The following is a 56,843-nucleotide window of genomic DNA, read 5'->3' as shown; positions in this document are numbered from 1 at the left end:
GTCGGCACGCCAGGGCGACCCGCTGGCGCTGGCCGCCTACGAACGCGCGGGGCAGGCGCTGGCCGCCGGCATCGCGGCCACCGCCACCCTGCTGGACCTGCGGCTGGCCGTGATCGGCGGCGGCGTGGCCGGGGCGGGCGACCTGCTGCTCGCCCCGCTCCGCCGCCACCTGGACACCTACGCGGCACTCTCCTTCGTCCGCCCGTTCGAGGTGCGGCTCACCGAACTCGGCCCCAACGCGGGCCTGATCGGCGCCGCCGCACTCACCCGCGTCAGGGTGTGACCCGACAACCGATTTCCCCTGTCGGCGGTCATGCCGTAGAGTCATGTTCACCGACGCGGGGTGGAGCAGCTCGGTAGCTCGCTGGGCTCATAACCCAGAGGTCGCAGGTTCAAATCCTGTCCCCGCTACTCAGTAGCACGGATCGGCCCGGCACACCACGTGTGCCGGGCCGATCCGCTTTCCCGTCCCGCGCCGCTGCACGGCTGAGACTGCGGCCCGCTTTCGTCATTCCCCTCCCGGCGGCCCAATTCGGTTGCTAGCGTTGGCATATGAATTTCCGTCACCTTGGACGCAGTGGCCTGATTGTCAGTCAGCTCGCGTACGGCAACTGGCTGACCCGGAGTTCTTCGAGGAGTGAGGAAACGGAACTGGCCTGTGTGCGGGCCGCTCTCGACGCCGGAATCACCACCTTCGACACCGCCGATGTCTATGCCGGCTCGCAGGCCGAGGAATCCCTCGGCCGGGCGCTGAAGGGCGAGCGCCGGGAGGGGCTGGAGATCCTCACCAAGGTCTTCGCTCCCACCGGCCCCGGGCGCAACGACATGGGCCTGTCCCGCAAACACATCCGGGAATCCATCGACAACTCGCTGCGCCGCCTGGGCATGGACCACGTGGACCTCTACCAGGCGCACCGCTTCGACCCCTCCACCCCGCTGGAGGAGACCATGTCGGCGCTGGCCGACGTGGTGCACGCGGGCAAGGCGCACTACATCGGGGTCTCCGAGTGGACCGCCGAGCAGATCCGGCGCGGCCACGCCCTGGCCCGCGAGCTGCGGATCCCACTCATCTCCAACCAGCCGCAGTACAGCGCCCTGTGGCGGGTGCCCGAGGTCGAGGTGATGCCGCTCTGCGAGGAGCTGGGCCTGGGGCAGGTCGTCTGGTCGCCGCTGGCCCAGGGCGTGCTGACCGGCAAGTACCTGCCGGGCGGGCAGTGGCCCGAGGGCTCCCGGGCCACCGACTCCAACGACGGTTCGCCGGTGCTGGCACCCTGGCTGACCGACGACGTCCTCGGCCGGGTCCAGCGCCTGCACCCGATCGCCGCCGACCTCGGGCTGACCCTGGCCCAGCTCTCGCTGGCCTGGGTGCTCCAGCACCCCAATGTCTCGGCCGCCGTGATCGGCGCCTCCCGGCCCGAGCAGATCACCGACAACGCCAAGGCGGCCGGCGTCACGCTCGACGCCGAGGTGCTCAGCGCGATCGACGCGGTGCTCGACCCGGTGGTCAGCCGCGACCCCGCCGCGACCACCGACAGCAGCCCCACCGACCCCACCTGGCGCGTGGGCTGACGAACAGCCGCCAAGGGCCTTTCCGGGGATACCGGCGGTATCCCCGGAAAGGCCCTTTCGCGTTTCCCGCTACCAGTTCACCGGCAAATGCAGCAGGCTGCGCACCTGCATGCCGTCCTTCCATTCCAGCTCCGCCACCGGGACCGCGCAGTGCAGCCCGGGCAGCCGGGTGAAGAGCGTTTCCAGTGCCACCTGCAATTCCAGACGCGCGAGCGGCGCGCCCAGGCAGCGGTGGATTCCGTAGCCGAATCCCAGATGCGGATTGGGCGTGCGCCGCAGGTCGAACCGGTCCGCATGCTCGAAGACCGACTCGTCACGGTTGGCCGAGGGAATCGCGGGCAGGACGGATTCCCCGGCCCGCACCAGCGTCCCGCTCAGCTCGACGTCCTCCGTGGCATAGCGCGCGAAGGTGACGTGGGAGATGAGCGGCACGTAGCGCAGCGCTTCCTCCACCGCGCCCGGCAGCAGCTCCGGCTCCCGCTTGAGGTCCGCCAGCTGCGCGGGATGGGTGAACAGCACGTGCAGCGAGTCGATCAGCTGCGAGGAGACCGTCTCGTGGCCGGCGATCAGCAGCACGCTGGCCAGCTCCACCAGCTCCTTCTCGGAGAGCTTGTCCTCCTCGTCGCTGGCCTTGACCATGGCGCTGATCAGGTCGTCCTGCGGCTCCTCGCGCCGGCGCACCATCAGCTTGCCGATGTAGTCGTACAGCCGCTGGGTGTCCTCCTCGATCTCCTCCTCCGACATCACGGTCGTCGCGGAGAAGGCGTCCAGCCAGCCGCGGAACCGCTCGCGGTCCTCGAACGGCACGCCCAGCAGGTCGCAGACCACGGTGCCGGCGAACGGCACCGCGAAGCCCTCCATCAGGTCGCCCGGCGCGCCCGCGGCCACCAGCTCGTCGATCAGCCGGTGTGCCTCCTGCTCGATCCGCGGGCGCAGCAGCTCGACCCGGCGCATGGTGAAGGTCTTGGAGAGCAGGCGGCGCAGCCGGGGGTGGTCGGGCGAGTCCATCCCCAGGATGCTGGTGTTGATCGGCAGCGGGGTCAGCCGCGACTCGTCGTGCTCGGCGGCCAGCGCGCGGCTGAAGCGGGGATCGCCGAGGATCGTCTTCATGTCCGCGTGCGTGGTGACCAGCCAGGCGTCCTCGCCGTAGGGGCAGGAGACCCGCGCCACGGGTTCCTCGGCGCGCAGCTTCTGGTAGAGCGGGTCGAGGTCCAGCGCCACGGCCTCGCTGAAGGGGTAGGCGCGCGGCTGGCGCTTGCCGGTCGTCGCGTCGTCCAGGTACTCGTTCATGATGTCGCTCATGCGGAACGGGCCTCCGAGAGATCGGTGGGGTGGTCAACAAGGCTCTTGGGCCGCATGTCGGTCCAGTTCTCCTCGACGTACGCCAGGCACTCGTCCCGGGTGACCGGTCCGCACACCGTGGTCCAGCCGGCCGGCACGGCGGTGAAGGCGGGCCACAGCGAGTGCTGGCCCTCGTCGTTGACCAGGACCAGGAAGGTGCCGGCGGTGTCGTCCCAGGGATCACTCACTGTCTTTCCTCCGTGTGGGATAAGGGAGCCTGCGGGTAGACGAGCTGGTGGTGCACCGGGGGTCCATGGGGTGGCCGGGGCGGTCAGCGGCCGGCCGGCGGGGGCGGGAAGAAACCCGAGGTGATGAAGTAGTCGGCGTAGGCGCGCAGCAGCGCGGCGTCCAGCGGCGGGAAGGCCGGGCCCGAATCCGCCAATCCGGCCAGCGTGTTGGCCGCATCGAGGCGCACCTGTCCGAGCCGGGCGAGCGCGGGCAGGGTGTCGGCGAGCAGCACCGCCCCGTCCAGCGTGCCGGTCCCGGTGCGCGCGTCCGCCTCCGCGCGCTCGTGCAGGGTACGCACCCAGCGGTCCGCCGCCATGGGCTCCAGCCGGTAGCCGTAGCACCGCAGTTGGTCCAGGACCTCGCTCACCGGTACCGGCGCCGGGCAGACCAGGTGGTGGGCCAGGCCGGTGGCGGCGGGGCGGCGGGAGAGCCGCACGATGGCGGCGGCGGTCCAGTCCACCGGCACCAGGTCGACCACCGGCGCGGTGACCTGGCCGGGGGCGGCCCGGCCGGAGTCGTCCAGGCCGGGGGCGGCCAGTGGCACGGCGCCGATCACCAGCATCGCGCGCACCAGCTGCCAGAAGACGTCCCGGTGGGAGCCGGCGCCGCTGACCGTGTGGCCGCTCACCCGCCCGCACCGGTAGACGCTGACCGGCAGGCCGCGCTCGCCGGCCGCCCAGACCAGCTCCTCGGCCACCCACTTGCTCTCGGGGTAGCCGCCCGCCATCACCTCGTGGGCACCGAGCCGGCGCGACTCGGGGACGGCGACCGACCGCTCGTCCGCGGCGACCGACACCGCGGCCGTCGAGATGTGGTGCACCGGCACCGGATCCCCCAACGCGGCCAGCCGCAGCACTTCTTGAGTGCCCGTCACATTGGCGGCCCGCAGCCGGGCGTAGGGGTCGACCGCGCTGACCTGGGCCCCGTTGTGGTACACCGCGTCGACCAGGTGGGCCAGTTGATCGAACCGCTCGCGGCCCAGGCCGAGCAGCGGCCGCGCCAGGTCGCCGGGCACGGGCACGATCCGGCGGCGGGAGAACTCGTTCCACAGCCCGTACTCGGTCAGGTTGCGCCGGATCCGCCGGTGGGCCGCCGCCTCGTCCTCGGCGCGCACCAGGCAGTGGATGTCGGCGCCGGTGCGGTCGAGCAGTTCGCGCAGCAGGAAGGCGCCGAGGAAGCCGGTCGCGCCGGTCAGCAGCAGGTTCTCCCGCCCGCCGGCCGCGCGCCGGGCGGGCCCGGTGCGGCGCGGGGCCGCTCCGGCCGCGTGGCGCACGGTGATCGCGGGGTCGAGCACCGCGTCCGCGGCCAGCTGCGCCGGCGTCGGGCCGCCGGCGGTGCCGTCCTCGGCGGTGCCGTCGACCGCCGCGAGCAGTGCGGCCACCGACTGCCGCTCGAAGAGCGTGCGCACCGCCAACTCCACGCCCAGCCGCCGGCGGATCCCGCTGATCACCCGGGGCACCAGCAGCGAGTGCCCGCCCAGCGCGAAGAAGCTGTCGTCGATGGTGACCCGCGGCACCCCCAGCACCTCGGCGAACAGCTCGCACAGGATCCGCTCGCGCGGGTTGCGCGGCTCCCGGCCCGCCGAGAGCGCCGCGAAGTCGGGCACCGGCAGCGCGGCCCGGTCGATCTTGCCGGTGGCCGCGACGGGCAGCGCGTCCAGCACCAGCACCACGGCCGGCACCAGGTAGTCGGGCAGCAGGCCGGCCAGGTGGGCCCGCAGCTCCCGGCCGTCCGGCGGCGAGGCCGCGTCCACCGGCACGGCGTACGCGCTCAGGAAGGTGGTGCCGCGCTGGTCCGCGCGCGGCACCACCACCGCCTGCGCCACGCCCGGGTGGGTGCCCAGCGCGGCCGCCACCTCGCCCGGCTCGATCCGGAAGCCGCGGATCTTCACCTGCCCGTCGGCGCGGCCGATGAACTCCAGCTCGCCGACGCCGTTCCAGCGCACCAGGTCGCCGGTGCGGTACATCCGGCTGCCCGGCGCCCCGAACGGGTCGGCGACGAAGCGGTCGGCGGTCAGCGCGGGCCGGTGCAGATAGCCGCGCGCCACCCCCGCCCCGGAGACGTGCAGCTCCCCCACCACGCCGGGCGGCACCAGGGTCAGGTCCCGGTCCAGCACGTAGACCCGGGCGTTGACGGTGGGCCGGCCGATCGGCGGCGTGGCGCCGCCTTCGAGCGGGGCGCTGAGGGTGGCGCAGACGGTGGTCTCGGTGGGGCCGTAGCCGTTGAGGAACCGGCGCCCGGCCGACCAGCGGCGCACCGTCTCGCCCGAGGAGGCCTCACCGGAGACGATCATCGAGGTGAGCGAGGGCAGCTGGGCCGGCTCCAGCACGCTGAGTGCGGCCGGCGGCAGGGTCGCGTGGCTGATCCGGTGCCGCTCCACCAGCGCGGTCAGCGCCGGTCCGGGCGCCGCGACGTCGGCGGGCGCCATCACCAGCGTCGCCCCGGTCAGCAGCGCGCCGCACAGCTCCCAGACCGCCCCGTCGAAGCTGTGCGAGGCGAACTGCAGGATCCGGCTGGAGGTGGTCACCCCGAACCGCCGCAGCTGCGCGGCGGCCACCCCGGCGATCCCCGAGTGGGTCACCACCACGCCCTTGGGGCGGCCGGTGGAGCCCGAGGTGTAGACGACGTAGGCGGGGTGTCCGCAGCTCAGCGGCCGGGTGCGGTCGGCGTCGGTGATCCGGGTGGCCGGCCGGCCGGCCACCGCCTGCCGGGTCCCCGGCGCGTCGATCACCAGCCGCGGCACCCGCGCCATGGCGGGCAGCGGCAGCTCGGTGGCCGAGTCGGTGAGCAGCACCGCGGGCCGGGCGTCCTCGGCCATGAACGCGAGCCGCGCGGCCGGGTAGTCGGCGTCCAGCGGCAGGTAGGCGCCGCCCGCCTTGAGCACCGCGAGGGTCGCCACCACCGAGTCGATGGTGCGCGGCAGCGCGATCCCCACGAAGCGCTCCGGGCCGACCCCGTGGGCGATCAGGTAGCGGGCCAGCCGGTTGGAGCGCAGGTCCAGCTCGCGGAAGCTGAGCGTGCGCACCGGCCCCGTGCCGTCGTCGTAGAGCACGGCGGTGGCCCGCGGGGTGCGCCGGACCTGGGCCTCGAACAGCTCGGGCAGGGTCCGCGGCGGCACGTCGTGGCCGCGGTCGCCGCTGCGCGCCAGCAGCCGCTCGCGTTCGGCGGGCAGCACCACGTCCAGGGTGCCCAGCCGGCGGGCGGGGTCGGCGGTGACCTCGGTCAGCAGGCGGGTGAGGCGCCGCAGCAGCAGCTCGACGCCCTCGCGCTCGAACAGGTCGGTGCTGTACTCGGCCACCCCGGTCATGCCCAGCGGCCGCCGGTCGGGACCGTGCCGCTCCTGCAGGCTGATCGACAGGTCGAACCGGCAGGCCCCGGTGCCCGCCTCGCGGGTCGCCACGTCGAGCCCCGGCAGCTGCGGCGCGCCCTGCGGGGCGTTCTGCAGGGCCAGCAGCACCTGGAAGAGCGGGTGGTGGGCCAGGCCGCGGCTCGGGGCGAGGGTGTCCACCAGGCGCTCGAACGGCACGTCCTGGTGGGCGTAGGCGGCCAGGTCCCCCTCGCGGACCCGGGCCAGCAGGTCACGGAAGGCGGGGTTGCCCCCGGTGTCGGTGCGCAGCACCAGCGTGTTGACGAAGAATCCGACCAGCGCGTCGAGCGCGTGGTCGGTGCGCCCGGCGACAGGGGTGCCGATCGCGATGTCGGTGCCCGCGCCGAGCTTGGTGAGCAGCGCCGCCAGCGCGGCGTGCAGCACCATGAACGGGCTGGCGCCGGCCGCTTCGGCCAGTTCGGTGATCCGCCGGTGCAGGTCGGCGTCGAGGGTGAAGTGCACGGTGTCGCCGCGCTGGCTCGCCACCGGCGGCCGAGGGCGGTCGGCGGGCAGCTCGACGCACTCCGGCAGGCCGGCCAGCGCGCCGCTCCAGTAGGCGAGCTGACGTGCCGTCAGAGACTGCGGATCGTCCTGCTCGCCCAGCAGCCGCTGCTGCCACAGGGTGTAGTCGGCGTACTGCACGGGCAGCGGCTCGGCCTGCGGCGCCCGGCCCGCGCGGCGCGCGGTGTAGGCGGCGGCGAGGTCGCGCCAGAGCGGCGCCAACGACCAGCCGTCGCAGGCGATGTGGTGGATCACCAGGACCAGCACGTGCCGGTCGGGCGCGGTGCGCAGCAGCCTGGCCCGCACCGGCACCTGACGCGCCAGGTCGAAGGGCTGCCGGACGACGGCGTCGAGTGCCTGGGTCAGCCCGTCGGGCGCGACCTCGACGCTCTCCAGCTCCGGCCGGGCGGCGGCACCCTCCAGCACCAGTTGGCGCGGCACCCCCGCGACGGCGGGGAAGACGGTGCGCAGGCTCTCATGGCGCGCCAGCAGGTCGGCCAGCGCCGCCTCCAGCGCCGGCCGGTCCAGCTCGCCGTCCAGGTCGAGCACCAGCGGCACGTGGTAGGCCGCGCCCTGGCTGTGCAGTTGGTCGAGGAACCAGAGCCGGCGCTGCGCGAAGGAGAGCGGGACCGTCCCGGGCCGCGGCGCCGCGGTCAGCGCGGGGCGCTCGCCGGCCGAGGCCAGATGCACCGCCTCGGCCAGACCGGCCACCGTGGGCGTCTCGAAGACCGTGCGCACCGGCAGCTCCAGGCCGAGGACCGAGCGCAGCCGGGCACTGAGCCGGGTGGCGGAGAGCGAGTGGCCGCCGAGCGCGAAGAAACTGTCGTCGATGGTGACCCGGGAGACGCCCAGGATGTCGCCGAACAGCTCGCAGAGCAGCCGCTCCATCGGGTCGCGCGGCGCCCGCCCGCCGGGGGTGCCGCCGGTGTCCGGCTCGGGCAGCCGGCGGCGGTCCACCTTGCCGTTGGGCGTCAGCGGCAGCGCCTCCAGCACCACGGTGGCGGCGGGCAGCAGGTAGGCGGGCAGCCGGTCACGCAGGAAGGCGCGGATCGAGGAGAGCAGCGCGCCGGTGTCGCGGGTGGTCGCGGGGGCGTTGACCAGCGCGGTCGCCGGCGCCCCGGCGGGCGGCGGCAGCTGCGGGCCGGGCTCGCCGGGGCGGCGCGCGGTCAGTGTCACGTCCAGCGCGTTCGAGGCGGTGGCCGACCAGCTCACCGAGGCGCGCAGGCCCAGCTCCTCGGCCACCGCGTGGAACGCCTCCAGGTCGGCGCTCTCGGCGTCGTCCAGCGGCCCCAGTACCGGTATCCGGTCCCCCGGCCCGGCCGCCTCCAGGGCCCGCAGGGCCTTCGCGACGGGCGCCAGCCGGGCGTCCGGCACTCCGGTCACCCGCAGCTCGCGGCCGCTCATGGTGGCCAACTGGGCCGGGTTGGTGAGGTCCTGACCCCAGATCAGTTCCACTGCCTGCGGCGCCGGTTCACCCGCCCCCGCGGTGGCCTTGCGCAGCACCGCGTCATAGCGGTAGCGGGTCAGCTCGTTGACGTACCGGCCACGCTTGACCCGTACCTCGCTGCCCGCCAGTTCGGGTGTGGTGCGCGCGAGTTCGGCGAAGAAGTCCGGGTCGACCAGCAGCTCCTTCTCCCGCACCAGGGCCTGCTCGACGGCGGCGCGGATCAGCTCGGGGTCCTCGGGCAGCTCGTCCCGGCGCAGCCGGACGTCGGTGTGGAAGGCGCGCAGCAGCCGCAACTGCCGTACGTCGCCGACGAAGACGGCACCGCCCGGGGCGAGCAGCGCCACCGCCTTGGTCAGCACCTCGGCGAGGTAGCGGCCGTCGGGGAAGTACTGGCTGACCGAGTTGATCACGACCGTGTCGAAGAAGCCGGCCGGCAGGCCCTCGGTGTCGTCGGCGGCCCGGGCCCGCAGCTCGACCCGCCCGGCCAGCACCGGGTCCTGGCGCACCAGCGAGCCCAGCGCCTCGATCACCTGCCCGGACAGGTCGGTGCCCCAGTAGGACGCGCAGTGCGGGGCCAGCCGGGAGAGCAGCAGGCCGGTGCCCACCCCGATCTCCAGCACCCGGCGCGGGTTGAGCTCGCGGATCCGGGCCACGGTGGCGTCGCGCCACTCGCGCATCTGCTCGGCCGGGATCGGCCGGCCGTCGTAGCTGCTGTTCCAGCCGGAGAAGTCCTCGCCCAACCGCGCCTCGGCGGCGCGCCGGTAGAGCGTGTCGTAGATCTCCTGCCACTCGGCCACCGGGTCCGGGCCGGCCGTCCCCTGCTCTCCGGTCCGGGGCCCGCTCCGCTCGGCCGGCACCACGTAGCCGACCAGCCGCTTCTGGCCGGCCCCGTCCGCGCGGACCACCACCGCGGCCTGGGCCACCTCGGGGTGCGCACCGAGCACGGCCGCCACCTCGCCGGGCTCCACCCGGAAGCCGCGGATCTTCACCTGCTCGTCGCCCCGGCCGACGAACTCCAGCCTCCCCTGGGCGTCCTGGCGCACCAGGTCGCCGGTGCGGAACAGCCGCGCGCCGGGCCCGCCCTGCGGGTCGGCGACGAAGCGCTCGGCGGTCAGGCCGGGGCTGAGCCAGTAGCCGCGGGCCAATCCGGTGCCGCCCAGGTAGAGTTCGCCCACCTCCCCGGGCTCGACCGGGCACAGCCGCGGGTCAAGGACCAGGGTGCGCATCCCGGCCATCGCGGCGCCGATCGGCGTCACCGTGCCGAGCCCGCCGGTCTCGGCCACCCGGTGGCAGGTGGCGAAGGTGGTCGTCTCGGTGGGCCCGTAGCCGTTGACCACGGCGAGGCCGGGGCAGGCGGCCAGCACCCGGCGCACCGCGGCCGGCGGAACGGCGTCCCCGCCGGTCCACACCTCGCGCGCGCCACGGAAGCACTCGGGGTCCTCCTCCGCCAGGACGGAGAAGAGCCCGGCCGTCACCCAGAGCGCGGTGACGCCCGCCTCGGCGACGGCGGTGGCGACCGCCCGTGCGTCCAGCGCGCCCGGCGGCGCGACCACCACCGTGCCGCCGGAGAGCAGCGGTACCCACAGCTCGTAGGTGGAGGCGTCGAAGGCGTGCGGCGAGTGCAGCAGGACGCGTTGCTGCGCGCCGCCGTGGAAGGCCGGGTCCTGGGCGAGGGCGACCACGTTGTGGTGGCTGACCGCGACGCCCTTGGGCGTGCCGGTGGAGCCGGAGGTGAACATCAGGTAGGCCAACTGCCCCGGCTCGACCGGTCCGAGGGCCAGGGCCGACTCCCCCGGGCGATCCGCGGCGGGCCGGTGCCCGTCGGCGCGCGCGGCCGCGGTGACCGGGAGGATCCGCAGCCCCTCGCCGATCCGGGGCGCCGTGGCCGGCTCGGTGGTCAGCAGCAGCCGGGCGCTGCTCCGTGCCAGCATCCCGTCCAGTCGGGCGGCGGGCTGGCCCGGGTCCAGCGGCAGGTAGCAGCCACCGGACTCGGCGACCGCGAGCAGCGCCACCACGAGGTCGGCCGAACGTTCGGCCAGGACCGCTACGGGCTCCTCCGGGCGCACCCCCTCGGCCGCCAGCCGCTGGGCCAGCAGCCGGACTCGGGCAGCGAGTTGACGGTACGTCAGTACCGTGTCACCGCTGACCAGAGCGGTCGCGCCGGGGGTGCGCTCGACCTGCCGGGCGAAGGCCGCCGGCAGTGAAAGGGGCTGATGGGAGGGGCGCTGGGCGGGCACGTGTCACGAACTCCTCTGCGCGGGACCCCGGAACGCGGCGACGGCGTCCGGTTCGAAGGCACACGGAAGGGCACCAGGCAGTCCTGGTGCGCATACTGTTCGACGTCGTGTAGCGATCATGCCAAACTCCGCCGCTATGCGGAGCGCCATGTTCATGTTTTCGGCTCTTCTCGCGCACAGGCCGCCAACCGCGCCGTCACCGCGGGCAAACCCCGTGCGCATATGGCTGTGGCACGTCCGGCCAGGCAATCTCCACCGCACCCGACGGCCCTCGCCCGACCTCCGGACGAGTAGCCGAGCGGCTACGCATGGTCAGTCATATTGGCCGGAACATGTGCCCGTCGACGATCCAGAGCCGACAAGCTTGGGCAAAACTCGGACCTGAACCGCCACCCGATGAGAAGATCGCGCTCGTTTCGGCCCGGCGCGCCACTCCCACCCCAGCACTCCTCAGTCCCTCCAGCGTGCCCCGGGAGAACCAGAAACCACACACACCTCGTTCACCCCGCCCACACCCCCGCCCCGGGGAGACAGGGAGACCCGATGGACGCCTACGGAACCGACCCCGGCACGGCCACCGCCGACCTGAGCCCGGCCGCCGGCTTCAGCCCCGACACCGGTGTCATCGCCGAGATGATCGGACGCCCGCTGCGCTTCGACTCCACCCGCTACCTGCCGACGGACAGCTACGCCGAGGTCGCCACCGACCGCGTCTGGCGCGCCCACCAGAGCCTGGGGCTCACCGGCGAGACCCGCGCGTCGATCCTGGCCCTGCTCCAGGAGTTGACCGAGCCCTGGGGCCGGCTGCCGGTCGGCACACCCCCCGCGCGCGCCTGCTGGGTCGCCATCGACGGCATGCCCTTCGAGCCCTCGGTCGCGTGGGTGAACGGCACCGCGGGCGTCCGGCTCTCCCTGGAGCCGCCGGGCGACGGCACCGCGGTCTCCCGGATGCGCGCGGCGATGGCCCTCACCCGCCGGCTGGCCGGCCGGCCCGGCGTCGCCGTCGACCGCCTGCTGAGCATCGAGGACCTCTTCGTCGAGGACGATCCGCAGGGCTTCTTCACCATGGCGCACGCGGTCGCCTGGCGGCCCGGGGCCCATCCCGAGTACAAGATCTTCCTCAACCCGGCGGTGGCCGGCCGCGAGCAGTCCGCCGACCGCGCCGAGCAGGCCATGTTCCGCCTCGGCCTGGAGCGCCCCTGGCGCGCCCTGGTCGACCACCTCGGCGGCGCGTTCTCCCCCGCCCACGAGCCCGTCGCCATTGCCGTGGACCTGGTGGGCGGCGAGGACTTCCGGGCGCAGCTGTACCTGGCGCACTCCGGGGTGAGCGCCGCGGAGATCGACGCCAAGGCCGCCGTCGCCCACGACCACGTGCCCGGCCTGTTCACCCGCGCGCTGCACCAGATCAACGGCCCGCACGACGCGGCCGCCTGGCAGCGCAAGCCCCCCGTCACCACCTTCACCCTGGACACCCGGCACGACCGTCCGAGCGCGACCCTCTACGTCCCGCTGATCCCGGTGCACGACAGCGACGCGGCGGCCCGCGACCGGGTGGCGGCCTTCCTGCGGGCCGAGGGCGCGGCCTCGGCCGATCCCTATGTCGCCCTGCTCGACGACCTCGCCGACCGGCCGCTGTCCCGCTCGCTGACCCAGAACTTCATGTCCTACCGGGGCGGCGACGCGGCGCGCTTCTCCATCTACCTGGCCCCCGGCACTTACCGGGCGGACGACGAACTCGGCTGATCCGAGGGCTCACCGGTGCCCGCCCGGTCCCCGGCTTCCAAGCAGCCGCCCCGCGTGGCGGCGGCTTGGAAACCGGGGCCGGACGTCTCAGACCAGCCCCCGGCGCATCGCGTACGCCAGCGCGTGGGTGCGGTTGCGCAGGTTCAGCCGGCTCGTGAGCCGGTGCAGGATGTTCTTCACCCAGCGCTCGGAGTACCCGAGCCTGGCTCCTATCTCGGCGGTGTCGCACCCCTCGGCCACCAGTCGCAGGACCGCGATCTCCCGCTCGTCGAGCGACTGCCCGGACCCCGCCGCGCCCGCCGCGCCCTGCCGCACCCGGTGGACCTGGTCGAGCAGTTGGTTCAGCAGTCCGGGCGGCAGCGAGCTGCTGCCGCTGTGCGCCCCGTGCACGGCCCGCAGCAGCCGCCCCGGGGTGACCTCCTGCCGCAGCAGCAGGTGCGAGATCCCGCTGGCCGCCACGTCGAGCAACTCGTCCTCCCGCAGCCGCTCGACGATCAGCACCAGCCGGATCCTCGGGTCGAGCAGCAGCGCACGGGCCTCGCGCAACAGGTCGCGGCTGACCGCCGCGGTGAGCTGGACCACCGTGCAGCGCCGGTCGGCCGGCCGGTCCGCCACCAGGGTCACCCCTGGGGCGGCCCGCAGATAACTGTCCAGTCCGGCCCGGGAGATCGGATCGGGTGCCTTGGTCAGAACCGCTAGGGCGGACACCGGCCCACCTGCCTTCCTGGAGTCCTCGTCGAGCTCGGGGGCACGGCTGATTCATCCCGTACCACCCCTTACTACGCATCGGCAGCGGCCTGCGGTTGCTCACCGGGCACACCCGCCCCAGGGCCCGGCCCGGAAAACAGCGCTGACGGACCGTCAGGAGGCCCGGCGGTCTCCCCCCGCCCGGCGGTCGGCCACCCCCGGCGGAACGGCCGGCGGCAACGGCATCGGCAGCGGCGCCCGGACCGGCGCGGGCACCGGCAGCGGCGCCGGTACCGGGGTGAGCTGGACGCGCGGGGTGTGCCCCGCCACCCAGACCGTGGGCCCGCTGGGCGGTGCCGCCCGATGGGCGGCGATGATCCAGCGGGTCAGGGCCTGGACGAAGTCCGGCCCCAGCGCGGCGGCGTCGTGCAGGCGCTCCAGATCGCCCGCCCCGAACGGGACCCCGGCCTGCGAGATCGCGGTCAGGAGCGGGTGGAGCAGGGCCCAGGTGGTCCGGGTGGCCGGCAGCCGACCGGTATGTTCGCAGTCGTTCACGCCCAGCCCAACCCCGCGCGGGCGCCGCGGGTCACGCCCGTCACCCTGGAGTCAGCCCTGAGTGGGACGGACGTTCGGCGGATCCCCCTTCAGTGCACCCGCGCCGCGATGAGCCGCGCGCACTCCAGCGACTCGCGGCGCGTGCTGTCCACCTCCAGGTCGTAGCGCACCCCCCGGTGCACCAACTCCGCCTGCGTCTGGGCCATCCCCACCGTCCGGTCGCCGCGCGCCAGTTCCCGGCCGGCCGCGACCGCGCCCTGGCACCGCACGCCCACCCAGAGCACCTCCAGTCCCGCAAGGGCCCGCAGCCACCGCTGCTGGGACTGCGCGCCGCCGAGGAACACCTCGTCCACGATCACCCGGGCCCCCGCGCGCGCCATCGCGGCGATCCCCTCGATCCAGGCGGCCTCCAACTCCCGGAACACCGCCCCGACCTGCACCTCGCCGTCCGGGGCGAACTCGATTCCGGCCGAGGAGGAGCGCATGGCCGCGGGCAGCGACTCGACGAAGGTATCGACCCCGAGGGCCTGCCACGGGTCCGGCAGCACCGCCTGCAGGCACCGGACGATGCCGGACTTGCCCGAGCTGGAGCCGCCATTGAGGATGATCATGTCGGTTTTCACCGCGCCACCGTAACGGACCCACCCCAGGGTGGAGAACGGAATGGACCCGGTTCTCCACCCTGGGGTCCAGGTGACGGTCGGTCAACTCTCCTACGGTCGGGCGCATGACCTCCGTACACCGCCCACCACGGCCACGCACCACCCGCCGGGCCGGCGCGCTGCCGGCCGGCGGCGCGCTGCTGGCCGCCACCCTGCTGCTCGGCGGCGCCCTGGCCGAGCCGGCCACCGCTGCCCCGACCACCGCCGACCGGAGCAGCGCCGACCGGAGCAGCGCCGGGCTCGGCCGCACCGGCCAGGCCCCGCTCGCCTGGGGCGCCTGCCCCGCGCCGACCCCGCTCGCCAACGGCACCGACTACCCGCGCGACCCCCGCGAGCAGTGCGCCACCCTGCAGGTGCCGCGCGACTACCGGCACCCCGGCGCGGGCAGCATCACCCTCACGGTCTCCCGGATCCGCACCGCCGACCCCGCCCACCGCCTCGGCGACCTCGTCGTGGTGCCGGGCGGCCCCGGCGGCTCGGGCCTGGACTACCCCAGCCAGATGCTCGGCATCCTGCCGTCCGCCGTCATGAACTCCTACGATCTGATCGGCTTCGACGAGCGCGGCGTGGGCAACAGCACGCCGGTGCACTGCGGCCTGAGCGCCGCCGACCGGGCCGCCCAGCTCAACTACCCCTACCCGGCGCCCGACGGCGACATCTCCGGCAACCTGGCCTTCGCCCAGCGGGTCGCGGACACCTGCGCGGCGACCCAGGGCGACTACCTCGGCGACATCAGCACCGTCAACTCCGCCCGCGACCTGGACCGGATCCGCACCGCCCTGGGCGTGCCGAAGATCTCCTACCTGGGCACCTCCTACGGCACCTACCTGGGCCAGATCTACGCCACGATGTTCGCCTCGCACACCGACAAGGTGGTGCTGGACAGCACGGTGGCCCCCGGCGGCGTGGAGCAGGGCGTGAGCCTGTACGGGCTGGGCACCGAGCAGTCCTTCCCGGCGCTGGCGGCCTACCTGGCCCAGCAGGACGCCACCCTGCACCTGGGCGCCACCCAGGCGGCGGTCCGCGCCGGCTACTTCCGGCTGGCCGCCAAGCTGGACCGCGCGCCGCTGCGGTTGAGCGAGGGCCGGGTGCTGGACGGCAACGCGTTCCGGGCCCTGACCTTCTCGGTGCTGACCAACGGCGCCTACTACCCGCTGGCCGCCCGCGTCTGGCAGGCTGCCGACACCGGCGTGCTGCCGCCCCCCGGCCCGGGCGGCGGCGGCACGCTGCCGATGGTGATCCCGGACAACTTCGTCGCCGCCCAGGACGCCGTGATCTGCAACGACACGCCCTGGCCACGCGATCCGGGCTACTACGCCGCGCGGACCGCCGCCGACCGGATCCGCTACCCGCTCAGCAACGGCATGCCGGGCAACGTCTGGCCGTGCGCCTCCTGGCACTACCAGCCCACCGAGCCCCCGGTGCGGGCCGACCCGATCGGCCCGCGCAACATCCTGATGCTGCAGAACCACCAGGACCCCGACACCGCGTACGCCGGGGCCCGGCAGACCCTGCGCGCCTTCGGCCACCGGGCCACCATGGTCACCCTGGAGGCCACCGGCCACGGCGTGAACTTCGCCGACCCGAAGGTGGCCGACCCGTTCACCGCCTTCCTGCTCAGCGGCCGGCTACCCGCCGGTAACTGATCCTCGTGCGCCGGCCCGCCCAGCCGCTACAGTGCGAGGACGATGCGTCCGCGAGGCGCGCCACAGGCGGGAGTTCGTCAGCATGACCGGTGAACAGCACACGGGCTTCTTCGCCTCCGTCGAGGAGGTGTCGGCGCGGTTGGCCGAGGTGGGCTACCTGGCCTCCACGGCCGTCGCCACCACGGTCTTCCTCGCCGACCGGCTTGGCAAGCCGCTGCTGGTGGAGGGCCCGGCCGGGGTCGGCAAGACCGAACTGGCCAAGGCGGTGGCCGCCGTGGCCGGCGCCCGGCTGGTGCGGCTGCAGTGCTACGAGGGCGTGGACGAGTCCCGCGCGCTCTACGAGTGGAACCACGCCAAGCAGCTGCTGCGGATCACCGCCGGACGCGAGGAGAGCTGGCAGGAGGCCAAGGCCGACATCTTCAGCGAGGAGTTCCTGCTGCCACGCCCGCTGCTCACCGCGATCCGCGGCACCGAGCCCACCGTCCTGCTGGTCGACGAGACCGACAAGGCCGACGTCGAGGTGGAGGGGCTGCTCCTGGAGGTGCTCAGCGACTTCCAGGTGACCGTCCCGGAGCTGGGCACCATCACGGCCGAGCGCCGCCCGTTCGTGGTGCTGACCTCCAACGCGACCCGCGAGCTCTCCGAGGCGCTGCGCCGCCGCTGCCTCTTCCTGCACCTCGACTTCCCCGACGAGGAGCTGGAGTGCCGGATCGTCCGGTCCCGGGTGCCGCAGCTGGACCGGGCGCTGACCGAGTCGGTGGTCAAGGTGATCGGCGCGCTGCGGGCGATGGAGCTGCGCAAGGCGCCCTCGGTCGCCGAGACCATCGACTGGGCCCGGACGCTGCTGGCGCTGGGCGCCGACTCGCTGGACGACGCGGTGGTCCGCGACAGCCTGGGCGTGATCCTCAAGCACCAGGAGGACCTGCGCCGGGCGGTCGAGAAGCTGACCCTGGCCTCGGCGTGACCGGGTCCCAGCAGCGCGCGCTGCCCGAGCGGCTGACCGGCTTCGTGCACGCGCTGCGCGGACACCAGGTCCGGGTGGGGCCCGGCGAGACGGTGGACGCGGCCGCGGTGCTCGCCGTGCTCGGGCTGGCCGACCGGGAGCGGCTGCGCGAGGGGCTGGCGGCGGCGCTGCTGCGCGGGCAGGGTCAGCGCCCGGTCTTCGACGCCACCTTCGACCTGTACTTCCCCGGTTCGGTCGGCGAGCCGAGCACGGCCGGGCCGGCCACCACCGACAGCGTCGAGGAGCTGCGCGAGCACCTGGCCGAGGCGCTGGCCGCGGGCGACAACGCGGCGATGGCCCGGCTGGCCGGCCGCGCGGTGCAGGCCCTGGGCCAGTACGGCGCGTCGCCGGCTCAGGGCGCGGCGCCCGGCGCGGGCGGCTGGTCCGCCCACCAGACGCTGGACCGGCTGCGCCCGCAGATCCTGCTGGCCCGGGTGCTCGCCGCGCTGCGCGCCGGCCGCCCCGATGCCCCGCCCGACGCGCTCACCGACCGGATCGAGCCGGACGAGATCCGTCGCCGGATCGAGGCCTTCCGCGGCCTGGTGGCCACCGAGGCCCGCCGCCGCACCGCCGAGGAGCGCGGCATCGAGGAGATCGCCCGCCGAGCGGTCGCACCCAGCGTCGACCAGATCGACTTCCTGCTCGCCGGACGTGACCAACTGGCCGAGCTGCGCCGCTCGGTGCGCCCGCTCTCCCGCAAGCTCGCCACCCAGCTGGCCGCCCGGCGGCGCCGGGCCGCCCGGGGCCGGATCGACCTGCGCCGCACCGTGCGCCGCTCGCTGGGCACCGGCGGGGTCCCGCTGCGGCCCGCCTACCGGCAGCGCCGCCCCCAGCGCCCCGAACTGCTGCTGCTCTGCGACGTGTCCAGCTCGGTGGCCGGGTTCGCCGACTTCACCATGCTGCTGGTCCAGGCGCTGCGCGAGGAGTTCAGCCGGGTGCGGGTCTTCGCCTTCGTCAACCGGGTCGACGAGGTGACCCACCTGGTCACCACCGGCACCGCGGACCCGGGCGGCCTGGCCCGGCGGATCCTGGCCGAGGCCGCGGTGATCGGCTACCACCCCTACAGCGACTACGGTTCGGCGCTGGGCGAGTTCGCCGACCGCTACCGGGAGGCCGTCACCCCGCGCACCTCGGTGCTGATCCTGGGCGACGCCCGCAACAACCGCCGCGACCCCAACCTGCCCGCCCTCGCCCAGATCGCGAAGCGGGCCCGCCGGGTGCACTGGCTCAACCCCGAGCAGCCCGCCCTGTGGTCCACCGGCGACTCGGCGGCGCTCGGCTACGCGGGCCTGGTGGCCATGCAGCCCTGCCGGAACGCCCGCCAGCTGGGCGAGTTGGTCACTCGTCTGCTGCCGGTGTGACCGGCTGCTGCGCGAGCCGCGCCGCGAAGGCCCGGAAGCGCCGGCACGGTGCCGTGGCCGGGCGGTCCTCGCGCCAGGCCAGCCCGATGCCGCGGTAGGCGTCCTGCTCGGCGAGCGGCACCACCCGCACCCCGGGCTGCGGGGCCGCCCGCCCGTCCCCGGCGGGCAGCACGGCCACCCCGAGCCCGGCACCCACCATGCCGCGGATGGTGGCCACTTCGTCGGCCTCCAGCACCACCGAGGGCGTCACGCCCGCCTGGTGGAAGATCTGGCAGGTGATCTGTCGCAGTCCGGCCGAGTCCCGCATGATGATGAACCGCTCGTCGTTCAGCTCGGTCAGCCGCACCGCGGACCGCTCGGCCAGCGGATGCCCCTCGGGCACCGAGAGCGCCAACCGCTCCTCGCGCAGCGGCAGCCAGCCCCACCCCGCACCGGAGGGACGCGGCGCCATGACGGCCAGCTCAGCCGAGCCGTCCAGGACGAGTTCGAGCACCCCCGCCGCCGACTCCTGGTGCAGGGTGAAGCCGGTGCCCGGCGACTCGCGCTGGTAGGCGCCGAGCAGTTCGGGCACCAGCCAGCCGCCGAGCGAGTGCACGAAGGCCAGCCGCAGGGTGTCCTCGGCCGGGCGCAGCAGGGCGGCGATCCGGTCCTCGGCGGCCTCCAGCTCCGCCAGCGCCCGCCGGGCGTGGCGCCGGTAGACCTTGCCGTAGTCGTTGAGCCGCAGCCGGTGCCGGTCGCGGTCGAACAGCGGGGTGCCGAGCCCGCGTTCGAGCCGGGCGATGGCCCGCGACAGCGTCGGCTGCGAGGTGCCGACCAGCGCGGCGGCGTCGGTGACGTGTTCGGTCTCGGCGACGGCGAGGAACCAGCGCAGCTCTTCCAGGGTCATCCCGGCATTATGCACACCACGCATGATCCGCAGGTCAGGACGGTATTTCCGTTCGCCGCCCCACCCGGCAATGCTGACGGACAGCAGGAGACCACACCCCCGCCCGAAGGGACCCACCATGTCCGACCAACCCGCCAACCCCATGACCGATGCGGCCAAGTTCCGCCTGGTCGAGGACTTCCGGATCAGCCTGCAGACCGGCAACTGGGCGCTGTTCCGCTCCCTGCTCACCGAGGACGCCAGCTGGACCCTGCCCGGCGACAACAGGATCTCCGGAACGGCCCAGGGCGTCGACGCCGTGGTCGAGCGGGTCCAGCTGATCGCGAGCTACGGGGTCGACTTCGAGTTCCTGCGCCCGCTGTACAGCCGCGACAACGTCGCCCTGTCGCTGCACAACACCGCCGAGCGGGACGGCCGGGTGCTGGACGAGTACCTGTCCACCGTCTGCTTCCTGCACGAAGGCCGGATCCGCTCGATCGAGACCTACCTCTCCGACGTGCCGGGGATGAACGCCTTCTTCGTCTGAGCCGGTCAGCGCAGCAGTGCGGCCAGGAGTCCGGCGAGCGTGAGGCCGCTGTCGGCCGGGTGGCGCAACTGCTTGGCGTCGATGACGCGGTAGTGGTTGGTCCTCCCGCGCCGCTCGTGGCTGAGGTAGCCGGCGTCTTCGAGGTCGACGATGATGCGCTGCACGGCCCGTTCGGTCAGCAGACACTGGGCCGCGATGTCCCGGACCCGGATCCCGGGGTCGCGGGCGATCTGGACCAGCACGCGGGCGTGGTTGGTCAGGAAGGTCCACTGCCGGGACGGCGAGCTGTCGTTCACGTCACCAGGATATGGCGTCCGTTTCACACCAAATGAAACATGACATCGAATACGTGCATTGGTTGACATGTCAGCCGAACCGGCGGAGAGTCAGGACGTGGCATCGCCATGCACGTTGCGAAGGCGGGGCTGCGCGGAGGAGGCTGGGGCCGGTGGAACGTGTGAGCCGCGAGAGCCTGGAGCGGCTGACCAGGTTTCTGGACGCCCGTCTCGCAGAGCCGACCGGCGAACCCGAGGGCGGGGCACCGGTGGAGCCGGTGCGCCGCACCGTGCGCCACGCCGTCGCCGGGATCGAGGCCTATCTCGCGGCCGTGGAGGCGGGCACGATCTCCGCCCCGTCCCTCCACGCCTACGCCGAGGAGCTGTGGGACCGCCTTCAACACATCGCGCAGGCCTGGCCGGACGCCCCGGCCGGTGACCGCCCGCAGGCAACACGGGCCGCCCGATGACGATCTGACGCATCATCGGGCGCACGGGTCGTACTCAGGCCCGTCCCGCCGCCTTCTGGGTGCGCCGGGCCAGCGAGTCGATGACCACCGCGGCGAGCAGTACCGCACCGGTGATCATGAACTGGATCGCGTTGCTCAGCCCCTCGATGTTCATCCCCGACTGGATCGAACCGATCACCAGCGCGCCCAACAGGGCCGACCAGGTCTTGCCGCGCCCGCCGAAGAGGCTGGTGCCGCCGATGACGGCCGCGGCGATCGCGTTCATCAGCAGGTTGCCGCTGCCCGAGGTCTGGCTCGCGGACTGGATCTGCGCGGCCAGGAAGAGGCCGCCGACGGCCGCCATCGTCGAGCAGATGGTGAAGACCGAGATCCGGATCCAGACCACGTTGATGCCCGCCCGCCGGGCACCCTCGATGTTGCCGCCGAGCGCGAAGACCTTGCGCCCGTAGCCGGTGCGGCGCAGCACGAAGTCCAGCACCACGATGAAGACCAGGAAGACCAGCAGGGCCAGCGGCAGGCCCTTGTACTGGTTCAGGGTGTAGGCGGCGAGGTAGCCGACCACGGCGAGCGCGATGGTGCGCAGCGCGATCTCGGCGATCGGCCGGGACGGGACGCCGGCCGAGCGGCGCCGGGCGGAGTCCAGCAGCGAGGCGGCCAGGAAGAGCACCACCCCGGCGGTGGCCAGCCCGTAGGCGGCGATCTCCTGGCCGTAGATGGTGCTGTAGAGCCGGGAGACGATGTCCCGGCCGGAGAGGTTGACCGTCCCGTTGGCGCCGAGCACCTGGAGCATCAGCCCGTTCCAGCCCAGGTTGCCGGCCAGGGTGACCACGAAGGCGGGCACCCCGACCCGGGCGAAGAAGACGCCCTGGATGAAGCCGACCACGGCGCCGCCCGCGAGTGCCACGATCAGCGCCAGCCACTGGTTCACCCCGTGCGTGACGTCCAGCACCGCGAAGATCGCCGCACACAGGCCGCTGACCGAGCCGACCGACAGGTCGATCTCGCCGAGCAGCAGCACGAAGACCACGCCGATCGCGATCATCCCCGTGCCCACGATCTGCTGCGAGAGGTTGGAGAGGTTCTGCGCGGACAGGAAGCTGCTGTTCAGGCTGCCGAACACGGCCCAGATCACGATCAGCGCCAGCACCACGGGCAGCGAGCCGAGTTCACCGCTGCTGATCCGGCGGCGGAACTCGCCGAGGTAGCCCTTGAGGCCCTCCTGGCGGACGATCAGCCGCGGGTCCACCGCCGGGATCGCCTCGGCGGCCACCGGGACGGGCGCGTTGACCCCGCCGGTGGGCATCGCGTCCTCGGGCAGCTGGTGGCGCCGCTCATCGTGGCGGCCCTCCTCGAACCGGCCCTCCTCGAAGCGTCCGTCCTCCGGCGGGGTGTTGGGGTCGTCGCTCACTGGGTGCCCTCCGTCCCGCGGGCCTGACGGCGGGTCACGGCGTTGTCCGTGGCGCCGGTGATGGCCGAGATGATCTGTTCCTGGGTGGTCGAGCGCCGGTCGAAGACCCCGTTGTTGCGGCCCAGCCGCAGGACCGCGACGCGGTCCGCGACGGCCATCACGTCGGCCATGTTGTGGCTGATCAGGATCACGCCGAGGCCCTGCTCGCGCAGCCGCTCGACCAGATCCAGCACCTGCGCGGTCTGCTCGACGCCGAGCGCGGCGGTCGGCTCGTCCAGGATGACCACCTTGGGCGAGCCGATCAGCGAGCGGGCGATCGCCACCACCTGGCGCTGGCCGCCGGAGAGCGAGGCGATCGGGATCCGGACGCTGGGAATGCGGATCGACAGGGTGTCCAGCAGCGTGCGCGAGCGCTGCTCCATCGCCACCTCGTCCAGCACCCCGAAGCGCTTGAGCTCGCGCCCGAGGAAGAGGTTGCCGACCACGTCCAGGTTGTCGCAGAGCGCGAGGTCCTGGTAGACGGTGGCGATCCCCAGGTGCTGGGCGTCCTGCGGCCGGTGGACGGTGACCGGGCGGCCCTGCCACTCGATCACGCCCTCGTCCGGCTGGTTGACCCCGGCGATCGCCTTGACCAGGGTGGACTTGCCCGCGCCGTTGTCACCGACCAGCGCGAGCACCTCCCCCGTGTACACCTCCAGCTCGATACCGGTCAGCGCCTGCACCGCACCGAACCGCTTGGAGACCCCGCGCAGGGCCAGCACCGGTTGACCTTCGCCTGCCATCGCAGCCGCTCCCTTCCGCCTTCTGCCGCCCGGCCCGCCGTCCCGCCCGCTGCGGAACCGTCAGGTCACCTCACCCGCGTGCGGCGGCTACTGCAGTCCGGCCGCGGTGCAGTCGGCGGCGAAGTCGGGGGTGCAGATCTGCGCCACGGTGTAGAGACCGTCGGCCACCACGGTGGTCTTGATGTTGTCCTTGGTCAGCACCACCGGGGTGATCAGGTCGGACTTCACCTTGGTACCGCTGCCGCTGGTGGCGGTGGTCGGGGCCACCGAGGCGGTGATCGCGGCGCCGGTGGCGAGGTCGACCGCCATGCTGCCGGCGGTGTCCGCCTCCGGCTTGTAGGGCTTGTAGATCGACATCGTCTGGGTGCCGGCCAGGATCCGCTGCACCGCGTCCAGCTGGGCGTCCTGGCCGGTCAGCGGCACGCTCAGGTTGGCGGCCTTGAGCGCGGTGGCGATACCGGCGGCCATGCCGTCATTGGCCGAGTAGACGCCGACCACGCTCTGCGCACCCAGCGCGGTGATCGCGGCGGCGGCCTCCTGGTTGGCGTTGTTCGGGTCCCAGTTCGGCGTGTCGTACTCCTTGCCGATCTTCAGCTTGCCGTCGATCGCGCTGTGCGCGCCGGCCTTGAACTGTGCGGCGTTCGGGTCGGTCGGCGACCCGTTGATCATGATGATCTGGCCGCTGCCCCCCTTGTCGCCCACCGCGGCGACCAGCGCCTGCCCCTGGAGCTGGCCCACCTTGGTGTTGTCGAAGGAGACGTAGGCGTCCACCGGCCCCTGCGCCAGCCGGTCGTAGGCGACCACCTTGACGCCCGCGTCGTGGGCCTTCTGGACCGAGGACTGGATCGCCTTGGCGTCCACCGCGTCCAGGATCAGCACCTGGTCGCCCTTGGTGAGGGCGGTGTCCACCTGGGTCTGCTGGACCGTGGCGTCCTGGTTGGCGTTGTAGTAGTCGACGGTCGCGTTCGGGGCCAGCTGCTTGATCTGGGCCTCGATCAGCGGCTTGTCGAACTGCTCGTACCGGGTCGTCTTGGACTCCGGCAGCAGCAGGCCGATCTTCAGCGCGGCCGTCGAGCTGCTGGCGCCGGCGCTGCTGGTGGACTTCTTGGCGCTGCCGCAGGCGCTCGCGCCGACGGCCAGACCGAGGATGGTGGTGGCGACGGCCGCCCGGCGCAGAACGATCTTCATGAAGATGCCTCTCGTGGTCCCGGTCACCCCCCGTGACCGAGTCTGCGAACAGGGCACCGGCGGCACGAGCCGGACTGCGCCGAACGAGGAGCGGCATCGCTCTGATGATGGAATGTCAGGTGCGGCCGGCGGGGACGACGTGAGAGGACGTCAGCGGCCCGCTACTGCTTGAGGGCGGCCGCGGCCTTGTCCCAGTTGGCGTGCAGCTGGTCCAGGTAGGAGCGGGCCGCCGAGCCGGGCGCGGTGCCGCGGGCGAAGGCCAGCATGTTGCCGGCCCCGGCGTTGTAGCCGAGCGCCAGCAGCTCGTCCCGGTTGAGCGAGGTGGCTGGGTGCGCGGGAAGCTGGGCGCCCAGGTCGTGCAGGAACCAGGCCGCCGCCTCGACCGCGAGGTCCGGGTCGTCGGGCAGCTGCTCCCACTGCCGGCTGGCGAAGTCGCGGCCGACCTTGGTGTCGTCGAAGGCGGCCCGGTGCATGTTGGCGATCCCGAACGCCGCGTCGGGCTTGAGCTGCTGCCAGGCGCGCTCCGTGGCCGGGTCGTGCGGCTTGTAGGACTCGTTGTAGAGGATCGCCATCAGCAGCTGCGGGTCTATCCCGGCCTGGGTGGCCCGGGCCTCGACCTGGGTGGCGTAGTGGGCGGGGTCGTAGGCGGAGGCGCTGGGCGCGGGTGTGGCGGCGCCGCCGCCCCCTGGCGTCGCCGAGGAGCCCGGGGCGGGCGAGCCGGTGGCCGGGCTCGCGCCGGCCGGTCCGGCGGTGCCGTGGTCACCGCCGCGTACGCCGTGGACCATGAACCCCAACGCCAGCACAGCGGCCACCCCGGCCACCGCTCGCCCGTACCTGCGCACCCGCGCCACCCCGCCTTCCGTCCGGTCTGTTCCCTTACGCTACTGGGTGAACTGCCGGTGGATGCCCCAAAGGTCCAGCAGGCACATCAGGACCGTGCGAACAGCTCCACCGGGTGGGTGAGGTAGTTGCCGAACCAGCCCTCGCGGTCACCGTCCTTGTACGTCCGCAGCACGCCGGCCAACCGGTCCTGCCCGGCCCGCAGTTCGAGCACCATCGCAGGGGTGTTCAACCGGGCGTCCGGTGTGGGCAGTTGGAGCGGAACGGCGGCCCGCAGCGCCCAACTGGGCGACGCCGCCGCGGATACCGTCGCCCGGCCCGCGCCCGGCAGCTCGACCTCGATCCGGCCGTCGGCCAGGATCCCCAGCTCCACCGGCAGCTCGCCGCCGGGCACGGCGACCGTGCCCGCCCAGCGCCCCACGGGCAGCTCCATCGCCAGCACCGGCTCGGGCGTCATCGGCGCGATCAGCTCCGGCCGGTATCCCGGGACCAGCTCGCGCATCACATGGTCGATGATCTTGTCCCGCGCGGCCTTGTCGGTGCTGTTGCAGAGCACCGCCACCGAGAGTCCGAGCTCGGGCATCGCCAGCAGCATCGCCGCCGCCCCGACGCCGCCACCGCCATGGCTGTGGATCACCGGGCCGGCGCCCCGCGCGAGGTTCCAGCCCAGCCCGTAGGCGACGTGCTCGTTGACCGGCTGCCCCGTGTGCATCGCGGCCAGCGTCCCGGGCCGCAGCAGGCCCGGGTACCGCTGGGCGAGGAGCACCAGATCTTCGGCCGTCCCCCAGCCGGCCGAAGCGCCGGGCGTGCCGCTGCGGTACAGCGGGTAGGCGCGGCGGTCCGCGGTGTAGCGCTCGGCCCTGGGGGCCGGGCAGTCGACGCCGAGCCGCAGGCCGGGCAGGCCGAGCGGCTCGAAGAGGCACTCGCGCAGGTAGTCGGGCAGCGACTGCCCGGTGACCGACTCCAGCAGGCGGCCCACCTGCTGGTAGCCGAGGTTGGAGTACTCGAAGCCGCTGCCGGGCCCGCGCAGCAGCGTCAGATAGCCGGCCGGGTCGATCAGCGGCCCGCCCGCGTAGTCGAAGTTGTAGTAGCCGCCCAGGCCACCGCGGTGCTGGAGCAGCTGGCGCACCGTGGGGTCCGGCCAGTGGGCGGCCTCGGCTCCCGGGCGGGCGTACGGGCCCGGCACCGGCGCATCCAGGTCCAGCAGACCGGCGTCCGCCGCCAGGCAGCAGCCGATCGCGGTCATCGTCTTGGTGATGGAGTTGAGCGCGTACGCGGTCCGCGGCGTGGCCGGCCGCCGGCCGGCGAGGTCCGCCCAGCCGTACGCCTGGGCCAGCACCGGCTCACCGCGCTCGGCCACCGCCACCGAGACGGACGGGCAGTCGTGTTCCGCCAGCACCTCGGTGCAGAAGTCCGCCAAACCGTCCAGCATGGTCACCCTCCCGTTGCCGATCAGCCGGCCTTGATCGACCGACCGGGACGGACTCTAGTGGTCCGCCCGCGAAGCACCGCGGACGGGCCCCGGCGGAGGTGGTTGAGCCCGGCACGACCGGGTAGTCGACCGACGAGGTGAGGATCATGTCCATCCCCTTCCCCGCCGATCCGGATGCCGCTCCCCCGTACGCGCCGGAGCCCCGGCCGCCGGTCCCAGCGCCACCCCTCCCCCGGCCGCCGGTCCCCGGTCCCGAGCCCGGGCAACCGGAGCCGGCCGGGCCCGAGCCGGGGGACCCGCAGCCCGGGGGCCCCTGGCCCGAAGAGCCGGAGCCCGGCGAGCCGTGATCACCGCAGGCCCGGGCACCGCGGGTCGCAGCACCCGGCGCGCCGGGTGCCGTGTCACGGTGGACACCAGGGCCGGGCCGGCCCCGTGATCGGCCGCCCTCCCGGCCCCACCGTGATTCGGACATCTCTGGAGGACGCATGAGCAACACCCCGCTCACCGAGCTGACCGGTGAGTACCAGCTGGACCCGGCCCACACCAGGATCGGCTTCATGGCCCGGCACGCGATGGTCACCAAGGTTCGCGGCCACTTCAAGGAGTTCGAGGGCAGCGCACACCTGGACGGGTCGGACCCGGCCAAGTCGACCGCCACCGTGACCATCAAGACCGGCAGCATCGACACCGGCAACGAGCAGCGCGACGGCCACCTGCGCACCAACGACTTCCTCGACGCACCGAACTTCCCCGAGATCGTCTTCGCCTCCAGCGGCATCGAGGCCCTGGGCGGGGACCGCTACCGCCTCACCGGCAACCTGACGATCAAGGACGTCACCCGCCCCGTCAGCCTGGACGTGGAGTTCGACGGCAGCGCCCGCGACCCGTACGGCAACCTGCGGGTGGGGTTCGAGGGCTCCACCACGATCAGCCGCAAGGACTACGGCATCACCTGGAACGCCCCGTTGGAGGGCGGCGGCGTGCTGGTCGGCGACAAGGTCGTGCTCGAGTTCGACGTCTCGGCGATCCGGCAGGACTGAACCGCACCGAGCGGTGCACCGGCCGGGGGCACCGCCGGGCGCTCATCGACGCCGGTTACGATCGATCGGTGTCTCGATTCCAGCGCCCGCTGCGCGCTCTGCAGGGCCTGCCCGCGCCGGTACGCTGGCTGGCCGCTCCGGTCGTGCTGCTCGGCTGCACCGGAGCGGTGCTGATGAGCGGCGGCACCTACCAGCCGCCGCTCACCGCCCCGACCCCCGACGCCAAGTCGGCCGGCTACTGCACCGCTCTGCTGAAGGCGCTGCCGACCACGATGGTGAACCACCCGCGCGCCGATCCGGCCGGCTCGCCCTACGTGGCCGTCTGGCAGACCTCGCCCCGCACCGTGCTGCGCTGCGGGGTGCCGCGGCCGACCTCGCTCAACATCCTGGCGAACCAGGAGTCGACCGGCCCGAACGTGGACGGCCTCCAGTGGTACCTGGAGAAGGACGGCCACGGCGGCTACCGGTTCACCACCACGCTGCGCGCCACCTACGTCGAGATGAGCGTGCCGGCCAACGCCTTCACCTACGCCACGGACGCGCTCGGCGTGGTCTCCCCGGCCATCCTGAGTACCATCCCGGACCTGAACGGACAGTTCAGCACCGGGCAGGACGGCAACAACCAATAGGCCCGTGCGCCCGCTGCGAGCCGGTGCCGGTGCCGGTGCCGGCCGAGGGTCGCAGCGGGCGCACGGGTGCTCATCCGACACACCGTCAGGTCGAGTCGCGGACCACCAGTTCGGTGGCCAGCACCAGTTGGCGGCTGCGCAGCGCCGGATCGGCGATCTCGTCCAGCAGCAGGCGGGTCATCGTGCGGCCCATCAGCTCGATCGGCTGCCGCACGCTGGTCAGCGCGGGGTCGGTGTGCCGAGCCACGATCGAGTCGTCGAAGCCGACCAGCGCCACGTCCTCGGGCACCCGGCGCCCGGCCGCCCGCAGCACCTGGAGCGCCCCGGCGGCGAGCACGTCGGAGGCGCAGAAGACGGCGTCCAGGTCCGGAACGCGGTCCAGCAGTTCGCGCATCGCCGCCCGGCCGCCCTGCTCGGTGAAGTCGGCGAGGCCCACCAGGTCCTCCCGACGGTCGTGACCGGCCTCCGCCAGGGCGTCGTGGTAGCCGGCGAGGCGGGCCCGGGCGGCGTCCATGTCCAGCGGGCCGGTGATGGTGGCGATCCGCTCCCGCCCCTGCGCCAGCAGATGGCGCACCGCGCTCCGGGCGCCGCCCGCATTGTCGGCGGCGACATAGCTGAGCGACTCGTCGTCCCCGCGCCGGCCGGCCAGCACGGTGGGGATCCGCAGATCCTCCAGCACGCCCGGCAGCGGATCGTCGCAGTGCACGGCCACCAGCAGCACGCCGTCCACCCGCTGGGCACGCAGGTAGGCGGAGAGGCGATCGCGCTCGCGCTGGTTGCGCACCAGGACCAACAGCAACTGCATGTCGGTCTCGGCGAGTTCCGCGCAGACCCCGCTGATGATGCCGGAGAAGTACGGCTCCGAGAAGAGCCGGGTCTCGGCCTCCGGGACCACCAGCGCGATCGCGTCGGTACGCGAGGTGACCAGGGTACGGGCCGCCCGGTTGGGCACGTAGCCGAGTTCGGCCACCGCCTGCTCGACGGCTGCCCTGGTCCGGTCGCTGACCCGGGGCGAGCCGTTGATCACACGGGAGACGGTGCCGCGCCCGACTCCGGCGAGCGCCGCCACCTCCTCCAGGGTGGGACGTCGCAGCCCGCGCCCGCCCGCAGTGCCGGCCGAGTGCCCGGCGGGGCGCTGTGCGGTTGAGCTGCTCATCTATCACCTCGTGCGACGGTCTTGACCTGGGGCAAGGGGACATTGTGGCAGGCAATCCTGTGGGTTAGCCGAGGGTCGCTGACGGATTTCACTATCTGTCAGCCGTTCTCTGTTCTCTGTCGGTCGGCTGTTGTCATCTGTTGTCTGCCATCCGCCAACGCGACGCTGACATCGGCCGGTTGACCTCTGCCGGTTGACTCCTGCCAGTTGACTCCTGCCATCGGACACCCCGCTGGAGCCCTTGACAGACCCCCTCGGCGGACGGCAGCCTGCCGGAATAGCTTCTGGGAGCGCTCCCACCTCTGTCCGTGCCCGCACCAGTCAGCCCGCCGGCCCTCCAACCCCTGCGAGCGTGCGTCATGCCCCTGCCTCCGCCCACCGACGGAGCCGCTGCCCAACTCGTCTTCCCCTCCGACTTCCTGTGGGGTGCGGCCACCTCGGCCTACCAGATCGAGGGCGCCACGAAGGAGGACGGCCGGACGCCGTCGATCTGGGACACCTTCTGCCGAACGCCCGGCAAGGTCCTGGGCGGTGAGAGCGGCGACCACGCCGCCGACCATTACCACCGCTACCGCGAGGACGTCGCCCTGCTGGCCCGCCTCGGCCTCGGCGCCTACCGGTTCTCGGTCTCCTGGCCCCGGGTACAGCCCACCGGCCGGGGTCCGGCCGCCCAGCGCGGCCTGGACTTCTACCGGCGGCTGACCGACGAACTCCTCGCGGTCGGCATCCAGCCCGTGGTCAGCCTGTACCACTGGGACCTGCCACAGGAGTTGGAGGACCAGGGTGGCTGGCCCGCGCGGGACACCGCCGAGCGCTTCGGCGACTACGCCGCACTCGTGGCCGAGGCCCTCGGCGACCGTATCGGTCTCTGGGCCACCCTCAACGAGCCCTGGTGCGCCGCATTCCTCGGCTACGGTTCGGGCGTCCACGCCCCGGGCCGCACCGACCCCGGCGATGCGCTGCGGGCCGCCCACCATCTCAACCTCGGCCACGGCCTGGCCCTGAGCGCCCTGCGCGCCGCACTCCCCGCCACCGCGCAGGCCGCCATCTGCCTGAACCTGCACCAGATCCGCCCGCTCACCGACGCGCCCGCCGATCTGGAGGCCGCCCGGCGGATCGACGCCGTCGGCAACCGGATCTTCACCGACCCGATCCTGCACGGGCGTTACCCCGACGACCTGCTGCTGGACACCGCGGATCTGGTCGACTGGGACACCCTGATCCACCCCGGCGACGAGCAGACCATCGGCGCCCCGATCGACCTGCTGGGCCTCAACTACTACACACCGACGCTGGTTTCGGGCACCGCATCCGACGGGCCGGGGGCGGAGGGCAGCAGGCGTGCCGACGGCCACGGCGGCGGCGAGCACTCGCCCTGGCCCGGCGCCGACCAGGTGCTCTTCCACCAGCCACCCGGCACCACCACCCAGATGGGCTGGGCCGTCGACCCGTCCGGACTGTACGAGTTGATCACCGACGTGTCGCGCGCCCATCCCGGCCTGCCGCTGCTGATCACCGAGAACGGCGCCGCATTCGAGGACCAGCCGACACCGACCGGCGAGATCCACGACCCGCAGCGGATCGCCTACCTGCACGGTCACCTGGCCGCCGTTCACCGCGCCATCGCCGACGGCGCGGCGGTGCGGGGCTACTTCACCTGGTCGCTGCTGGACAACTTCGAGTGGTCGTACGGCTACAGCAAGCGGTTCGGCCTGGTCCACGTCGACTACCCGACCCAGCGCCGAACCCCGAAGGCAAGTGCCGCCTGGTACGCCACCGCGGCCCGCCGCCATGCCATCGACCCGCTGTGAGGAAGGCAGAGGGAACCACGAATGCCTGCGACATGGCCTGATTCAAAGTCCAGTTGGTCATGCAGTCGGCCCCGGCAGGTGAGGGAACGGTCATCCGCGATCTGACCGCCTACGACCACTGACGACCATCGACCGCCGCCGGTCCTACGTCTCCCGTCAGAGACGGGACGAGACCTTTGCTCGATGTCCGGCTGATCGATCCGGCCCTACCGTGATGGACATGGAGATTCCCGAGCAGTACAAGTACGCCGTCATCCCGCACATCATGGTGGACGGAGCCGCCGAGGCGATCGAGTTCTACGTCGCCGCGTTCGGAGCGTCGGAGTCCTTCCGGCTCGACCGTGATGACGGGCGGATCCTGCACGCCGAGATCAGCATTCATGGCTCCACCCTCATGCTCGGTGACTTCGAGGCCCCGTACTCGCCGCCGGGCGTGGTCGGCGCCTCCGTTGCCCTGCACGTCTACGTGCCGGACGTGGATGCCCTGACCGCTCAGGCCGTGGCCTCCGGCGCCGAACTTCTCTCTCCTCCGGCCGACATGTTCTACGGCGCCCGGCAGTCGACGCTCCGGGACCCCTTCGGCCACGTCTGGAACGTCCTGACCCCCATCGCCGCCTGACCCCAGAGGCCATCGAGCAGGGGGTCCGACGGTCCGCTGGGTCGGTAGCTGGGCGCGCCGGCCGCGCCGGGGGGTGCCTCACGAGAAGGGCGCGCTGGTCGAGGAGGCCATCGCCTCGCTGAGCGGCCGGGCCTCAGAGCGGTTCGCCCAGCGGCCCGTGGACGGACTCCAGGCTCTGCGCCCAGTGCGCGGCCCAGTCCGGCGTGCTGCCGTCCGCGTCGGTGAACCCGTACTCCCGGTACAGGCCCCATGTGGCGAGCGCCCGGCCGGACTTGGCCATGATGTCGGGGTCGGCGGCCAACGCGACGACCGCCCGGCCGAGATAGGCGGGGGTCTCGGAGCAGGCGAAGTCCGGGTCCTTGGCCGTGGCGTCCCGCCAGTTCCGCTCGGTGACGCCGAAGTGCTCCAGCACCTCCTCCGAACGCAGGAAACCCGGCGTGAGCGCGACGGCCGCGACACCGTGCGGCTTCAGCTCGGCAGCCTGCCCGACCGCCAGGCGGATGACCGAGGACTTCGCCAGGTCGTAGAAGATGCTGCCGCGGTAGCGGGCGGTGTTGCCGTCGGTGACCTCCACCACCAGGCCGCGCCCACGCGCGACCAGCAGCGGAAGGACGTGCCGGCTGGTGATCAGATGGGTGTCCACCGCCTGCCGCAGCAGCCGCAGACCGACCTCCAAGTCCTGTTCCCAGAGCGGGTGTTCCCAATCGGTCAGCGGGTCACCACCCCAGACCGAGTTGACCAGCAGGTCCAGCCGCCCACCCTGCTCGGCCGCGATCCGCTCGGCCAGCGCCCGGACCTCCTCGGGTCGGCTGTGGTCGACCCGGACCGCGACGCCCAGCCCGCCGGCGGCGGTCACCCGCGCAGCCGTCTCCTCGATCGTCTCCGGCCGGTCCAGCTCGGAACGGCCCGCCGCGCTACTGCGACCGGTGACGTAGACGGTCGCACCGGCGGCACCCAACTCGACCGCGATGCCGCGCCCACCGCCCCGGGTGGCACCGGCGACCAGCGCCACCCGGCCGGCGAGCGGGCGGGTGGCCTGGTCCGGGGCCTGGTCCTGGTCCTGGTCCTGGTCCTGGTCCTGGTCCTGGTCCTGGTCCTGCGGACGTACAACGGCCTGGCTGTCCATGAGTCCTCCAAGTTCCCCGATGCTGTCGATGTTTTCCTGCCCCCTGCACGCACAGTCAGCGGGTGTGCTCCGGCCCCGACGACCCCGACGCCGACCCCAACCCCGGCCCCGGAACGATCCGAACGTACGGGGCCAGCGCCCGGCCCACCTCGTGGCGCAACCGCTGGTTCAGGGTGCCGTGCCGGTCCAGCGCCCAGGTCAGACCGGTACCGGCGACCACCGACTGCAGGGAGGCGGTCAGTGCGGCCAGGTCGGTCCCGGGGTTGAGCACGCCGTCGTCCAGCGCTTCGGCCAGCAGGGCCACCATGGCCCGGCCCTGCGCCTGATGGACCAGCAGGGCCTGCTCGCGGAACTGCGCGTCCGTCAGGTCGATGCAGAGCGCGGCGAGGTGGTTGGCGTAGGTCTCGGGCGTGGACATCGGCGCCATGGACGTCACGATCAGCTCGGCCAGCGCGTCGAGTGGGGAGCTGTGCCGCTCCCGCACCCGGGACGCGAGCCGCTCGGCATCCACGGCGGACTGGGCGGCCATGGCGAGCAGCAGGCCACGCTTCGAACCGAAGCGCTGCACCAGGGTGCCGGGGACCACGCCGACCTCGCGCGCCACTGCCGCCAGGGTCAGCCCGGCGGGCCCCACCCGGCCGATCACCTCGGCCGCCGCGTGCAGGATCGCCGCGTCATCGATGGTTCTGGGCCGGGCCACGGGGCGGCTCCCTTGAGTCGAGAGGTTAATAAATGGTCGTTCATTTATTAAAGCGCCCAGAGCACGCCCCGGCAAGCCCACCGACCGACAACCCCCACCCGCCCGACAACCCCACCAACCGGCAACCCCACCAACCGGCAACCCCACCAACCGGCAATCTCACCCGACCGGCAGCGCCGAGCCGGACTGTCAGCGGCAGGCACTACGGTCTCGACCCATGGGTTTCTCCGGAAGTTTCATCCTGACGCGGGCCGAGCGGCCGATCACCGAGCTGCCGGCCGTCCAAGCGGTCGACAGCACTCCTGAGTGGTCGGCCCGGGACGGTGCCTGGCAGATCCTGCAGCTGTCACCAGCCGTGGATGTGGATGACTCGCTCCTGGCCGGGACCGGCGCCCCGGCCCTCTTCCTGCACGTCCACGACAGCGACTTCGCCTTCGTACAGGCCGTCGACTCCGACGGCCCGAGCTGGCACTGCGCGTTCCCCCGCGAGATCGCGCGGGACTACCAGGTCCCCGAGCAGTGGATCGGCGATCCCGACGAGGTCACCCGCCGGTCCGTGGCCTGGGCGGAGGCGGCCGGCTTTCGGCCCGACCCGGTGGCAGTACGCGCCACCCTTGGCGCACCGAACGAACCATGCGCCGAGGACGCGGCGTTGAACCTGGTTCACGCCCTGGGGTTCAGGTTCGACGCGGGGGAGAATCTGCTCGATCCCCAGTGAAGCCCAAGGCCGTCCCGGAACCCGCAGACGGCCGGGCTACTCGGCGCGCGAGGCAGTCGAAGCCCCCACCGAAGCCCCCACCGAAGCCCCGGTCGGGGTACCGGTCGAAGCCCCGGCCGGGGTACCACCGAGCGGCTCGGACAGGGCCTCGGTGAGCCACTGGATCCAGAAGGTCTCCAGGCCGATCCCCGCGCGGAGCACCAGGTGCTGGAGGCGGTTCGCGTGATCCGCCGCCTCGGCCGGGAAGTCGCGTTGCTCGATCTCCAGATACTCCGCCAACTGCCGCTCGTGCAAGCCGAGATGGCGTTCGAGTTCGGCCGCCAGGCCGGGTGCGCCCACCACCGCGGCCGCCCGCAGACGCAGCAGCAGCGGCTCCCGGGCAGCCTTGGGGTCCTGACTCTCGGCAACCCAGTCGACCAGGGCCGCCCGGCCCTCGGGCAGCACCTCGTAGGCCTTGCGCTGGCCGCGGCTGGGCGGCTGGGGCAGTGAGCGGATCAGTCCCGCCTGCTCCAGCTTGCCCAGCTCCCGGTAGATCTGCTGGTGCGTGGCGGACCAGAAGAAGCCGATCGACTTGTCGAAGCGTCGCGTCAACTCCAGCCCGGAGGAAGGCTTCTCCAGCAGGGCGGTGAGGATGGCGTGCGGAAGCGACATGGCGGACCGGCTCTCCTGGAGTGCGCGACGGTACTGCGACAGCATCCTAGGCGAGCCGGTCCGAGCACGATCGACGCGAGGCCGAGCCGCCGGGCCCTCACCACAAGGGCCCGGACAGGGCCCAGGTCAGAGCGAGGCCGCGAGCCTGGTGCCCTGGTCGATGGCGCGCTTGGCGTCCAGCTCCGCCGCCACGTCGGCCCCACCGATCAGGTGCGGCTCGATCCCCAGCCCCCGCAGCTGCTCGACCAGCTCACGGCGCGGCTCCTGCCCGGCGCAGAGCACCACGGTGTCCACCGGGAGCAGCTGCGGCTGGCCGTCGACCGTCACGTGCAGCCCGGCGTCGTCGATCCGCTCGTAGCCGACGCCCGCCGCCATCACCACGCCGCGGTGCTTGAGTTCGGTGCGGTGGATCCAGCCGGTGGTCTTGCCGAGCCCGGCGCCGACCTTGGTGGTCTTGCGCTGCAGCAGGTGCACCTGGCGCCTCACCTCGGGCCGGACCGCGGGCCGCAGGCCGCCGGCGCCGCTGTGCTCGGTGTCCACGCCCCACTGCGCGAAGAAGGCGGCCGGGTCCTGACTGGCCGAGGTACCGGGGTCGGTGAGGTACTCGGCGACGTCGAAGCCGATCCCGCCCGCGCCGATGATCGCGACCCGGTCGCCCACCGGCGCCTTGTCGCGCAGCACGTCCAGGTAGCTGAGCACGCTCGGGTGGTCGCTGCCGGGGATCTCGGGCGTGCGCGGGCTGACGCCGGTGGCCAGCACGACCTCGTCGAAACCCTCCGCCGCCAGTGCCTCGGCCGTGACGAACGCGCCCAGCCGCAGCTCGACCTGATGCTGCGTCAGCTGGTGGCGGTAGTAGCGCAGGGTCTCGTTGAACTCCTCCTTGCCGGGGATCTGGCGGGCGATGTTGAGCTGCCCGCCGATCTCCTCGGCGGCGTCGAAGAGCGTGACGGCGTGGCCGCGTTCGGCCGCCGAGACCGCGCAGGCGAGCCCGGCGGGGCCGGCGCCGACCACGCCGACGCGCTTGCGCAGCTTGGTCGGTGAGAGCACCAGCTCGGTCTCGTGGCAGGCCCGCGGGTTGACCAGGCAGGAGGTGATCTTCATGCTGAAGGTGTGGTCCAGGCAGGCCTGGTTGCAGCCGATGCAGGTGTTGACCGCCTCGGGGGTGCCGGCCGCGGCCTTGGCGACGAAGTCCGGGTCGGCGAGCAGCGGGCGGGCCATCGAGACCAGGTCGGCGCAGCCGTCGGCGAGCAACTGCTCGGCCAGTTCCGGGGTGTTGATCCGGTTGGTGGTGACCAGCGGGATGCCCACCGAGCCCATCACCTTCTTGGTGACCCAGGCGAAGGCGCCGCGCGGCACCGAGGTGGCGATGGTGGGGATGCGGGCCTCGTGCCAGCCAATACCGGTGTTGATGATGGTGGCGCCCGCCGCCTCCACCGCCTGGGCCAGCTCGATCACCTCGGCCAGCGTGGAGCCGCCCGGGATCAGGTCGAGCATGGAGAGCCGGTAGATCAGGATGAAATCGGCGCCGACCCGCTCGCGCACCCGACGGACGATCTCCACCGGGAACCGCATCCGGTTCTGGTAGCTGCCACCCCAGGCGTCCTCGCGCCGGTTGGTGGGCGCGGCGATGAACTCGTTGATCAGGTAGCCCTCGGAGCCCATGATCTCCACGCCGTCGTAACCCGCCTGCTGGGCGAGTTCGGCCGTGCGCGCGAAGTCCTCGATGGTCTGCTCGATCTGCTCCTCGGTGAGGGCGTTCGGCACATACGGGCTGATCGGCGCCTGGATCGCACTCGGCGCCACCAGGTCCTCGTGGTAGGCGTAACGGCCGAAGTGCAGGATCTGCATGGCGATCCGGCCGCCGGCGGCATGCACGGCCTCGGTCACGACGCGGTGCTCGGCCGCCTCCTCGGGGGTGCTGAGCTTGGCACCGCCGCCCCACGGCCGTCCGGCCTCGTTCGGCGCGATGCCGCCGGTGACGATCAGGCCGACCCCGCCACGGGCCCGGGTGGCGTAGAACTCGGCCATCCGCTCGAAGCCGTCGGGCGCCTCCTCCAGGCCCACGTGCATCGAACCCATCAGCACCCGGTTGGGCAGCGTGGTGAATCCCAGGTCGAGCGGGCGCAGCAGGTGGGGGTAGGCGGTCATCCGGACTCTCCTCGCGAGTGTGGTTACTCCACGGTAGGGGCGAGGACGACCTCTATGCAACTAGTTTCATAAAGCCCCGAGGAGAGACCAGCGGAGGCGCCGGGCAGCGGCGGAGAAAGCGGTCAGCCACGACCCTCGTCGTACCGCTGCTGCGCCACCGCCACCTCGGGCATCCGCGACTCGACCAGCGCGATCAGCGCGAGCAGCCGGTCGGTCACCTCGCGCCCCAGCTCGGTGAGGCCGTAGTCGACCCGCGGCGGATTGGTCAGCTGCGCATCGCGGTGCACCAGGCCGTCCCGCTCCAGCGCCTGCAGGGTCTGCGACAGCATCTTCTCGCTCACGCCGTCCACCCGGCGGCGCAGCTCGTTGAAGCGGAAGGTGCCGTCGGCCAGCGCGGCCAGCGTGAGGCTGCCCCAGGCATGCGTGACGTCCTTCAGGACGTGCCGGGACGGGCAGGCGCGCCCGAACACGTCGTAGGGCAGCCCATCCGCCTCGTGGCCGGCCGCGGTCCCGGCGGTGCTCTCAGTCGCCATGGCAGCAGTGTACGCGGGCACAGCGCTAACCCAGGGGTTGCGCTTTCTAAATCGCAGTGCTTATCTTTCGTTAGCACTTACGAATCCACGCCGATGCCAGGAGTACCGCTGTGCCCAGCCCCGTCATCTCCATCGCCTTCCACTCCGGCTACGGCCACACCACCGTCATCGCCGAGGCGGTCCGCACCGGTGCCGCCGAGGCCGGCGCCACCGTCCACCTGATCAAGGTCGACGAGATCACCGAGGCCCAGTGGGAGCTGCTGGACGGCTCCGACGCCATCGTCTTCGGCTCGCCCACCTACATGGGCGGCGCCTCGGGCGCCTTCCACACCTTCGCCGAGGCCAGCGCCAAGCGCTGGTTCGCCTCGGCGTGGCGGGACAAGCTGGCGGCCGGCTTCACCAACTCCGCCTCCAAGAGCGGCGACAAGCTCGCCACCCTGCAGTTCCTGAGCATCTTCGCCGCCCAGCACGGCATGACCTGGGTGAGCCTGGGCCTGCACCCGGGCTGGAACTCCAGCACCGCCTCGGAGAACGACCTCAACCGGCTGGGCTTCTTCCTCGGCGCCGCCGCCCAGTCCAACAACGACCAGGGCGCCGAGGGCGTGCACAAGGCGGACATCGCCACCGCCGAGCACCTGGGCCGCCGGGTCGCCGAGCAGACCAAGGTCCACCTGGCGGGCAAGGCCGCGCTCGCCGTCTGAACCGCACAATGCCAAGGCGCCGGTGGCCGCAACCCCAAGGGGGACGGCCACCGGCGCCTCGCGCTTCGTCAGGGGATCTGCCACTCCTGGGAGGCGTTGCCCGGCGTGCAGGTGCCCATGGTGAGCTGCTTGCCCGCGCCGTTGTCGGTCAGGCAGTTCTGCCCCAGGTAGTCCCTGATGTTCACGCCGGACGAGGCGGAGACGATCCGCCAGGAGGCCACACCGGCGGAGCCGGCGATGAGCTGGGTGCCGGTCCCGCCGTAGTACTGCATGCCCAGCAGACTGTCGTTCATGTTGCAGGCGTTGAAGGTGTCCCACTGGCCCGTGGTGTGGATCCAGCCGTAGCCGGTGTTGCCCCCCATGATCACCGAGCCGCTCCCCGACGGGTTGCTGTCGGCCAGGCCGATCCGGAGGCCGTCGCCCACGTTGACGATGGCACCCCAGCCCGCGCCACCACAGCCCGTGGGCGGGCCGGCCGGCGCCGCCGAGCTGGTCTGGGGGTTGGGGGCAGGCGGGTTGTTGGACGCGGGCGGATTCGGCTGGCTGCCGGACGAACCGCCGCCCGGGGCGCTGCCGCCGCTCTGGGAGCCGCCCTGGGACCCACCCTGCGCACCGCTGCCGCCGGCAGAGCCACCGGGCGCGCTGCCGGAGCTCCCGGAGCCGCCGCCGCTCGAACCGGCACCGCCGCCCGAGCCGCCGCCGTTCGACGAACCGCCGCCGGTGCCGGAACCGCTCCCGTTCGCCGCACCGCCACCGCTCTGCTGGCCACTGCCTCCCCCGGTCCGTGCGCCCGCACCCGTCCCGGGCTGCCCCGCACCGGACGGGCTGCCGCCCGGGGCGGACGGCCCGCCCGGGGACGCCGGCCCGCTCGGCGACGACGAACCTGACGGTGATGCGGAAGCCCCCGAGGGCGACGCGCTGGGCGAGGCGGAGCCACTGGCGGACGTCGACGCGGACGCCGAGACCGAGCCCGATGCCGAGGCGCCGCCGGAGTGCCCGGCGGAGACCGTCACGGCCGGACGCGCGCCAGGCACCGCCGCGTTGGAGCTGAACGGCGTCTGGTCGATGAGCACCGCCGACCCCACCACCGCCGTGACACCGCACGGGATCAGCACCGGCAGCACGAAGCGGCGCCGGTACCACGGGGGCCGCGCGGCCACCACGGGCTGCGTCTCCTTCGCGGCGGCGGCGGTGTTGGCGGTGCTCGCCGTGTTCTCCGTGTTGGCGGTGCTCGCGGTGTTCGCGGCGGCTGCGACGGCCGGGACGGCCGCGGAGTCGGCGGCGGCAGCAGCGGTGGAACCGCCCTCCTCGACCGCGCCGGCCGGCTCGGCCACCACCGCTTCGACGGCCTCGGCCACCGCCGCCGCGGGCTTGCCGCCCAGCGGCACCGTCCGCGCGACCACCTCCGCGACCGGTACCCCCTCGGCCGCACCGCGCGCCGCTGCCGCCATCACCTCGGCATCGGCGAACCGCTCCCCTGGCGTCTTGGCCAGCGCGGTGGCCACCAGGTCCCGCACCGGCTGCGCGAACTCGCCGGGCAGCTCCGGCGCCGGCTCCCGCACGTGCTTGAGCACGATCTCCAGCGCCGTCTCCCCGGTGAACGGCGGCGCCCCGACCAGCATCTCGTAGCAGAGCACACCCATCGAGTAGAGGTCGGAGGCCGGGTCCGACGCCGCACCCTCCGCCCGCTCGGGGGCCACGTACAACGCCGTGCCGAGCACCGCCGCAGTCGAGGTGATCCTCGTCCCCGCCATCGCGCTGGCGATGCCGAAGTCGGTCACCGCCACCCGGCCGTCGTCGCGCAGCATCAGGTTGGACGGCTTGATGTCCCGGTGCACGATGCCCCGCTTGTGCGCGGCGTGCAGCGCGTCCAGCGCCTGGGCGACGATGCCCAGCGCCCGCTCGGCCGGCATCGGCCCGCTCTCGGCGAGCGCCTCGTCCAGCGGCCGGCCGGTGATCAGCTCCATGACGATGTACGCGACCGGGCTCCCGGCGCCGGCCTCGCTCTCGCCGTAGTCATGGACCTCGACGATGCCCGGGTGGTTGATCGAGGCCAGCAGCCTGGCCTCGCGCCGGAACCGTTCCATGAATGTCGCATCGTCCAGCAGCGCCGGCAGCAGGATCTTGACGGCGACCTGGCGTCCGAGGACACCGTCCTCCGCGCACCAGACCTCGCCCATGGCCCCGCCCCCGAGCCGCTCGGCAAGCGTGTAACGCCCGCCGAGTTCGGTCCCCCGACCCCACATGCCGCGCTCCCCTGTCAGGCCCGGCATGACAGTTCGTCAGCCGACAGCGACAGTGTGCCAGAGCCCTCGCCATGGTCCAAGATGGACCGTGCGCACCAGTTCGACCAGGGGCACCGCTCAGAAAATCACCAACGAGCGCCCGCCCTGCCCCGCCCGCATCCGCTCGAAAGCGGCGGGGATCTCGTCCAGCGTGATCCGGTCGGTGATCAGCGCCTCCAGGTCGAGCCGTCCGGTGCGCACGTGCTCGGCGAGCAGCGGGATGTCCTTGACCGGGTCGCTGTTGCCGTACACGCAGGCGCTCAGGGTCCGGGCGAAGTGGAACAGCTCCAGGGAGTTGAAGGAGACCAGGTCGTCCTTGCCGCCGATGCCGACCACCGTGGTGCGCCCGCCGCGCCGGGTGGTCGACCAGGCGGCCCGCACGGCGCTGCCCCGGCCGGCACACTCGAAGGCGTGGTCGGCACCGTGACCATCCGTCAGCTTCCGTACGCTGCGCGCGATCTGGTCGTCCGCCAGGAGGAACTCGGTGGCGCCGTGGCGGCGCGCCAGCTCCTCCTTCGCCGGGTTGACGTCGACGGCGATGATCACTCCCGCGCCGGCGATCCGGGCCGCCTGCAGCACGGCCAGGCCGACCCCGCCCAGCCCGAAGACCACCACCGACTCGCCCGCCCTGACCCGTGCGGCGTTGTGCACCGCGCCGTAGCCGGTGAGCACGGCACAGCCGAGCAGCGCGGCCGAGGCGAGCGGCACACCGGCGGGCAGCGGCAGCAGGGCCCGCTCGCCGACCACCGTCTCCTCGGCGAAGGCGGCGACGCCAAGGCCCGGGTAGACGGCGGTGCCGCCCGCGAGCGCCCCGTAGGTCTGGCCGTAGGAGTCGGCCGCACGCTCGCACAGCCATGGCTCACCCAGTCCGCACAGGTGGCAGCTGCCACAGGCCGGCGCCCAGTTGAGCACCACCGGGTCGCCCACCCGGACACTGGTGACGCCGTCGCCGACGGCGGCCACGGTGCCCGCACCCTCGTGGCCGAGGACCACGGGGGTGGGCGCGCGCAGTACGCCGGTGGCGAGCGAGAGGTCGGAGTGGCAGACGCCGGCGGCGGCCAGCCTGACCCGGACCTGGCCGGGCCCGGGCTCCGGCAGTTCGATCTCGGCCAGCTCCAGCGGAGCGCCGACGGCGGTGAGCAGGGCGGCACGAACCATGGTGTTCCTCATCGGTAGTCGGACTCTCGGCAGCGGCCCCGGACCCACAGTGGCTCCAGGCCCGCAGCGGTCTCAGAACTGCAGCGACTTGGTCTGCAGGAACTCCTCCAGACCGTACCGCCCCAGCTCCCGCCCGACGCCCGAGGCCTTGTAGCCGCCGAAGGGTGCGATCGGGTTGAACTGCCCGCCGTTGATGTGCAGTTGCCCGGCATCGAGCCGGCGGGCGAAGGCCACGGCGCGCGCCTCGTCCGCCGCCCAGACGGCCCCGGACAGGCCGTACTCGGTGCCGTTGGCGATCTCGACGGCGTGCTCCTCGTCCCGGTAGGCGAGGATCGACAGCACCGGGCCGAAGATCTCCTCCTGCGCCACCGTCATCTCGGGCGTGACGTCGGCCAGCACGGTCGGCTGCACGTAGTAGCCGGTCGGCAGGTCAGCGGGGGCTTCGGCGCCGCCTGCCACCAGTCGCGCCCCCTGCGCGAGGCCGCCCTCGATGTAGCCGCGCACCCGGTCGCGCTGCTCGGCGCTGACCACCGGGCCCATCCGGGTCCCGGGCGAGGCCGGGTCGCCGGGCCGGTACTTGGCGGCGGCCTTGGCGGCCAGCGCGACGGCCTCCTCGTACTGGTCCTGGTGGACCAGCAGCCTGGTCCACGCGGTGCAGGTCTGGCCGGAGTTGGCGAAGACGTTGGCGGCGGTGACGTTGACCGCGCGGGCGAGGTCGGCGTCCGGCAGCACCACGCTCGCCGACTTGCCGCCCAGCTCCAGGGCCACCCGCTTGACGCCGCGCCCGGCCACCTCGCCGATCGCCCGGCCCACCGCGGTGGAGCCGGTGAACGAGATCAGGTCCACCTCGGGGTGGGCCACCAGCGCCGCGCCGGCCACCGTGCCGAGGCCGGTGACCAGGTTGAAGACCCCGGCCGGGAAACCGGCCTCGGCGACGATCGCGGCGAAGAGCCGGGCCACCAGCGGAGTGGACTCCGCGGGCTTGAGCACCACGGTGCAGCCGGCCGCGAGCGCCGGGACGACCTTGGCGACGATCTGGTGCAGCGGGTAGTTCCACGGCGTGATCGCGGCGACCACCCCGGCCGGCTCGGCGAACACGGTGGAGTTGCCCACCCGCTCCTGGAACGCGTAGCCGGCCAGGATCTCCAGGTAGGAGGAGGTCACCGCGAGCGGCAGTCCGGCCTGGACGGCGGTGGCGAAGCCGATCGGGCTGCCCTGCTCGGCCAGCACCGTCTCGGCGATCTCCTGTTGGCGGGCCGCCAGGCCGTCGCGCAGCCGGGTCAGCGGCGCCAGCCGCTCCTCGCGGCTGGTGGCGCCCCAGGCCCGGGCGGCGGCGCGGGCGGCTGCCACGGCGGCGTCGACGTCGGCGGGGGTTCCGGCCGGGACAGTGGCGATCACCTGCCCGGTGGCGGGGTTGAGCACCTCCAGTGCCGCGCCGCCGAGGCCGGGCCGCCAGCCACCGCCGATGTACTGGTCCGTGTACTGCTGCACAGCTGGTCCTCTCCTCGCGGCCGCCGTTCAACCACCGGCGCTTCAACCACCGGCGCTTCAACCACCGGCGCTTGACTACCGGCGCTCAACCACCGGCGCTCAACCACCGGCGCTAGTCAACGCCGTACCGCCCCTACCGCGCAAGCATGCCGCAGCGCCGCGCCGCGCCGCGCCCCGGACCAGGGGTGCGGCGCGGCGCCGGTGAACCGACGGCCGTCGCGCGGTTACTCCGGGGTCACATAGGCGCCGGAGATCCCGCCGTCCACCAGGAAGCTGTTGGCGGTCATGAACGAGGAGTCGTCGCTGGCCAGGAAGGCCACCGCCGCCGCGATCTCGCTCGGCTCGGCGAACCGGCCCAGCGGGATGTGCACCAGACGGCGCGCCGCCCGCTCCGGGTCCTTGGCGAACAGCTCCTGCAGCAGCGGGGTGTTGACCGGGCCGGGGCACAGCGCGTTGACCCGGATCCCCTCCCGGGCGAACTGCACGCCCAGCTCGCGCGACATCGACAGCACCCCGCCCTTGGAGGCGCTGTAGGAGATCTGCGAGGTGGCCGCGCCCATCACCGCGACGAAGGAGGCGGTGTTGATGATCGAGCCCTTGCCCTGGCGCTGCATGTGCGGGATCGCGTACTTGCAGCACAGGTAGACGCTGGTCAGGTTGACGTCCTGGACCCGCCTCCAGGCGTCCAGTTTGGTGGTGAGGATCGAGTCGTCCTCCGGCGGGGAGATACCGGCGTTGTTGAAGGCGATGTCCAGGCGGCCGTACGCGGCCACCGCCGCCTCGTACATCGCCTTCACCGCCTCCTCGTCGGTGACGTCGGCCTGCACGAAGAGCCCGCCGACCTCCTCGGCGGCCGCCTTGCCGCTCTTCTCGTCGAGGTCGACGCAGACGACCTTCGCTCCCTCACTCGCCAGACGCCGGGCGCTGGCCAGGCCGATACCGCTGCCGGCGCCGGTGATCACGGCCACGCGGCCGTCGAGACGGTTGGTCATCTGCTACTCCTCCGTGGAGATGAAGACATTCTTGGTTTCGGTGAAGGCGTTGAGCGCGTCGGGGCCGAGCTCGCGGCCCAGGCCCGACTGCTTGAACCCGCCGAACGGGGTCGAGTAGCGCACCGAGGAGTGCGAGTTGACCGACAGATTGCCGGCCTCCACACCGCGGGCCACCCGCAGCGCCCGGCCCAGGTCGCGGGTCCAGATCGAGCCGGACAGGCCGTACTCGGTAGCGTTGGCGATCCGCAGCGCGTCCGCCTCGTCGGTGAACGGCAGCACGGCGACCACCGGGCCGAACACCTCCTCGGTGAAGACCCGGGAGCGCTCGTCCACCGGCGCCAGCACGGTGGGCGGGAACCAGAAGCCCTTGCCGTCAGGTGCCGTGCCCTGCAGGTGAACTGACACATCGTCGGTCAGGTAGGAGGAGACCCTGGCGTGGTGTGCGGCCGAGATCAGCGGTCCCATCTCGGTCTCGGGCAACCGCGGGTCCCCCACCTTCACGCCGAGCACGGCGGGCTCCAGCAGCGCCAGGAACTCCTCCAGCACATCCTGCTGGACCAGGATCCGGGAGCGCGCGCAGCAGTCCTGACCCGCGTTGTCGAAGACGGCGTACGGCGCACTGGCGGCCGCCTTGGCGAGGTCGGCATCGGCGAAGACGATGTTGGCGCTCTTGCCGCCGAGTTCCAGTGTGACGGGCTTGACCTGCTCGGCGCAGCCGGCCGCGATCTCCTTGCCGACCCTGGTCGAGCCGGTGAAGACCACCTTGCGCACGTCGGGGTGGGTGACGAAGCGCCGGCCGACCACCGGGCCGTGTCCGGGCAGCACCTGGAACACGCCTTCGGGCAGCCCGGCGGCCAGCGCCAGTTCGGCCAGCCGCAGCGCGGTGAGCGGGGTGAGCTCGGCGGGCTTGAGCACCACGGTGTTGCCGGCCGCCAGCGCCGGGGCCAGCGCCCACGCCGCAATGGGCATCGGGAAGTTCCACGGCACGATGACGCCGACCACGCCGAGCGGTTCCTGGAAGGTGACGTCGATGCCGCCGGCCACCGGGATCTGCCGGCCGAAGAGCCGCTCGGGCGCGGCCGCGTAGTACTCGATCACGTCGCGGGCGTTGCCCGCCTCCCAGCGGGCGTTGCCGATGGTGTGGCCGGCGTTGGCCACCTCCAGCTGGGCCAGGTTCTCGCGGTCGGCGTCCACGGCGGCGGCGAAGGCGCGCAGCAACCGGGCCCGGTCGGCCGGGGCGATGCGGCGCCAGCTCTCGAAGGCGGCCTTGGCCCGGGCGATGGCGGCGTCGGTCTGCGCCACCCCGGCCATCGCCACGGTCTCGATCACCTCCTCGGTGGCCGGGTTGACCACCTCGAAGCGGTCGGCGAGCTCGGCTGTGCTCACGCGCTCTTCTCCTCACAGACGTTGACGAAGGTTGCGGTCAGGGTGTCGACGAACGATTCGAAAAGGCGGGAGTCCGCCGGATCGGCCTCCGGATGCCACTGCACGCCCAACGCGAAGCGGGCATCCGGCAGTTCGAGAGCCTCCACGGTGCCGTCCGCGCTCCAGGCCACCGGCCGCAGGCCCGCGCCGATCCGGTCGACCGCCTGGTGGTGGTAGCAGAGCACCTCGGTGCGCTCGCCGAGGATCGCACCGAGCCGGCTGTCCGGGGCCACCCGCACCGGGCGGCGGTTGAAGGTGGCGGGCGCCACCTGGTGGTCCTGCTCGCCGATCCGGTCGGGCAGGTGCTGGATGAGGTCGCCGCCGAGCGCCACGTTGAGCACCTGCATGCCCCGGCAGACCCCGAGCACCGGCAGGTCCACCGCCAGCGCGGCCCGCAGCAGCTCGAACTCCCAGGCGTCCCTGGACTGGTGCGGCGCACCGGTGTGCGGGTCGGGCTCGGCGCCGTAGCGGTCGGGCGCCACGTCGGGGCCGCCCGCCAGCACCAGGCCGTCCAGCCGGTCGAGCAGTCGCGACGAGAGGGCCCGGGCGGGCTGCGGCGGCAGCAGTACCGGCACGGCGCCGGCGGCGGTGACCGCGTTGACGTACAACTGCGGGATCAGCGCGGCCGGTTGCTGCCAGACGCCCCAGGCGGCCTGCTCCAGGTAGCTGGTGATCCCCACCAGCGGCGCGCCGCTCACAGCCGTTCGAATCCGCGCCGGCGCTCCCAGTCGGTCACCGCCGACTCGAAGGCGGCCAGCTCCACCCGCCCGGCGTGCGTGTAGTGGCGCACCACGTCCTTGCCGAAGGCCGGCGCGGCGACCTCACTGGCCTCGAAGGCGGCCACCGCCTCGCGCAGCGTGGCGGGCACCCTGGGCGCGTCGGAGACATACGCGTTTCCGGTGAACTCCGGCTCCAGTGCGAGCTGTTGTTCCACCCCGTGCAGGCCGGCCGCGATCAGCGCGGCGACCGCCAGGTAGGGGTTGACGTCGCCGCCGGGCACCCGGTTCTCGAAGCGCAGCGAGGAGCCGTGGCCGACCACCCGCAGCGCGCAGGAGCGGTTGTCGCGTCCCCAGGCGATCGCGGTGGGCGCGAAACTGCCGGGCACGTAGCGCTTGTAGGAGTTGACGGTCGGCGCGAGCAGCAGCGCGAAGTCGGCCAGGCAGGCGAGTTGGCCGGCCAGGAAGTGCTCCATCAGCGGCGAGAAGCCGTGCGCCCCCTCCCCTGCCATCACGGGGGCGCCCGCCTCGTCGCGCAGGCTCAGGTGGATGTGACAGGAGTTGCCCTCGCGCTCGTTGTACTTGGCCATGAAGGTCAGGCTCACCCCCTCCTGGGCGGCGATCTCCTTGGACCCGGTCTTGTAGACCACGTGGTCGTCACAGGTCCGCAGCGCGGTGTCGTACTTGAAGGCGATCTCGTGCTGCCCGAGGTTGCACTCACCCTTGGCCGACTCCACCGTGAGCCCGGCGCCGGACATCTCCCGGCGCAGCCGGCGCAGCAGCGGCTCGACCCGCGCGGTGCCCAGGATCGAGTAGTCCACGTTGTACTGGTTGACCGGGGTGAGCTGCCGGTAGTCCTTGTCCCAGGCCTGCTCGTAGCTGTCCTTGAAGACGATGAACTCCAACTCGGTTCCCACATAGGCCTGCCAGCCGTACCCGGCGAGCCGGTCCAGTTGCCGCTGCAGGATCTGCCGGGGCGAGACGGCCACCGGGGTGCCGTCGTGCCGCGCCAGGTCGCACTGCACCATCGCGGTGCCCGGGTGCCAGGGGACCATCCGCAGCGTTCCGAGATCGGGCACCATCGCCAGGTCGCCGTAGCCGTTCTCCCAGGAGGAGACCTCGTAGCCGTCGACGGTGTTCATCTCGACGTCCACGGCCAGCAGGTAGCCGCAGCCCTCGGCGGCCTGCCCGAGCACGTCGGAGAGGAAGTACTCGGCGTCCAGGCGCTTGCCCTGCAGCCGGCCCTGCATGTCGGTGATGGCCAGCACGACGGTGTCGATGCTGCCGTCGGCGACGCGGGCCCGGAGCTGATCCAGCGTCAGCCGGGTGCTGCTCGTCATCCGGTCTCCTCCTGTTGGTCGTGGGCGGCAGTTGGGGTGGTGGTCGAGTCGGGAGCCGCTTGGGGACGTCCGCTCGCTTCGGGCAGGTGACGCTCTTCGGGCAGGTCGCTGCCTTCCCGCAGATCGCCGATCCGCGGACCGGTGAACCAGCGCCGCGCCGAGGCGAACCACCAGACGGCCGCGAAGCCGAGCACCACCGCGATGGCGACGCTGGTGTAGTTGAAGTTCTTGACGGTGATCGGGTTGAGCGTGGGGAGCATGAAGAGCACGGTGATCAGCGCGGTCCAGCCGACGGCGGCGATGCCGATCGGCCGGCTCCACCGGCCCAGGTGCCAGGGTCCGCGCTGGAACGCCTCACCCTGGCGCAGCCGCAGGTAGACCGGGATCACATAGGCGAGGTAGAGCCCGATCACCGAGACCGAGGTGACGGCGGCGAAGGCGGTGGTGTTCCACAGCGCGGGCAGCCCGAGCAGGAAGGCAGCGCCGGTGCCCAGCCAGATCGCGTTGTTGGGGGTCTGGGTGCGCGGGTCGATCCGGTGCCAGAGCCGCGAGCCCGGCAGTGCGCCGTCCCGCGAGAACGCGTACACCATACGGGAGTTGGCGGTGACCGAGGCCATTCCGCAGAAGAACTGGGCGCCGATCACGATCACCAGCAGGAACTCGGCACCGTTACGCCCGATGGCGTCCAGGAAGATCTGCGCGGGCGGCTCGCCGGTGGGGCTGTTCACCTCACCGTTGTAGTCCTGGATCGCGAAGGTCAGGCCGATCAGCAGGATCCAGCCGGCCACCAGCGAGACCAGGATCGAGTTGACGATGCCGCGCGGCCCGGAGCGGGCCGCGTCCCTGGTCTCCTCGGTCATGTGCGCGGAGGCGTCGTAGCCGGTCAGCGTGTACTGGGCGAGCAGCAGGCCGAGCATGACCACGTAGAAGGAGCTCTGGAAGCCGGTCTGGTTGACGAAGTGCCCGAAGACGAAGGAGACCGAGGCGTGGTGCTGCGGCAGCAGCGCCAGCATGCCGACGATGATCAGCACGCCCAGCAGGTGCCACCAGACGCTGACCGTGTTGAAGATCGCGACCAGCCGGACACCGAAGCTGTTCAACAGCCCGTGCAGCAGCAGGATCACCGCGAAGATCTCGATGGTGTGCGCGGGCGTGGCGCTGAGGCCGAACCGCAGGTCGAGCAGTGCGTTGGTGAAGGTGGCCGCGCCGTAGTCGACGCTCGCGGTGACGGCGACCTGCCCCATGAAGTTGCACCAGCCGGTGAACCAACTGGCCGCGGGCGCGTTGCCTCGCGCCAGTTTGGCCGCCCAGTAGTACAGGCCGCCGGCGGTCGGGTAGGCGGAGCAGATCTCGGCCATCGCCAGGCCCACGCAGAGCGTCATGGCACCGACCACCGGCCAGCCCCAGGTGATCAGCGCGGGGCCGCCGGTGACCATGCCGAAGCCGTAGAGGGTCAGGCAGCCGGACAGGATCGAGACGATCGAGAAGGAGACGGCGAAATTCGAGAAACCGGAGAGCGAGCGGGCCAGCTCCTGGGTGTAGCCCAGCTCGCGCAGCCGTTGTTCGTCCTCGGAGACGGCCTCGACGGGGGTTCCGGTCGAGGTCTGGGTTGCGACAACAGTGGAAACATCGGAGGAAAGCGCGTGCAACACAGGCGGGGGAACCTGGTCGACGGGTGACTGCTCGGAGGTCATGCGCACCCCTTGGGGGTTCGGTGGGGGATCCGAAACGTGCGCCCACGGCACTGTGGCCGCCAATGGCCCGGAAGCAGACCATTGGCGTACCGCGCATGATTCCGACTCCGCCGTCACCGCGTCAAGAGGGACCGCCGCATTGTGGACTTCCGCCCCGCCCAGCACCCGGCCCGGGCATCCGCCGATCATTGCGGCTCGCACCTCGGTACGATTTCCGGGTGGAGCTTGCAGGCGGCCGCGATCCGCGGATGGACTGGCAGGGCGGCGCGATCTTCCGCCCCGTCAGGACCGGCAACGCCTTCGAGGAGACCGTCGAGCGGATCCTGGAGGCGGTGAAGCTCGGCGTCTTCGGCTACGGCGACCGGCTGCCCGCCGAGCGCGAGCTGGCCGTCCGCCTCGGCATCAGCCGCGAGACGCTGCGCGAGGCGATCCGCTCGCTGCAGGAGGCGGGCTGCGTGGAGTCCCGCCGCGGCCGCTACGGCGGCACCTTCGTCACCTACCGGCTGCCCGCCCCCGACCTGGGCCAACTGCGCCGCGCGGTCCAGGACATGGGCACCGAGCTGGAGGACGCCCTGACCTTCCGGATGGTGCTGGAGACCGGGGCCGCCGAGCAGGCCGCCCGGCGCGAGCTGACCGCCGACCAGCGCGCCTATCTGGAGCTGCGGCTGGCCGAGCTGGAGAGCGCCGACACCGAGGAGTACCGCCCCCTCGACTCCCGCTTCCACCTGGCGATCGCCGAGCTGACCGGCTCGCCCTCGCTGGCCGCCGGGGTGGCCGAGAGCCGGATGCGGCTCAACGACCTGCTGAACGCGATACCCGTACTGGAACGCAACATCGAGCACGCCAGCGTGCAGCACCGCGCCATGGTGGAGGCGATCCTGGCCGGCGACGTCGCAGGGGCCCGCCGCTCGACCGAGGAGCATCTGGCGGGCACGGCCGCGCTGCTGCGCGGCTTCCTCGGCTGACGGCGGGCCCCGGGGGGCCTCCCGGCGGACTCCGCTCCCGACGGGCCCGGCCAACGGCACGGACTACGGGGCGGGCGCCGTGTTGACCGTCTTGTTGGAGTCGTTCCCGCTCTCCGCGAAGTCGGCGGAGACGTGGCCCGCCAGCCCCAGTACCAGGTAGGCCACCAGCAGCGCCTTGCCCAGCGCGCTGAGCACCAGCGGCCGGGTGGCCGAGACCGGTGCCTGCTCGCCCGGCCCCGGCGGCTCCTCGCCGAACAGGTACTTCGGGTAGGCGGAGGTGAGCATCAGCAGGTAGGCGTTGAACCGGAACCGGTAGCGCACGAAGGCGGCCGTCGCCTCGAAGACCGGCCGCGGCAGCCGCCCCAGGACCAGCACCAGCAGCCAGATGAAGAAGCAGAGCACCAGCCAGCCGGTGCCCAGCAGGCTGTTGATGACGGCCGCCGGGATCAGCAGGATCAGCCGGAAGAAGACGGCCAGCCGGTTCAGCCGCCCCGGCCGCACCTGCACCAGCACCGGGAAATCGGGGGGCTGGTGCAGCGAGAAGGGCGGATAGCGGTCGATCAGCAGGGTCCCGCCGGCCGTCACCCTGGTGTCGTAGCCCAGGTAGCCGGTCAGGTACCGGGCGATCGGACCGGGCAGCTCAGTGGTGACGAGTGCGGCGAACCAGCCGATCACGGCCGCGAAGAAGGCGACCACCGACAGCACCCACAGCACGATCGCCTGCGGCACCAGCAGCAGCCAGCGGAAGAGAACGGTCAGCCGGCGCTGCCGCCCGGGCTCCGGGATGTCCAGGATCGGCAGGAACTCCGGCGGGCCGGCGGCCACCGGCATCGTCCAGCCGTCCGGGCCAGGCGTCTGCGCCATCGCGTGCTCCTTCGATTCGCGGCTGACTCCTCCTCAGCACCCTGGCAGCCGGGTCACCGTCCGGCATCTCCACGGCGCCGGACGGGGCGGGCCGAGCGGATACCCCGGCCCGGCGTTTCACCCCCCGGGGCCCAATTGGATTCTCAGATGCCAATTGCTAGGCTGCGAGCGTGCGACTGACCAAGGGAACGGACATCGCTCTGCGGATCGCCATGCGCCTGGCGGTCGTCGAGGGCCAGAACCCGACCACCAGAGAGGTGGCGGCGGCCGTCGAGGTGCCGTACACCCACGCGGCCAAGGTGGTCAGCCGGCTCCAGCACCTGGGGGTGGTGGAGGCCCGCCGGGGCAGTGGCGGCGGACTCACGCTGACCATGGCCGGGCGGACCGGCTCGCTGGGCCGGCTGGTCCGGGACCTGGAGGGAGTGGGCGACGTGGTCGGCTGCGAGGACGACCCGCCCTGCCCACTGCGCGCGGCCTGCCGGCTGCGCGGCGCGCTGCACAACGCGCAGGAGGCGTTCTTCCAGTCGCTGGACCCGCTCTCGATCGAGCAGCTGGTGGCCGCGCCGACCGGGCCGGTCCTGCTCGCCCTGGGCACCCGACCAGCCGACTAGCCCCACCCCGTCGACCGCCCCGCCGACCGCCCTGTCGGCCACCTTCCGGAGCCCCTCTCCCGAGGCGAGGGGCTCCCCTTCTGAGCGCAAATACGAATCTTATCTACCCATTAGGAGCGGCCATGCTGTCGGAACAGTCGGTGGCAACCATCCGGGCCGGCCTTCCCGCGGTGGGCGCGGCGATCGACGAGATCACCCAGCCCTTCTACCGCAAGCTGTTCGCCGCCCACCCGGAGCTGCTGCGCGACCTGTTCAACCGGGGCAACCAGGCCAACGGCAGCCAGCAGCAGGCCCTGGCCGGCTCGATCGCCGCCTTCGCCGGCGCGCTGGTCGAGCACCCGGAGCAGCGCCCCGACGCCATGCTCAGCCGGATCGCCCACAAGCACGCCTCGCTCGGCATCAGCCCCGAGCAGTACCCGATCGTGCGGGAGCACCTGTTCGCCGCGATCGTCGAGGTGCTCGGCGAGGCGATGACCCCCGAGGTCGCCGCGGCCTGGGACGAGGTCTACTGGCTGATGGCCCATGCGCTGATCGCCATCGAGGGCCGGCTGCGCGAGCAGGCCGGCGCCACCGGCGGCCGGCTCTGGCGCGACTACCTGGTCGCCGCCCGCCGGCAGGAGACCGCCGAGGTGGTCACCTTCGTGGTCCGCCCGCTGGACGGCGGCCCGCTGCCCGCGCCGCGGCCCGGGCAGTACGTCTCGGTGCAGGTGGTCCTGCCGGACGGCGCGCGCCAGATACGCCAGTACAGCATCTCGGGGCGCACCGACGACGCGCTCTGCTTCAGCGTCAAGCGGGCCACCGGTGCGGGCCCGGACGACCCGGACGGCGAGGTGTCGAACCACCTGCACGACCACGTCCAGGCCGGCCGGGTGCTGCGGCTGAGCCCGCCGTTCGGTGACGTCCACCTGGACGAGGACGGCCACGGGCCGGTGCTGCTCGCCTCCGCCGGGATCGGCTGCACTCCCATGATCGGCATGCTCGACCACCTGGCCGCCACCGGCACGACCCGCCAGGTGATCTCGGTGCACGCCGACCGCAGCGAGCAGACCCATGCCTTCCGCCGGACCCTGCGGCAGCTCACCGCAAAGCTGGCCGACGCCACCGCGGAGGTCTGGTACGAGCAGCCGGTCGGCGCGTGGCCGGCCGAGCGCACCGGGCGGATCGACCTGAGCGCGCTTGCGCTGCCCGCCGGCCTGACCGCCTACCTCTGCGGCCCGCTGCCGTTTCTGCGCGCCGCCCGCGCGCAGCTGCTCGCCGCCGGGGTCCCCGCGGCCGACATCCACTACGAGGTCTTCGGCCCCGACCTGTGGGTCGGCGCCGAGAACTGATCTATCGTCAGCTGAGTTCACCGGCCCAGGACAGGCGCTCCGCCGAGCGGAACTCCCCCGGCGTGCGGCCGGTCTCGCGCAGGAAGAACTTGCCGAAGTTGGTCGGCTCGCCGAAGCCCACCCGGCGGCCGACCGCCGCGACCGGCAGATCGGTGTGGACCAGTAGCCGACGTGCCTCCAACACCACGCGCTCCTCGATGAGTTGCTTGGCGGTGCGCCCGGTGGCCGCCTGGCAGGCGCGGTTCAGGGTGCGCGGCGCGTAGCCGAGTCGCCCGGCGTAGTCCTGGGCCTGCCTGGTGTGGGCGAAGGAACGCTCCAACTCCGCCTGGAACCGGCGCAGTACGGAGTCCGCGGGCAGGACCGGGCCTGCGGCCGGGGTGCACCGGGCGAGGCGGAGAAGCAGCCCGGCGAGCAGCAGCCGCAGCAGCTCGACGGTCAACTCGCCGCCGGAGGGCAGGCGTTCGTACTCGGTGATCAGTTCGGCGGCGGCGCCGGCGAGCGGCGCGTACTCGGCCGGGCCGAGCGGCCAGGCCACCGCGGCCGGGTCCTGGACCAGCGCGTCGACCAGGCCGGCCGCACCCGGCGCCCCGAAGGCGGGGACGAAGGCCGGGGTGAAGAGCAGCACCGTCCCAGCCAGCCGGGCCGGCTTCCCGTCCGGCCCGGTCGGCAGCCGCTGCAGCTGGCCCGGGCGCACCCACAGCACAGTGCCGGCCTGGCACGGGTGGGCGACGAAATCGACCATCGCCGTGCCCTCGCCCGCGGTCACCAGGATCAGCTGGTGGAAGTCGAGGCGACTGACCGGCTGAAACCGCCCTGGCCGCAATCGGCCGGACAGCTCGGCGAAGCTGAGTGCCTCCAGGTCCAGCCGGGGGCGGCGCGGGTTGTCGTAGCCGATCTCGATCACATCGGCTGATTGTCCAGTTCTGACCATAGTGAGGCCTCACCCTACCTCGCCCGCAGCGCCCCCGGCGGCCGACCCTGGAACGGCGACGAGAACCCCCTCGCCGCCGAACCTCCCGCCCACCCCAGGAAGGCGACCCCGCCATGCCCTTCGCCGACATCGACCACCGCCGCTTCCACTACCAGGACACCGGCGGCCCAGGGCCGGTCGTCGTCCTCAGTCACGGCAACCTGATGGACCACTCCATGTGGGAGAGCCAAGTCGCCGCGCTGTGCGGCGAGTTCCGCTGCATCAGCTGGGATGAGCGGCTGCACGGCCGCACCGAGGACGACGGCGCGCCGCACGACTTCTGGGACTCGGCACGCGACCTGCTCGCACTGCTCGACCACCTGGGCATCGAGCAGGCCGCCCTGGTCGGCCACTCCCAGGGCGGGTTCCTCTCGCTGCGGGCCGCGCTGCTGGCGCCCGGGCGGGTGCGGGCCCTGGTCCTGGTGGACAGCGCCGCGGTCTCCTGGCCCACCCCGGCGCTGGCCCAGATGGCACAGGTCGCGGAGGGCTTCCGGGCCGGCGGCCCCGAGGCGGTCGCCCCGGAACTGCTCGGCCTCCTGCTCGGGCCCCGCGACCAGTTCCCCGACCTGCACAGCCGCTGGCAGGCCACCTGGCAGCGCCAATCGCGCGAGCGCCTGGCCACGGCGGTCGGCGTCCTGATGGGCGTGGACACCATGGCCACCCGGCTGGCGGAGATCAGCGCACCGACCCTGGTGATCCATGGCGAGGCCGACCGGCCGGTACCGCTGGAGCTCGGCGCCATGCTGAGCGAAGTCCTGCCCGGCGCCCGGCCGTTGGTACTGATCCCAGGTGCGGGCCACACCCCGCCGCTCACCCACCCGGAGCCCGTGAACCTCGCCCTGACCGCCTTCCTGCGCACGCACGCGCACCCGACGGCAGTCACGACGTCGCGGACGACGACGGACGCGACCGCGAACGCGGCTGGCTGACCGCCTACCGGCGAACGGCGCACCGATCCCGCTATGGTGACAGACAGCACGGGTTCAGTCACTCCTGGTCGCCAGAAGAGTCGGGACGGGTTCCGGCTGCGCGACGACTGCGCCCGTGCGCTGTCCTGTTCCGGGTATGAGGAGGCGTCACATGGCGAAGGCGAAGTTCGAGCGGACCAAGCCGCACGTCAATATCGGCACCATCGGTCACGTCGACCACGGCAAGACCACGCTGACGGCGGCGATCACCAAGGTGCTGCACGACGCCCACCCGGAGCTGAACCCGTTCACGCCGTTCGACGAGATCGACAAGGCACCCGAGGAGCGCCAGCGCGGCATCACCATCTCGATCGCGCACGTCGAGTACCAGACGGACTCCCGGCACTACGCCCATGTCGACTGCCCGGGCCACGCCGACTACATCAAGAACATGATCACCGGTGCGGCCCAGATGGACGGCGCGATCCTGGTGGTGGCGGCGACCGACGGCCCGATGCCGCAGACCAAGGAGCACGTGCTGCTGGCCCGCCAGTCCGGCGTGCCGTACATCGTCGTGGCGCTGAACAAGGCCGACATGGTGGACGACGAGGAGATCATGGAACTCGTCGAGCTGGAGGTCCGCGAGCTGCTCAACGAGTACGAGTTCGACGGCGACAACACCGCCGTCGTCAAGGTGTCCGCGCTCAAGGCCCTGGAGGGCGACAAGGAGTGGGGCCAGAGCGTGCTGAACCTGATGAACGCCGTGGACGAGAACATCCCCCAGCCCGAGCGCGACGTGGACAAACCCTTCCTCATGCCCATCGAGGACGTCTTCACGATCACCGGCCGCGGTACCGTCGTCACCGGCCGGATCGAGCGCGGTGTCCTCAAGGTCAACGAGACGGTGGACATCATCGGGATCAAGACCGAGAAGACCACCACCACGGTCACCGGCATCGAGATGTTCCGCAAGCTGCTGGACGAGGGCCAGGCCGGCGAGAACGTCGGCCTGCTGCTGCGCGGCATCAAGCGCGAGGACGTCGAGCGCGGCCAGTGCATCATCAAGCCCGGATCGGTCACCCCGCACACCGAGTTCGAGGCCACGGCCTACATCCTGTCCAAGGACGAAGGCGGCCGGCACACCCCGTTCTTCAACAACTACCGCCCGCAGTTCTACTTCCGCACCACGGACGTCACCGGGGTGGTGACCCTGAAGGAGGGCACCGAACTCGTCATGCCGGGCGACAACGCGGAGTTTTCCGTGAGCCTCATCCAGCCGGTCGCGATGGAGGAGGGCCTGCGCTTCACCATCCGCGAGGGCGGCCGCACGGTGGGCGCGGGCCAGGTCACCAAGATCACCAAGTAGCGGCCGCCTTCGGGCCCCGCCCGCGCGCACCCGGCGCGCGAGCGGGGCCCGGAGCCGTTCCCGGCCCTCCGGCGACTCAGTACCTCCGGCGACTCGGCGCCTCCGGCGACTCAGTCCTCCAGCGACTCGCGGATCCGGCGCGAGGGGCTGAAGGCGTAGAGGTCGAGGACGCCCGGCGGCTCCACCGCGCCCGGCCCGCCGGCCGCCACCCAGGCGGCGATGTCCCGCGCCGCCTCCTCGTCGTTGACCTGCCCCAGCCAGACCGGGCGCCCGCCGGCCCGCCGGCCCTGCGGCGAGGGCTGTACGACGATCACATTCGCCCGCTCGCAGGCGTCCAGGCAGCCGACCGGGCGCACCTCGGCCACCCCGGCGAGGGCCGCGCGCAAGCCGGTCAGCTGGCCCGCGTGGTCGAGTCCCGGCACCTTCTGCGCGGTGCCGCAGCAGCAACCCCGGCACACCGTGACGGTGCAGCGCCCCGTACCGCCGCGGCTCGCCGCCGCGCCATCCTCACCACTTCGCCGCCTGCTCATCCGGGCACGGTATCCCAGCCGGAGCGGAGTTGATCAAGCGGCCGGCCTCAGCCGCGCCGCCAGCGGCCCTTGCGCACCCGGCTCCAGAACCAGCCGGCCGGCGGGCGGTCGGAGCGCCAGGGCTCCGGCTCCGGTGGCTCGCGGCGCCAGCGCGCGGCGAGCATCCGGGCCCGCCCGGACGGCTCGACCACCGGCGCCGAGCGGATGAACGCCT

At 72.7% G+C, this 56,843-nt stretch carries 50 protein-coding genes and 1 tRNA gene (2 of these 51 only partly in view); 20 read left to right on the top strand and 31 right to left on the bottom strand.

The features are described 5' to 3' along the window. The 3 genes from ACFZB9_RS10035 to ACFZB9_RS10025 all read left to right on the top strand — a co-directional run. A protein-coding gene (locus ACFZB9_RS10035) for an ROK family protein (protein ID WP_391445448.1) crosses the window boundary here: on the top strand, positions 1–283 show its end. The gene continues 779 nt to the left of window position 1, outside the view; only the last 283 of its 1,062 coding nucleotides appear in the window; the start codon falls outside the window, past its left edge; its stop codon occupies positions 281–283. Between the two features lie 54 nt (positions 284–337). Next, a tRNA-Met gene (locus ACFZB9_RS10030) sits at positions 338–411 on the top strand. A 141-nt stretch (positions 412–552) separates the two neighbouring features. After that, positions 553–1,569 carry an aldo/keto reductase family protein gene (locus tag ACFZB9_RS10025; protein ID WP_391445446.1) on the top strand — a complete coding sequence of 339 codons (1,017 nt, stop codon included), beginning with the start codon at positions 553–555 and terminating at the stop codon, positions 1,567–1,569. 69 nt (positions 1,570–1,638) lie between these two features. Here ACFZB9_RS10025 and ACFZB9_RS10020 read toward each other — a convergent pair whose 3' ends face one another. The 3 genes from ACFZB9_RS10020 to ACFZB9_RS10010 all read right to left on the bottom strand — a co-directional run bounded on the left by ACFZB9_RS10020 (position 1,639) and on the right by ACFZB9_RS10010 (position 10,690). Next, positions 1,639–2,871, bottom strand: a complete 1,233-nt coding sequence (locus ACFZB9_RS10020) for a cytochrome P450 (protein WP_391445444.1) — start codon at positions 2,869–2,871, stop codon at positions 1,639–1,641. Next, positions 2,868–3,098 (bottom strand): MbtH family protein, encoded by a 231-nt coding sequence (locus tag ACFZB9_RS10015; RefSeq protein WP_327070410.1) that lies wholly within the window; start codon positions 3,096–3,098, stop codon positions 2,868–2,870. The genes ACFZB9_RS10020 and ACFZB9_RS10015 overlap by 4 nt, the downstream gene beginning before the upstream one ends. Before the next feature lie 83 nt (positions 3,099–3,181). Next, positions 3,182–10,690 (bottom strand): amino acid adenylation domain-containing protein, encoded by a 7,509-nt coding sequence (locus ACFZB9_RS10010; protein ID WP_391445441.1) that lies wholly within the window; start codon positions 10,688–10,690, stop codon positions 3,182–3,184. Between the two features lie 543 nt (positions 10,691–11,233). Between ACFZB9_RS10010 and ACFZB9_RS10005 the strand changes: the two genes are divergently transcribed. Further along, complete coding sequence (locus ACFZB9_RS10005; protein WP_391445439.1) at positions 11,234–12,433, top strand: tryptophan dimethylallyltransferase family protein; 1,200 nt, start codon at positions 11,234–11,236, stop codon at positions 12,431–12,433. Between the two features lie 87 nt (positions 12,434–12,520). Here ACFZB9_RS10005 and ACFZB9_RS10000 read toward each other — a convergent pair whose 3' ends face one another. The 3 genes from ACFZB9_RS10000 to cpt all read right to left on the bottom strand — a co-directional run bounded on the left by ACFZB9_RS10000 (position 12,521) and on the right by cpt (position 14,286). Further along, a complete protein-coding gene (locus tag ACFZB9_RS10000; protein ID WP_391445437.1) occupies positions 12,521–13,141 on the bottom strand; it encodes a response regulator transcription factor in 621 nt (206 codons plus the stop codon). Positions 13,142–13,294: 153 nt separating this feature from the next. Beyond that, the gene (locus ACFZB9_RS09995) at positions 13,295–13,675 is read right to left on the bottom strand and encodes a hypothetical protein (RefSeq protein ID WP_391445435.1); all 381 of its coding nucleotides are present in this window, start codon (positions 13,673–13,675) and stop codon (positions 13,295–13,297) included. Between the two features lie 89 nt (positions 13,676–13,764). After that, positions 13,765–14,286, bottom strand: a complete 522-nt coding sequence (gene cpt, locus ACFZB9_RS09990) for a chloramphenicol phosphotransferase CPT (protein WP_391445921.1) — start codon at positions 14,284–14,286, stop codon at positions 13,765–13,767. Between the two features lie 116 nt (positions 14,287–14,402). On the opposite strand from cpt, the gene ACFZB9_RS09985 reads away from it, so the two are divergent. From ACFZB9_RS09985 to ACFZB9_RS09975, 3 genes are all read left to right on the top strand, one after another. Further along, positions 14,403–15,983 carry an alpha/beta fold hydrolase gene (locus ACFZB9_RS09985; protein WP_391445433.1) on the top strand — a complete coding sequence of 527 codons (1,581 nt, stop codon included), beginning with the start codon at positions 14,403–14,405 and terminating at the stop codon, positions 15,981–15,983. 82 nt (positions 15,984–16,065) lie between these two features. Beyond that, positions 16,066–16,947, top strand: a complete 882-nt coding sequence (locus ACFZB9_RS09980; protein ID WP_391445431.1) for an AAA family ATPase — start codon at positions 16,066–16,068, stop codon at positions 16,945–16,947. After that, positions 16,944–18,347 (top strand): VWA domain-containing protein, encoded by a 1,404-nt coding sequence (locus tag ACFZB9_RS09975; protein WP_391445429.1) that lies wholly within the window; start codon positions 16,944–16,946, stop codon positions 18,345–18,347. Before ACFZB9_RS09980 ends, ACFZB9_RS09975 begins: the two co-directional genes overlap by 4 nt. On the opposite strand, the gene ACFZB9_RS09970 is transcribed toward ACFZB9_RS09975, so the two are convergent. Next, positions 18,325–19,233, bottom strand: coding sequence for a LysR family transcriptional regulator (locus ACFZB9_RS09970; protein WP_391445427.1), 909 nt, complete (start codon positions 19,231–19,233; stop codon positions 18,325–18,327). The genes ACFZB9_RS09975 and ACFZB9_RS09970 overlap by 23 nt on opposite strands. A 118-nt stretch (positions 19,234–19,351) precedes the next feature. Between ACFZB9_RS09970 and ACFZB9_RS09965 the strand changes: the two genes are divergently transcribed. Then, complete coding sequence (locus ACFZB9_RS09965) at positions 19,352–19,759, top strand: nuclear transport factor 2 family protein (protein ID WP_391445425.1); 408 nt, start codon at positions 19,352–19,354, stop codon at positions 19,757–19,759. Positions 19,760–19,764: 5 nt separating this feature from the next. Here ACFZB9_RS09965 and ACFZB9_RS09960 read toward each other — a convergent pair whose 3' ends face one another. Next, positions 19,765–20,055, bottom strand: coding sequence for a helix-turn-helix transcriptional regulator (locus ACFZB9_RS09960; protein ID WP_391445423.1), 291 nt, complete (start codon positions 20,053–20,055; stop codon positions 19,765–19,767). Between the two features lie 152 nt (positions 20,056–20,207). Here ACFZB9_RS09960 and ACFZB9_RS09955 point away from each other — a divergent pair, with 152 nt between their 5' ends. Further along, positions 20,208–20,504 carry a hypothetical protein gene (locus tag ACFZB9_RS09955; protein WP_391445421.1) on the top strand — a complete coding sequence of 99 codons (297 nt, stop codon included), beginning with the start codon at positions 20,208–20,210 and terminating at the stop codon, positions 20,502–20,504. Positions 20,505–20,538: 34 nt separating this feature from the next. Here the strand turns inward: ACFZB9_RS09955 and ACFZB9_RS09950 are convergent, their stop codons facing one another. The 5 genes from ACFZB9_RS09950 to ACFZB9_RS09930 all read right to left on the bottom strand — a co-directional run bounded on the left by ACFZB9_RS09950 (position 20,539) and on the right by ACFZB9_RS09930 (position 26,154). After that, entirely contained in the window at positions 20,539–21,807 is a 1,269-nt protein-coding gene (locus tag ACFZB9_RS09950; RefSeq protein ID WP_391445919.1) for a sugar ABC transporter permease, read from the bottom strand. Between the two features lie 101 nt (positions 21,808–21,908). After that, positions 21,909–22,694, bottom strand: coding sequence for an ATP-binding cassette domain-containing protein (locus ACFZB9_RS09945; protein ID WP_391445419.1), 786 nt, complete (start codon positions 22,692–22,694; stop codon positions 21,909–21,911). A gap of 87 nt (positions 22,695–22,781) precedes the next feature. Continuing rightward, positions 22,782–23,882, bottom strand: coding sequence for a sugar ABC transporter substrate-binding protein (locus ACFZB9_RS09940; RefSeq protein ID WP_391445417.1), 1,101 nt, complete (start codon positions 23,880–23,882; stop codon positions 22,782–22,784). Between the two features lie 161 nt (positions 23,883–24,043). Then, complete coding sequence (locus ACFZB9_RS09935) at positions 24,044–24,667, bottom strand: transglycosylase SLT domain-containing protein (protein WP_391445917.1); 624 nt, start codon at positions 24,665–24,667, stop codon at positions 24,044–24,046. A gap of 143 nt (positions 24,668–24,810) precedes the next feature. Continuing rightward, the gene (locus ACFZB9_RS09930) at positions 24,811–26,154 is read right to left on the bottom strand and encodes a serine hydrolase domain-containing protein (protein ID WP_391445415.1); all 1,344 of its coding nucleotides are present in this window, start codon (positions 26,152–26,154) and stop codon (positions 24,811–24,813) included. A 485-nt stretch (positions 26,155–26,639) separates the two neighbouring features. Between ACFZB9_RS09930 and ACFZB9_RS09925 the strand changes: the two genes are divergently transcribed. Continuing rightward, positions 26,640–27,194, top strand: a complete 555-nt coding sequence (locus ACFZB9_RS09925; protein ID WP_391445413.1) for a YceI family protein — start codon at positions 26,640–26,642, stop codon at positions 27,192–27,194. Between the two features lie 68 nt (positions 27,195–27,262). Then, positions 27,263–27,823 carry a DUF3515 domain-containing protein gene (locus ACFZB9_RS09920; RefSeq protein WP_391445411.1) on the top strand — a complete coding sequence of 187 codons (561 nt, stop codon included), beginning with the start codon at positions 27,263–27,265 and terminating at the stop codon, positions 27,821–27,823. 85 nt (positions 27,824–27,908) lie between these two features. Here ACFZB9_RS09920 and ACFZB9_RS09915 read toward each other — a convergent pair whose 3' ends face one another. Then, positions 27,909–28,979, bottom strand: coding sequence for a LacI family DNA-binding transcriptional regulator (locus ACFZB9_RS09915; RefSeq protein ID WP_391445409.1), 1,071 nt, complete (start codon positions 28,977–28,979; stop codon positions 27,909–27,911). Positions 28,980–29,338: 359 nt separating this feature from the next. Here ACFZB9_RS09915 and ACFZB9_RS09910 point away from each other — a divergent pair, with 359 nt between their 5' ends. Beyond that, positions 29,339–30,790: a glycoside hydrolase family 1 protein gene (locus ACFZB9_RS09910; protein ID WP_391445407.1), complete on the top strand. Its 1,452-nt coding sequence runs from the start codon at positions 29,339–29,341 to the stop codon at positions 30,788–30,790. Between the two features lie 220 nt (positions 30,791–31,010). Beyond that, entirely contained in the window at positions 31,011–31,409 is a 399-nt protein-coding gene (locus tag ACFZB9_RS09905; RefSeq protein ID WP_391445406.1) for a VOC family protein, read from the top strand. 133 nt (positions 31,410–31,542) lie between these two features. Here ACFZB9_RS09905 and ACFZB9_RS09900 read toward each other — a convergent pair whose 3' ends face one another. Together ACFZB9_RS09900 and ACFZB9_RS09895 are read right to left on the bottom strand one after the other, a co-directional pair. Continuing rightward, the gene (locus ACFZB9_RS09900) at positions 31,543–32,535 is read right to left on the bottom strand and encodes an SDR family oxidoreductase (protein ID WP_391445404.1); all 993 of its coding nucleotides are present in this window, start codon (positions 32,533–32,535) and stop codon (positions 31,543–31,545) included. A 55-nt stretch (positions 32,536–32,590) separates the two neighbouring features. Next, complete coding sequence (locus ACFZB9_RS09895; protein WP_391445402.1) at positions 32,591–33,235, bottom strand: TetR/AcrR family transcriptional regulator; 645 nt, start codon at positions 33,233–33,235, stop codon at positions 32,591–32,593. 217 nt (positions 33,236–33,452) lie between these two features. Here ACFZB9_RS09895 and ACFZB9_RS09890 point away from each other — a divergent pair, with 217 nt between their 5' ends. After that, entirely contained in the window at positions 33,453–33,953 is a 501-nt protein-coding gene (locus ACFZB9_RS09890; RefSeq protein WP_391445401.1) for a hypothetical protein, read from the top strand. A 36-nt stretch (positions 33,954–33,989) separates the two neighbouring features. Here ACFZB9_RS09890 and ACFZB9_RS09885 read toward each other — a convergent pair whose 3' ends face one another. From ACFZB9_RS09885 to ACFZB9_RS09875, 3 genes are all read right to left on the bottom strand, one after another. Next, entirely contained in the window at positions 33,990–34,604 is a 615-nt protein-coding gene (locus ACFZB9_RS09885; RefSeq protein ID WP_391445399.1) for a PadR family transcriptional regulator, read from the bottom strand. 126 nt (positions 34,605–34,730) lie between these two features. Further along, positions 34,731–36,752 (bottom strand): FAD-dependent oxidoreductase, encoded by a 2,022-nt coding sequence (locus ACFZB9_RS09880; RefSeq protein WP_391445398.1) that lies wholly within the window; start codon positions 36,750–36,752, stop codon positions 34,731–34,733. A gap of 122 nt (positions 36,753–36,874) precedes the next feature. Continuing rightward, positions 36,875–37,285 carry a winged helix-turn-helix transcriptional regulator gene (locus tag ACFZB9_RS09875; protein WP_391445396.1) on the bottom strand — a complete coding sequence of 137 codons (411 nt, stop codon included), beginning with the start codon at positions 37,283–37,285 and terminating at the stop codon, positions 36,875–36,877. A 110-nt stretch (positions 37,286–37,395) separates the two neighbouring features. On the opposite strand from ACFZB9_RS09875, the gene ACFZB9_RS09870 reads away from it, so the two are divergent. Further along, the gene (locus ACFZB9_RS09870) at positions 37,396–37,986 is read left to right on the top strand and encodes a flavodoxin family protein (protein WP_391445394.1); all 591 of its coding nucleotides are present in this window, start codon (positions 37,396–37,398) and stop codon (positions 37,984–37,986) included. Positions 37,987–38,054: 68 nt separating this feature from the next. Here ACFZB9_RS09870 and ACFZB9_RS09865 read toward each other — a convergent pair whose 3' ends face one another. The 8 genes from ACFZB9_RS09865 to ACFZB9_RS09830 all read right to left on the bottom strand — a co-directional run bounded on the left by ACFZB9_RS09865 (position 38,055) and on the right by ACFZB9_RS09830 (position 49,087). Next, a complete protein-coding gene (locus ACFZB9_RS09865; RefSeq protein WP_391445392.1) occupies positions 38,055–40,232 on the bottom strand; it encodes a serine/threonine protein kinase in 2,178 nt (725 codons plus the stop codon). Between the two features lie 117 nt (positions 40,233–40,349). After that, positions 40,350–41,429 carry a Zn-dependent alcohol dehydrogenase gene (locus tag ACFZB9_RS09860; protein ID WP_391445391.1) on the bottom strand — a complete coding sequence of 360 codons (1,080 nt, stop codon included), beginning with the start codon at positions 41,427–41,429 and terminating at the stop codon, positions 40,350–40,352. A gap of 72 nt (positions 41,430–41,501) precedes the next feature. Beyond that, complete coding sequence (locus ACFZB9_RS09855) at positions 41,502–42,920, bottom strand: aldehyde dehydrogenase family protein (protein ID WP_391445390.1); 1,419 nt, start codon at positions 42,918–42,920, stop codon at positions 41,502–41,504. 224 nt (positions 42,921–43,144) lie between these two features. Then, entirely contained in the window at positions 43,145–43,912 is a 768-nt protein-coding gene (locus ACFZB9_RS09850; RefSeq protein WP_391445388.1) for a 3-oxoacyl-ACP reductase, read from the bottom strand. A gap of 3 nt (positions 43,913–43,915) precedes the next feature. Further along, positions 43,916–45,298, bottom strand: coding sequence for an aldehyde dehydrogenase family protein (locus tag ACFZB9_RS09845; RefSeq protein WP_391445386.1), 1,383 nt, complete (start codon positions 45,296–45,298; stop codon positions 43,916–43,918). Next, complete coding sequence (locus tag ACFZB9_RS09840; RefSeq protein ID WP_391445385.1) at positions 45,295–46,035, bottom strand: gamma-glutamyl-gamma-aminobutyrate hydrolase family protein; 741 nt, start codon at positions 46,033–46,035, stop codon at positions 45,295–45,297. The genes ACFZB9_RS09845 and ACFZB9_RS09840 overlap by 4 nt, the downstream gene beginning before the upstream one ends. Continuing rightward, positions 46,032–47,393 (bottom strand): glutamine synthetase family protein, encoded by a 1,362-nt coding sequence (locus tag ACFZB9_RS09835; RefSeq protein WP_391445383.1) that lies wholly within the window; start codon positions 47,391–47,393, stop codon positions 46,032–46,034. Before ACFZB9_RS09835 ends, ACFZB9_RS09840 begins: the two co-directional genes overlap by 4 nt. Beyond that, a complete protein-coding gene (locus tag ACFZB9_RS09830) occupies positions 47,390–49,087 on the bottom strand; it encodes an amino acid permease (protein WP_391445382.1) in 1,698 nt (565 codons plus the stop codon). Before ACFZB9_RS09830 ends, ACFZB9_RS09835 begins: the two co-directional genes overlap by 4 nt. Before the next feature lie 218 nt (positions 49,088–49,305). On the opposite strand from ACFZB9_RS09830, the gene ACFZB9_RS09825 reads away from it, so the two are divergent. Continuing rightward, entirely contained in the window at positions 49,306–50,052 is a 747-nt protein-coding gene (locus ACFZB9_RS09825) for a FadR/GntR family transcriptional regulator (protein WP_391445380.1), read from the top strand. A gap of 63 nt (positions 50,053–50,115) precedes the next feature. Here ACFZB9_RS09825 and ACFZB9_RS09820 read toward each other — a convergent pair whose 3' ends face one another. Further along, entirely contained in the window at positions 50,116–50,916 is an 801-nt protein-coding gene (locus ACFZB9_RS09820) for a DUF4389 domain-containing protein (protein WP_391445378.1), read from the bottom strand. A gap of 170 nt (positions 50,917–51,086) precedes the next feature. Here ACFZB9_RS09820 and ACFZB9_RS09815 point away from each other — a divergent pair, with 170 nt between their 5' ends. Continuing rightward, complete coding sequence (locus ACFZB9_RS09815) at positions 51,087–51,527, top strand: RrF2 family transcriptional regulator (protein ID WP_391445376.1); 441 nt, start codon at positions 51,087–51,089, stop codon at positions 51,525–51,527. Between the two features lie 122 nt (positions 51,528–51,649). Beyond that, complete coding sequence (locus ACFZB9_RS09810) at positions 51,650–52,855, top strand: globin domain-containing protein (protein WP_391445374.1); 1,206 nt, start codon at positions 51,650–51,652, stop codon at positions 52,853–52,855. A 7-nt stretch (positions 52,856–52,862) separates the two neighbouring features. On the opposite strand, the gene ACFZB9_RS09805 is transcribed toward ACFZB9_RS09810, so the two are convergent. Further along, positions 52,863–53,759, bottom strand: a complete 897-nt coding sequence (locus ACFZB9_RS09805) for an AraC family transcriptional regulator (RefSeq protein ID WP_391445372.1) — start codon at positions 53,757–53,759, stop codon at positions 52,863–52,865. 140 nt (positions 53,760–53,899) lie between these two features. Here ACFZB9_RS09805 and ACFZB9_RS09800 point away from each other — a divergent pair, with 140 nt between their 5' ends. Then, positions 53,900–54,754, top strand: coding sequence for an alpha/beta fold hydrolase (locus ACFZB9_RS09800; RefSeq protein ID WP_391445370.1), 855 nt, complete (start codon positions 53,900–53,902; stop codon positions 54,752–54,754). A 151-nt stretch (positions 54,755–54,905) separates the two neighbouring features. Continuing rightward, a complete protein-coding gene (tuf, locus tag ACFZB9_RS09795) occupies positions 54,906–56,099 on the top strand; it encodes an elongation factor Tu (RefSeq protein ID WP_391445368.1) in 1,194 nt (397 codons plus the stop codon). A 110-nt stretch (positions 56,100–56,209) separates the two neighbouring features. Here the strand turns inward: tuf and ACFZB9_RS09790 are convergent, their stop codons facing one another. Both ACFZB9_RS09790 and ACFZB9_RS09785 read right to left on the bottom strand, forming a co-directional pair. Beyond that, complete coding sequence (locus tag ACFZB9_RS09790; RefSeq protein ID WP_391445366.1) at positions 56,210–56,629, bottom strand: (2Fe-2S) ferredoxin domain-containing protein; 420 nt, start codon at positions 56,627–56,629, stop codon at positions 56,210–56,212. Between the two features lie 47 nt (positions 56,630–56,676). Next, positions 56,677–56,843, bottom strand: the 3' portion of a protein-coding gene (locus tag ACFZB9_RS09785) for a hypothetical protein (RefSeq protein ID WP_391445364.1). 82 nt of this gene lie beyond the right edge of the window; the window shows 167 of its 249 coding nt (coding positions 83–249); its start codon lies beyond the right edge, outside the window — the gene reads right to left on this strand; the stop codon is at positions 56,677–56,679.

The organism is Kitasatospora sp. NPDC008050, assembly GCF_042957465.1.
Lineage (GTDB): Bacteria > Actinomycetota > Actinomycetes > Streptomycetales > Streptomycetaceae > Kitasatospora.
Note: the sequence above shows the minus strand (reverse complement) of the source record. Positions and strands in the feature narration are given on the sequence as shown.

Coding starts and splice junctions, on each gene's coding strand:
- ACFZB9_RS09830 (WP_391445382.1), bottom strand. CDS start 49,087: ATGACCTCCGAGCAGTCACCCGTCGACCAGGTTCCCCCGCCTGTGTTG.
- ACFZB9_RS09970 (WP_391445427.1), bottom strand. CDS start 19,233: ATGACCCTGGAAGAGCTGCGCTGGTTCCTCGCCGTCGCCGAGACCGAA.
- ACFZB9_RS09985 (WP_391445433.1), top strand. CDS start 14,403: ATGACCTCCGTACACCGCCCACCACGGCCACGCACCACCCGCCGGGCC.
- ACFZB9_RS10005 (WP_391445439.1), top strand. CDS start 11,234: ATGGACGCCTACGGAACCGACCCCGGCACGGCCACCGCCGACCTGAGC.
- ACFZB9_RS09835 (WP_391445383.1), bottom strand. CDS start 47,393: ATGACGAGCAGCACCCGGCTGACGCTGGATCAGCTCCGGGCCCGCGTC.
- ACFZB9_RS09865 (WP_391445392.1), bottom strand. CDS start 40,232: ATGTGGGGTCGGGGGACCGAACTCGGCGGGCGTTACACGCTTGCCGAG.
- ACFZB9_RS09905 (WP_391445406.1), top strand. CDS start 31,011: ATGGAGATTCCCGAGCAGTACAAGTACGCCGTCATCCCGCACATCATG.
- ACFZB9_RS09885 (WP_391445399.1), bottom strand. CDS start 34,604: ATGTCGCTTCCGCACGCCATCCTCACCGCCCTGCTGGAGAAGCCTTCC.
- ACFZB9_RS09850 (WP_391445388.1), bottom strand. CDS start 43,912: ATGACCAACCGTCTCGACGGCCGCGTGGCCGTGATCACCGGCGCCGGC.
- ACFZB9_RS09790 (WP_391445366.1), bottom strand. CDS start 56,629: ATGAGCAGGCGGCGAAGTGGTGAGGATGGCGCGGCGGCGAGCCGCGGC.
- cpt (WP_391445921.1), bottom strand. CDS start 14,286: ATGATCATCCTCAATGGCGGCTCCAGCTCGGGCAAGTCCGGCATCGTC.
- ACFZB9_RS09875 (WP_391445396.1), bottom strand. CDS start 37,285: ATGGCGACTGAGAGCACCGCCGGGACCGCGGCCGGCCACGAGGCGGAT.
- ACFZB9_RS09900 (WP_391445404.1), bottom strand. CDS start 32,535: ATGGACAGCCAGGCCGTTGTACGTCCGCAGGACCAGGACCAGGACCAG.
- ACFZB9_RS09800 (WP_391445370.1), top strand. CDS start 53,900: ATGCCCTTCGCCGACATCGACCACCGCCGCTTCCACTACCAGGACACC.
- ACFZB9_RS09930 (WP_391445415.1), bottom strand. CDS start 26,154: ATGCTGGACGGTTTGGCGGACTTCTGCACCGAGGTGCTGGCGGAACAC.
- ACFZB9_RS09860 (WP_391445391.1), bottom strand. CDS start 41,429: ATGGTTCGTGCCGCCCTGCTCACCGCCGTCGGCGCTCCGCTGGAGCTG.
- ACFZB9_RS09950 (WP_391445919.1), bottom strand. CDS start 21,807: ATGCCCACCGGCGGGGTCAACGCGCCCGTCCCGGTGGCCGCCGAGGCG.
- tuf (WP_391445368.1), top strand. CDS start 54,906: ATGGCGAAGGCGAAGTTCGAGCGGACCAAGCCGCACGTCAATATCGGC.
- ACFZB9_RS09980 (WP_391445431.1), top strand. CDS start 16,066: ATGACCGGTGAACAGCACACGGGCTTCTTCGCCTCCGTCGAGGAGGTG.
- ACFZB9_RS09880 (WP_391445398.1), bottom strand. CDS start 36,752: ATGACCGCCTACCCCCACCTGCTGCGCCCGCTCGACCTGGGATTCACC.
- ACFZB9_RS09915 (WP_391445409.1), bottom strand. CDS start 28,979: ATGAGCAGCTCAACCGCACAGCGCCCCGCCGGGCACTCGGCCGGCACT.
- ACFZB9_RS09940 (WP_391445417.1), bottom strand. CDS start 23,882: ATGAAGATCGTTCTGCGCCGGGCGGCCGTCGCCACCACCATCCTCGGT.
- ACFZB9_RS09820 (WP_391445378.1), bottom strand. CDS start 50,916: ATGGCGCAGACGCCTGGCCCGGACGGCTGGACGATGCCGGTGGCCGCC.
- ACFZB9_RS10020 (WP_391445444.1), bottom strand. CDS start 2,871: ATGAGCGACATCATGAACGAGTACCTGGACGACGCGACGACCGGCAAG.
- ACFZB9_RS09890 (WP_391445401.1), top strand. CDS start 33,453: ATGGGTTTCTCCGGAAGTTTCATCCTGACGCGGGCCGAGCGGCCGATC.
- ACFZB9_RS09910 (WP_391445407.1), top strand. CDS start 29,339: ATGCCCCTGCCTCCGCCCACCGACGGAGCCGCTGCCCAACTCGTCTTC.
- ACFZB9_RS09945 (WP_391445419.1), bottom strand. CDS start 22,694: ATGGCAGGCGAAGGTCAACCGGTGCTGGCCCTGCGCGGGGTCTCCAAG.
- ACFZB9_RS09965 (WP_391445425.1), top strand. CDS start 19,352: ATGTCCGACCAACCCGCCAACCCCATGACCGATGCGGCCAAGTTCCGC.
- ACFZB9_RS10025 (WP_391445446.1), top strand. CDS start 553: ATGAATTTCCGTCACCTTGGACGCAGTGGCCTGATTGTCAGTCAGCTC.
- ACFZB9_RS09935 (WP_391445917.1), bottom strand. CDS start 24,667: ATGGTCCACGGCGTACGCGGCGGTGACCACGGCACCGCCGGACCGGCC.
- ACFZB9_RS09925 (WP_391445413.1), top strand. CDS start 26,640: ATGAGCAACACCCCGCTCACCGAGCTGACCGGTGAGTACCAGCTGGAC.
- ACFZB9_RS09810 (WP_391445374.1), top strand. CDS start 51,650: ATGCTGTCGGAACAGTCGGTGGCAACCATCCGGGCCGGCCTTCCCGCG.